General features: G+C 37.4%; 51 protein-coding genes, 1 tRNA gene, 1 other RNA gene and 1 pseudogene (2 of these 54 cut by a window edge). 42 read left to right on the top strand and 12 right to left on the bottom strand.

The genetic code is table 11. The features are described from left to right. From A6A20_RS00590 to A6A20_RS00575, 4 genes are all read left to right on the top strand, one after another. A protein-coding gene (locus tag A6A20_RS00590) for a TPM domain-containing protein (RefSeq protein ID WP_279571652.1) crosses the window boundary here: on the top strand, nucleotides 1-215 show its 3' end. It extends 541 nt beyond the left edge of the window; only the last 215 of its 756 coding nucleotides appear in the window; the start codon falls outside the window, past its left edge; the stop codon is at nucleotides 213-215. An 84-nt stretch (nucleotides 216-299) separates the two neighbouring features. Next, nucleotides 300-629, top strand: a complete 330-nt coding sequence (grxD, locus tag A6A20_RS00585) for a Grx4 family monothiol glutaredoxin (RefSeq protein WP_279571651.1) — start codon at nucleotides 300-302, stop codon at nucleotides 627-629. Nucleotides 630-988: 359 nt separating this feature from the next. Continuing rightward, nucleotides 989-3,016, top strand: coding sequence for a BCCT family transporter (locus A6A20_RS00580; RefSeq protein ID WP_279571650.1), 2,028 nt, complete (start codon nucleotides 989-991; stop codon nucleotides 3,014-3,016). A gap of 50 nt (nucleotides 3,017-3,066) precedes the next feature. Then, nucleotides 3,067-5,007, top strand: a complete 1,941-nt coding sequence (locus tag A6A20_RS00575; protein ID WP_279571649.1) for a BCCT family transporter — start codon at nucleotides 3,067-3,069, stop codon at nucleotides 5,005-5,007. 87 nt (nucleotides 5,008-5,094) lie between these two features. Here the strand turns inward: A6A20_RS00575 and bioB are convergent, their stop codons facing one another. From bioB to A6A20_RS00560, 3 genes are all read right to left on the bottom strand, one after another. Continuing rightward, nucleotides 5,095-6,111, bottom strand: coding sequence for a biotin synthase BioB (bioB, locus tag A6A20_RS00570; RefSeq protein WP_279571648.1), 1,017 nt, complete (start codon nucleotides 6,109-6,111; stop codon nucleotides 5,095-5,097). Nucleotides 6,112-6,152: 41 nt separating this feature from the next. Continuing rightward, nucleotides 6,153-7,115: a calcium/sodium antiporter gene (locus tag A6A20_RS00565; protein ID WP_279571647.1), complete on the bottom strand. Its 963-nt coding sequence runs from the start codon at nucleotides 7,113-7,115 to the stop codon at nucleotides 6,153-6,155. A 130-nt stretch (nucleotides 7,116-7,245) separates the two neighbouring features. Continuing rightward, nucleotides 7,246-7,321, bottom strand: a tRNA-Asn gene (locus tag A6A20_RS00560). A 436-nt stretch (nucleotides 7,322-7,757) separates the two neighbouring features. Here A6A20_RS00560 and uvrB point away from each other — a divergent pair. Next, nucleotides 7,758-9,791 (top strand): excinuclease ABC subunit UvrB, encoded by a 2,034-nt coding sequence (gene uvrB / locus A6A20_RS00555; RefSeq protein WP_279571646.1) that lies wholly within the window; start codon nucleotides 7,758-7,760, stop codon nucleotides 9,789-9,791. Between the two features lie 124 nt (nucleotides 9,792-9,915). On the opposite strand, the gene A6A20_RS00550 is transcribed toward uvrB, so the two are convergent. From A6A20_RS00550 to A6A20_RS00540, 3 genes are all read right to left on the bottom strand, one after another. Then, nucleotides 9,916-10,695 (bottom strand): leucine-rich repeat domain-containing protein, encoded by a 780-nt coding sequence (locus A6A20_RS00550; RefSeq protein WP_279571645.1) that lies wholly within the window; start codon nucleotides 10,693-10,695, stop codon nucleotides 9,916-9,918. A gap of 88 nt (nucleotides 10,696-10,783) precedes the next feature. Next, entirely contained in the window at nucleotides 10,784-11,857 is a 1,074-nt protein-coding gene (gene dinB, locus A6A20_RS00545) for a DNA polymerase IV (RefSeq protein WP_279573707.1), read from the bottom strand. Nucleotides 11,858-11,927: 70 nt separating this feature from the next. Beyond that, entirely contained in the window at nucleotides 11,928-13,526 is a 1,599-nt protein-coding gene (locus tag A6A20_RS00540; protein ID WP_279571644.1) for a DUF2813 domain-containing protein, read from the bottom strand. 116 nt (nucleotides 13,527-13,642) lie between these two features. Between A6A20_RS00540 and A6A20_RS00535 the strand changes: the two genes are divergently transcribed. From A6A20_RS00535 to A6A20_RS00435, 21 genes are all read left to right on the top strand, one after another. Next, nucleotides 13,643-14,557: a LysO family transporter gene (locus A6A20_RS00535; protein ID WP_279571643.1), complete on the top strand. Its 915-nt coding sequence runs from the start codon at nucleotides 13,643-13,645 to the stop codon at nucleotides 14,555-14,557. Between the two features lie 52 nt (nucleotides 14,558-14,609). After that, nucleotides 14,610-14,976, top strand: a transfer-messenger RNA (tmRNA) gene (gene ssrA / locus A6A20_RS00530). A 186-nt stretch (nucleotides 14,977-15,162) separates the two neighbouring features. Further along, nucleotides 15,163-16,422: a tyrosine-type recombinase/integrase gene (locus A6A20_RS00525; RefSeq protein WP_279571642.1), complete on the top strand. Its 1,260-nt coding sequence runs from the start codon at nucleotides 15,163-15,165 to the stop codon at nucleotides 16,420-16,422. Nucleotides 16,423-17,137: 715 nt separating this feature from the next. Then, the gene (locus A6A20_RS00520) at nucleotides 17,138-17,296 is read left to right on the top strand and encodes a type II toxin-antitoxin system HicA family toxin (RefSeq protein ID WP_424585434.1); all 159 of its coding nucleotides are present in this window, start codon (nucleotides 17,138-17,140) and stop codon (nucleotides 17,294-17,296) included. 47 nt (nucleotides 17,297-17,343) lie between these two features. Continuing rightward, nucleotides 17,344-17,760, top strand: a complete 417-nt coding sequence (locus A6A20_RS00515; protein ID WP_279571640.1) for a type II toxin-antitoxin system HicB family antitoxin — start codon at nucleotides 17,344-17,346, stop codon at nucleotides 17,758-17,760. A gap of 752 nt (nucleotides 17,761-18,512) precedes the next feature. Beyond that, nucleotides 18,513-19,247, top strand: coding sequence for a hypothetical protein (locus A6A20_RS00510; RefSeq protein WP_279571639.1), 735 nt, complete (start codon nucleotides 18,513-18,515; stop codon nucleotides 19,245-19,247). A gap of 296 nt (nucleotides 19,248-19,543) precedes the next feature. After that, nucleotides 19,544-19,750 carry a helix-turn-helix transcriptional regulator gene (locus tag A6A20_RS00505; protein WP_279571638.1) on the top strand — a complete coding sequence of 69 codons (207 nt, stop codon included), beginning with the start codon at nucleotides 19,544-19,546 and terminating at the stop codon, nucleotides 19,748-19,750. Continuing rightward, nucleotides 19,737-19,925: a helix-turn-helix domain-containing protein gene (locus A6A20_RS00500; protein ID WP_279571637.1), complete on the top strand. Its 189-nt coding sequence runs from the start codon at nucleotides 19,737-19,739 to the stop codon at nucleotides 19,923-19,925. The genes A6A20_RS00505 and A6A20_RS00500 overlap by 14 nt, the downstream gene beginning before the upstream one ends. After that, entirely contained in the window at nucleotides 19,922-20,260 is a 339-nt protein-coding gene (locus A6A20_RS00495) for a hypothetical protein (protein WP_279571636.1), read from the top strand. Before A6A20_RS00500 ends, A6A20_RS00495 begins: the two co-directional genes overlap by 4 nt. 51 nt (nucleotides 20,261-20,311) lie before the next feature. Next, entirely contained in the window at nucleotides 20,312-20,974 is a 663-nt protein-coding gene (locus A6A20_RS00490; protein WP_279571635.1) for a Rha family transcriptional regulator, read from the top strand. A gap of 95 nt (nucleotides 20,975-21,069) precedes the next feature. Continuing rightward, nucleotides 21,070-21,339: a hypothetical protein gene (locus A6A20_RS00485; RefSeq protein WP_279571634.1), complete on the top strand. Its 270-nt coding sequence runs from the start codon at nucleotides 21,070-21,072 to the stop codon at nucleotides 21,337-21,339. Between the two features lie 129 nt (nucleotides 21,340-21,468). Beyond that, complete coding sequence (locus A6A20_RS00480; RefSeq protein WP_279571633.1) at nucleotides 21,469-22,209, top strand: antA/AntB antirepressor family protein; 741 nt, start codon at nucleotides 21,469-21,471, stop codon at nucleotides 22,207-22,209. A gap of 302 nt (nucleotides 22,210-22,511) precedes the next feature. Beyond that, the gene (locus A6A20_RS00475) at nucleotides 22,512-23,444 is read left to right on the top strand and encodes a host cell division inhibitor Icd-like protein (protein WP_279571632.1); all 933 of its coding nucleotides are present in this window, start codon (nucleotides 22,512-22,514) and stop codon (nucleotides 23,442-23,444) included. Continuing rightward, complete coding sequence (locus A6A20_RS00470; RefSeq protein ID WP_279571631.1) at nucleotides 23,437-23,655, top strand: hypothetical protein; 219 nt, start codon at nucleotides 23,437-23,439, stop codon at nucleotides 23,653-23,655. Before A6A20_RS00475 ends, A6A20_RS00470 begins: the two co-directional genes overlap by 8 nt. A 10-nt stretch (nucleotides 23,656-23,665) precedes the next feature. Next, nucleotides 23,666-23,872, top strand: a complete 207-nt coding sequence (locus tag A6A20_RS00465) for a hypothetical protein (protein ID WP_132688235.1) — start codon at nucleotides 23,666-23,668, stop codon at nucleotides 23,870-23,872. Continuing rightward, complete coding sequence (locus A6A20_RS00460; RefSeq protein WP_279571630.1) at nucleotides 23,862-25,748, top strand: DNA primase family protein; 1,887 nt, start codon at nucleotides 23,862-23,864, stop codon at nucleotides 25,746-25,748. Before A6A20_RS00465 ends, A6A20_RS00460 begins: the two co-directional genes overlap by 11 nt. A gap of 663 nt (nucleotides 25,749-26,411) precedes the next feature. Next, the gene (locus tag A6A20_RS00455; RefSeq protein ID WP_279571629.1) at nucleotides 26,412-26,900 is read left to right on the top strand and encodes a putative hemolysin; all 489 of its coding nucleotides are present in this window, start codon (nucleotides 26,412-26,414) and stop codon (nucleotides 26,898-26,900) included. A gap of 449 nt (nucleotides 26,901-27,349) precedes the next feature. Further along, nucleotides 27,350-27,505 carry a hypothetical protein gene (locus A6A20_RS00450; RefSeq protein WP_279571627.1) on the top strand — a complete coding sequence of 52 codons (156 nt, stop codon included), beginning with the start codon at nucleotides 27,350-27,352 and terminating at the stop codon, nucleotides 27,503-27,505. A 9-nt stretch (nucleotides 27,506-27,514) separates the two neighbouring features. Next, nucleotides 27,515-28,135, top strand: coding sequence for a bacteriophage T4 gp5 trimerisation domain-containing protein (locus tag A6A20_RS00445; protein WP_424585433.1), 621 nt, complete (start codon nucleotides 27,515-27,517; stop codon nucleotides 28,133-28,135). 23 nt (nucleotides 28,136-28,158) lie between these two features. After that, nucleotides 28,159-28,359, top strand: a complete 201-nt coding sequence (locus tag A6A20_RS00440; protein WP_279571625.1) for a hypothetical protein — start codon at nucleotides 28,159-28,161, stop codon at nucleotides 28,357-28,359. A gap of 83 nt (nucleotides 28,360-28,442) precedes the next feature. After that, the gene (locus A6A20_RS00435; protein ID WP_279571624.1) at nucleotides 28,443-28,631 is read left to right on the top strand and encodes a hypothetical protein; all 189 of its coding nucleotides are present in this window, start codon (nucleotides 28,443-28,445) and stop codon (nucleotides 28,629-28,631) included. A gap of 255 nt (nucleotides 28,632-28,886) precedes the next feature. Here the strand turns inward: A6A20_RS00435 and A6A20_RS00430 are convergent, their stop codons facing one another. The 3 genes from A6A20_RS00430 to purE all read right to left on the bottom strand — a co-directional run bounded on the left by A6A20_RS00430 (nucleotide 28,887) and on the right by purE (nucleotide 31,810). Continuing rightward, nucleotides 28,887-30,077 carry an amino acid aminotransferase gene (locus A6A20_RS00430; RefSeq protein WP_279571623.1) on the bottom strand — a complete coding sequence of 397 codons (1,191 nt, stop codon included), beginning with the start codon at nucleotides 30,075-30,077 and terminating at the stop codon, nucleotides 28,887-28,889. Between the two features lie 152 nt (nucleotides 30,078-30,229). After that, nucleotides 30,230-31,309 (bottom strand): 5-(carboxyamino)imidazole ribonucleotide synthase, encoded by a 1,080-nt coding sequence (gene purK / locus A6A20_RS00425; protein ID WP_279571622.1) that lies wholly within the window; start codon nucleotides 31,307-31,309, stop codon nucleotides 30,230-30,232. Then, complete coding sequence (gene purE, locus A6A20_RS00420) at nucleotides 31,310-31,810, bottom strand: 5-(carboxyamino)imidazole ribonucleotide mutase (protein WP_279571621.1); 501 nt, start codon at nucleotides 31,808-31,810, stop codon at nucleotides 31,310-31,312. Between the two features lie 169 nt (nucleotides 31,811-31,979). On the opposite strand from purE, the gene pepN reads away from it, so the two are divergent. The 9 genes and pseudogenes from pepN (at nucleotide 31,980) to A6A20_RS00375 (ending at nucleotide 45,216) form a co-directional block, all read left to right on the top strand. After that, nucleotides 31,980-34,592, top strand: a complete 2,613-nt coding sequence (gene pepN, locus A6A20_RS00415; protein ID WP_279571620.1) for an aminopeptidase N — start codon at nucleotides 31,980-31,982, stop codon at nucleotides 34,590-34,592. A gap of 156 nt (nucleotides 34,593-34,748) precedes the next feature. After that, complete coding sequence (pyrD, locus tag A6A20_RS00410; protein WP_279571619.1) at nucleotides 34,749-35,768, top strand: quinone-dependent dihydroorotate dehydrogenase; 1,020 nt, start codon at nucleotides 34,749-34,751, stop codon at nucleotides 35,766-35,768. A 92-nt stretch (nucleotides 35,769-35,860) separates the two neighbouring features. Next, nucleotides 35,861-36,397 carry a cell division protein ZapC domain-containing protein gene (locus A6A20_RS00405; protein WP_279571618.1) on the top strand — a complete coding sequence of 179 codons (537 nt, stop codon included), beginning with the start codon at nucleotides 35,861-35,863 and terminating at the stop codon, nucleotides 36,395-36,397. A gap of 196 nt (nucleotides 36,398-36,593) precedes the next feature. Further along, nucleotides 36,594-37,982 carry an SLC13 family permease gene (locus A6A20_RS00400; protein ID WP_279571617.1) on the top strand — a complete coding sequence of 463 codons (1,389 nt, stop codon included), beginning with the start codon at nucleotides 36,594-36,596 and terminating at the stop codon, nucleotides 37,980-37,982. A 313-nt stretch (nucleotides 37,983-38,295) separates the two neighbouring features. Next, nucleotides 38,296-39,537, top strand: coding sequence for an NADP-dependent isocitrate dehydrogenase (gene icd / locus A6A20_RS00395; protein ID WP_279571616.1), 1,242 nt, complete (start codon nucleotides 38,296-38,298; stop codon nucleotides 39,535-39,537). Between the two features lie 58 nt (nucleotides 39,538-39,595). After that, nucleotides 39,596-42,205 carry a bifunctional aconitate hydratase 2/2-methylisocitrate dehydratase gene (acnB, locus tag A6A20_RS00390; protein ID WP_424585400.1) on the top strand — a complete coding sequence of 870 codons (2,610 nt, stop codon included), beginning with the start codon at nucleotides 39,596-39,598 and terminating at the stop codon, nucleotides 42,203-42,205. A 78-nt stretch (nucleotides 42,206-42,283) separates the two neighbouring features. After that, entirely contained in the window at nucleotides 42,284-43,576 is a 1,293-nt protein-coding gene (locus A6A20_RS00385) for a citrate synthase (RefSeq protein ID WP_279571615.1), read from the top strand. A gap of 142 nt (nucleotides 43,577-43,718) precedes the next feature. Next, nucleotides 43,719-43,989: pseudogene (locus tag A6A20_RS00380) on the top strand (transposase); the annotation flags it as partial. A gap of 57 nt (nucleotides 43,990-44,046) precedes the next feature. Further along, nucleotides 44,047-45,216, top strand: a complete 1,170-nt coding sequence (locus A6A20_RS00375; protein WP_279571614.1) for an MFS transporter — start codon at nucleotides 44,047-44,049, stop codon at nucleotides 45,214-45,216. 55 nt (nucleotides 45,217-45,271) lie between these two features. Here the strand turns inward: A6A20_RS00375 and rarD are convergent, their stop codons facing one another. Then, nucleotides 45,272-46,156 carry an EamA family transporter RarD gene (rarD, locus tag A6A20_RS00370; RefSeq protein WP_279571613.1) on the bottom strand — a complete coding sequence of 295 codons (885 nt, stop codon included), beginning with the start codon at nucleotides 46,154-46,156 and terminating at the stop codon, nucleotides 45,272-45,274. 122 nt (nucleotides 46,157-46,278) lie between these two features. On the opposite strand from rarD, the gene A6A20_RS00365 reads away from it, so the two are divergent. After that, nucleotides 46,279-46,740, top strand: a complete 462-nt coding sequence (locus tag A6A20_RS00365) for an Lrp/AsnC family transcriptional regulator (RefSeq protein WP_279571612.1) — start codon at nucleotides 46,279-46,281, stop codon at nucleotides 46,738-46,740. 28 nt (nucleotides 46,741-46,768) lie between these two features. Here A6A20_RS00365 and A6A20_RS00360 read toward each other — a convergent pair whose 3' ends face one another. Together A6A20_RS00360 and A6A20_RS00355 are read right to left on the bottom strand one after the other, a co-directional pair. Further along, nucleotides 46,769-47,509, bottom strand: coding sequence for an HAD-IIB family hydrolase (locus A6A20_RS00360; RefSeq protein WP_279571611.1), 741 nt, complete (start codon nucleotides 47,507-47,509; stop codon nucleotides 46,769-46,771). A 162-nt stretch (nucleotides 47,510-47,671) separates the two neighbouring features. Continuing rightward, complete coding sequence (locus tag A6A20_RS00355; RefSeq protein ID WP_279571610.1) at nucleotides 47,672-48,916, bottom strand: chloride channel protein; 1,245 nt, start codon at nucleotides 48,914-48,916, stop codon at nucleotides 47,672-47,674. A gap of 185 nt (nucleotides 48,917-49,101) precedes the next feature. On the opposite strand from A6A20_RS00355, the gene ycfP reads away from it, so the two are divergent. The 6 genes from ycfP to A6A20_RS00325 form a co-directional block, all read left to right on the top strand. Beyond that, nucleotides 49,102-49,641 (top strand): alpha/beta hydrolase YcfP, encoded by a 540-nt coding sequence (gene ycfP / locus A6A20_RS00350; protein WP_279571609.1) that lies wholly within the window; start codon nucleotides 49,102-49,104, stop codon nucleotides 49,639-49,641. Next, complete coding sequence (locus A6A20_RS00345) at nucleotides 49,641-51,368, top strand: protein-disulfide reductase DsbD (protein WP_279571608.1); 1,728 nt, start codon at nucleotides 49,641-49,643, stop codon at nucleotides 51,366-51,368. Before ycfP ends, A6A20_RS00345 begins: the two co-directional genes overlap by 1 nt. Nucleotides 51,369-51,492: 124 nt before the next feature. Next, complete coding sequence (locus A6A20_RS00340; RefSeq protein ID WP_279571607.1) at nucleotides 51,493-51,849, top strand: DsrE/DsrF/TusD sulfur relay family protein; 357 nt, start codon at nucleotides 51,493-51,495, stop codon at nucleotides 51,847-51,849. 31 nt (nucleotides 51,850-51,880) lie between these two features. Further along, nucleotides 51,881-55,480, top strand: coding sequence for an exodeoxyribonuclease V subunit beta (gene recB / locus A6A20_RS00335; protein ID WP_279573705.1), 3,600 nt, complete (start codon nucleotides 51,881-51,883; stop codon nucleotides 55,478-55,480). An 8-nt stretch (nucleotides 55,481-55,488) separates the two neighbouring features. Further along, complete coding sequence (gene recD, locus A6A20_RS00330) at nucleotides 55,489-57,423, top strand: exodeoxyribonuclease V subunit alpha (protein WP_279571606.1); 1,935 nt, start codon at nucleotides 55,489-55,491, stop codon at nucleotides 57,421-57,423. Nucleotides 57,424-57,472: 49 nt separating this feature from the next. After that, on the top strand, nucleotides 57,473-57,671 hold the 5' end (the start) of the coding sequence (locus tag A6A20_RS00325; protein WP_279571605.1) for a T6SS immunity protein Tdi1 domain-containing protein. The gene runs 431 nt beyond the window's last position; the window shows 199 of its 630 coding nt (coding positions 1-199); it begins with the start codon at nucleotides 57,473-57,475; its stop codon lies beyond the right edge, outside the window.

The following is a 57,671-nucleotide window of genomic DNA, read 5'->3' as shown; positions in this document are numbered from 1 at the left end:
TGCCATTGATTATTTTCGCCCTTATTGTGGCATTTTGGCTTTTCCGCCTATTAGGTGGTAATCAAGTCTATATTAGCCCAACGAGCCAGCGTTCTTCCTCAAGCCGAAGAAATAACCATTTTGGTGGCTTTGGCGGCGGTGGTTTTGGCGGTGGCTCAGGTGGCGGCTTTGGTGGTGGCGGTTTCGGCGGCGGTGGTGCTGGCGGAAGTTGGTAGTTTTTTGTGATCGCCAAGGTCTATGTTATACTCTTGCGTCAATTGTTTATTTATTGACAAATTTTGTTTATCTTGAGGTAAAAAATGGAAACTTTAGAAAGAATTAAACAACAAATTAGTGAGAACCCTATTTTAATTTATATGAAAGGTTCGCCAAAATTTCCGTCTTGCGGTTTTTCTGCTCGTGCGGTTGAGGCATTAATCAATTGCCAAGTGCCTTTTGGTTATGTGGATATATTACAACACCCTGATATTCGTGCAGAATTACCTAAATATGCGAATTGGCCGACTTTCCCACAATTATGGGTAGAGGGGGAGTTAGTCGGCGGTTGTGATATTATTTTAGAAATGTTTCAACAAGGCGAATTACAAAGCCTATTAAAACAAACCGCAGAAAAATATGCACAAGAATAATAGAGATTAACTTATAGCTGTTAATTTTTATAGTCGCTCCACTTTAAAATGATACAGTGTTGGTACGCCTCGCCGTACCGCCTTGTTTCATTTTAAATTGAAACGACTATATTATTTTACACATTTTAAGTTATCGCTATTTTATGTAACCACAAGGCAAAATTTTCTTCCTCTGTGGTTATCTTTTTTATATTGTCGTTAGATGATGAGATGATACTAGTCGTCCCACTTTAACATAATACAGTGCTGACACGCCTTGCCGTACTCTTTGTGCTGTCTTAGGCGTGCTGCCTTGTCTTATTTTAAATTGAAACGACTAGAATTTTGATCTGATTATTTTATTAATAGGAGTATGTCTTTTGTTTATTGCAAAGTTTTTACAAAATAAATCTTCGTTTAATCCTTTTGTCATTTCAATTACCATTTTTTTAGTTGTCTTATTGGTGGTATTAACTGTTGGTTTACCACAGGATAGCCAAGTGATATTGGATAGCATTAAATCGGGAATTTTTGCCAATTTTAGCTGGTTTTATATTATTGCTTTTTCTATTTTCCTGAGTTTTTTGTTTATTTTATCCATTAGTAACTTGGGTAATATCAAATTAGGTATGAATGAAGATGAACCTGAGTTTTCTTTCCTTTCTTGGCTAGCAATGTTATTTGCGGCAGGTATGGGCGTGGGATTAATGTTTTTTGGTGTAGCCGAACCCTTAACCCATTATTTCTCCTCCATTACCACAGGCAGTGCGGAACATAAACAACAGGAAGCCTTGTTACATACCTTCTTTCACTGGGGAGTGCATGCGTGGTCTGTGTATGGTGTGATTGCCTTAGCTTTAGCTTATTTTGCTTTCCGTTATAAATTACCGCTAGCCTTAAGATCTTGTTTTTACCCCCTATTAAAGGATCGTATTAATGGCAAATTAGGCGATATTATTGATATTTTAGCTTTGATTGCCACCTTATTTGGTATTATTACGACTTTGGGTATCGGTGCATCTCAGCTTGGTGCTGGCTTGGAACAAATGGGTTTTGTTTCAGAGAATACCTTTACATTGAAAATTGTGATTATTGCCATTGTGATGGGGCTTGCGGTTTTCTCTGCCATTTCTGGCGTGGGTAAAGGGGTAAAATTATTAAGTGAGATTAACCTTGTTTTGGCGTTTTTATTAATGCTATTTGTATTGGTTGCTGGCCCTACGCTATATTTATTATCTTCTTTCAGTGATAATTTAGGGACTTATCTGAGTAACCTGATTGGTTTAAGTTTTAAAACCTATATTTATGAGTCTGAAAATACCGGCTGGTTTACAGGTTGGACAATTCTTTACTGGGCTTGGTGGTGTTCTTGGGCGCCTTTCGTGGGCTTATTTATTGCCCGTATCTCTCGTGGTAGAACCATTCGTGAATTTATCTTTGGGGTATTAGCTGTACCAAGCCTATTTTGTGTATTTTGGTTTACGATTTTTGGTAATAGTGCCATTTGGATTGATACCCATGTCGCCAATGGTGCATTACACGAACTGATTTATGCACCAGAAAAATTATTGTTTGAATATTTAAATTATTTACCGTTTTCTACTATTACAGGGATCTCGGCGTTAGTGATCATTGCATTATTCTTTATCACTTCAGCGGATTCAGGTATTTATGTGTTAAATAATATTGCCTCTCGTGATAAAAGTTTAACCTCGCCACGTTGGCAGGCTATGATGTGGGGCTTATTAATGTCCATTGTTGCCATTGTCCTTATGGAATTAGGTGGCTTAGGGGCATTACAAACCATGACCTTAATCGCCGCATTACCTTTTGCCTTATTAATGTTAATTATGTGCTTTAGTTTATGGAAAGGGTTAAGTGCTGATAAAAAATATTTTGATGCTAAGGTTACTCCAACCAGTATGTACTGGACAGGCGATAAATGGAAAGAGCGTTTAAATCAAATGCTTAACCAAACACAGGAAAAAGATATTCTAAAATTCCTCAAACATACCGCCTTGCCAGCAATGCGGGAACTGAGACAAGAGCTTATTGGCGTGCATAATTTAAATGTTGAAGTGGTACATAATTTTGAACAAGATGAGCCAAGCGTTGAAATCATTATCAAAAAAGAATCAATGCGTGATTTTATGTATGGTATCAAATCGGTAAGTTATGAAGTGTCAGAACAGTTAATTAACGATGAACATTTACCGCATATTCAACATGCCACAACTTATCAGCCTATTACTTATTTCTTTGATGGGCGAGCAGGTTATGACGTACAATATATGACACGCAACGAATTGATTGCGGATATATTACGCCAATATGAACGTTATCTCACCTTGCTTGATGATGTGGGTCAAGAGCTTATGGCACACGAACAAACAGAATTAGCTGAGTAGGACATAAACACTTGGTGCAATCGCACCAAGTGCTTTTTTATGGATAGAAATTGAATAAAAATAAACTTATCAGAGTAACTATGCGGTTATTTGCTTCTTCCACCTTTAATCTCAATGTGGTGCTAACCAGTTTATGTTTTTGTGGCATCATTATCGGCTTGGTCATTTGGCAACCGCAACAAGCATTGCATTATCTTGCTTGGATAAGAGAGTTTATTTTTACCCAATTTAGCTGGTTTTATGTACTTACCAGTGCAGGATTTATCTTTTTTCTGATTTTCCTCGCTTTAACCCCTTATGGCGATATTAAATTAGGTAACGATGATGATGAACCAGAGTTTTCTTTAGGCTCTTGGTTCGCCTTATTATTTACCGCAGGCATGGGAATTGGTATCGTGTTTCTCGGCGTTGCTGAACCTCTGTCGCACTTTTTAGATCCCCTTAGTCATAATCAATTAGAACGTGATGCGGTTTTTCAAAGTATTTTTCATTGGAGCGTGAATGCTTGGGCAATTTATGGTGTTATCGCCTTAGCCATTGCTTATTTTGGTTTTCGCTATAAATTACCGCTGGCGTTACGTTCTTGTTTTTATCCTTTTTTTAAGCAAAAAATTGACGGTAAATTAGGCGATATTATTGATATTCTTGGGCTTTGTACCAGTTTATTCGGTATTATTTGTACTCTCGCTTATAGTGCCATTCGCTTAACGATGGCGTTCCCCGAAGGCAGATTAACCACGCAAGTGATCTTAGCTGGTGTATTTATTATTGCGATTTTCATCTCAATGAAACGCCTTGCCAATGGTTTACGTTTAGTGAGTGAATTAAATTTAGTACTCGCCTTATTGTTAATGTTATTTGTCTTAGTTGTCGGACCAACGGCGTATTTATTATCGGCGTTTACAGAAAATATTGGCTATTATCTCAGTAGTTTTGTCAATGTAGGCTTTCGTACTTATGTTTATCAGCCTGAAAATATAGAATGGTTTAAACAATGGACAATTCTTTATTGGGCATGGTGGTTTTCTTGGGCGCCAGCTTTTGGTATTTTTATTGCCCGTATTTCCAAAGGAAGAACCGTAAGAGAATTTATTTTTGGTATTTTAGTTGTGCCTAGTTTATTTTTTATTTTATGGTTTACCGTCTTTGGTAATGGCGTTATTTGGATTAATGAACATATTGCTAATGGACAATTAAAAGCACTGATCGATCAATCGGGTAAATTATTATTTGCTTTTTTATCTTATTTGCCCTTATCAACTATTTCACAATTTATTGCCCTTGCAGTCATTAGCTTATTTTTTATTACCACCATTGATTTTGGTATTTATATCTTAAATAATCTTGCATCAAAGGATAAAAGCCTGATAGCCCCCCGTTGGCAAGCCATTATGTGGGGAGCAATCTTAGCAACCGTTACCTTTATTTTATTTGAAATTGGTGGCACAGAGGCATTGCAAGCCACTATGCTGATTTTTTCTTTGCCCTTTGTATTATTAATGTTAATTATGGCAATGAGCTTATTAAAGGGATTGCGTTTAGATTATTATTACCATAATAGCGAACATAATCAGCAAAATTGGCTTAATGATGATTGGCGTGCTCAATTAAACCAATTATTAACTCAACATAATAAACAAGAGGTTATTACTTATTTAAAACATACCGCCTTGCCAGCGATGCGTGAATTACGCCAAGAATTAATTGGGATTTATGAATTAAATGTACATTTAGAAAGTGAATTTAATCAGATACAACCTTATATTTTATTGACTATCCAATTACAAAATGAACAACAATTTGAATATAAACTTGAATTAGAAAAAAATATTAATTATGAACAGGAAAAACTTTATCAAGTGCTAGCAAAAAGTAATATTCACTCATCTCCTTATGAAATACAGCATTTGCAAAAAAATGAATTAATCGCTGATATTCTACAACAATATGAACATTATTTGGCACAGGATTTGGAGATAGAAAATATTTAATTATATAGAGGAAAGATGATAAAAAGTGCGGTCGTTTTGGAGAAAACTTTTGAAAAACCTACCGCACTTTTATATTAAGTATAAGAATTATTGTTTATCGGATTTCAACCGATTATGTTCTGTTTCTGGTTCAAGATCGAGTTTTGCCATTAATTCTTGGTCGTGATCTTCTTCTGGGTTTTCTGTTACTAATAATTTATCCCCATAGAAAATAGAATTTGCTCCAGCCATAAAGCACATAGCCTGCATTTCTTCGCTCATACCCTGACGTCCTGCGGAAAGGCGGACATAACTTTTTGGCATCGTAATACGTGCGACAGCAATGGTGCGTACAAATTCTGTCCAATCCAGTTTTTCTGCATTAAATAATGGTGTGCCTTCTACTGCCACTAATTGGTTAATGGGAACAGATTCGGGCTGAGGATCTAAATTGGCTAGGCTAGCGATTAATCCTGCTCGTTCTTTACGGGTTTCATTCATACCAACAATACCACCACAGCAAACTTTTAAGCCAGCATTTCGCACTTTGCCAAGGGTGTTAATACGGTCATCAAAACGGCGTGTACCAATAATTTCTTTATAATGTTCAGGCGAAGTATCAAGGTTATGATTGTAGTAATCAAGCCCAGCTTCTTTTAATTCTTCCGCCATACCGTCTTGTAATAAACCAAAGGTACCGCAAGTTTCTAGTCCAAGGCTCTTAACAGCTTTGATGATTTCGGTAACCTTTTTAATATCTTTTGGTTTTGGACCACGCCAAGCCGCTCCCATACAAAAACGTCCTGCTCCGCGAGCTTTAGCGATTTTGGCTTTTTCAAGAATATATTCAACATCAAGAATTTCTTGGTTTTGTACACCTGTTTGATAGCGAGCGGATTGAGGGCAATAGCTACAATCTTCAGGGCAACCGCCTGTTTTAATTGACATTAGGGTGGAAAGTTGAATGGCGCGTGGATTAAAATTCTCACGATGTACCTGTGCCGCACGATAGACTAATTCCATAAATGGGGTTTCAAATAATGCCTCAACTTTGCAAACAGACCAATATTCTAAAGAAGGGTGTGGGGTTAAACTACTTATTTGTAATGGGGTTCGTATCGTCATAATTTTTCCGAAAAAGCATTTTGCTAATAGCTAAAAACAAATTAATGCACAGTATAAAATAGATATGTATTATAGCCAATATAAATCATTAATAATAATCCGCCTTTTGCTCTTGTGATTTGCCCTTGTTTTTGGCGAAAGCCGTAGCCTAATATAAACAAAGAAAAGGTGAGGAGTAACATGATTAGCATATCCCGACTAAAAATTTCAGGCATCACTTGCATTGGCTGAATTACGCCAGCTACGCCAACTACCGCGAGTGTATTAAACAAATTTGAACCGATAATATTGCCGACAATTAAATCGTGTTCGCCTTTTTTAGCGGCGATTAAGGAAGAGGCTAATTCAGGGAGGGAAGTGCCTACTGCAACAATGGTCAGACCAATGATTAAATCGGAAACGCCAAAATATTCGGCAATGTTTACTGCTCCCCAAACTAACATTTGTGAACTTACCACTAATAACATTAAACCAAGGATAATCCAAAATATCGCCTGAGATAGTCCCATTTTGGCTTGGGGAAGTGAGTTATTTTGTGTTACAGCGTTAGCTTTGGGGGTTAAATTTGTGCGAATTGTCCAAAGCATATAGAGAATAAAAATGGCTAGCAAGATCAGTGCATCAAGGCGAGAAATATTGGCATCGTAAATGAGCCATGCTGAAATCAAGCTAATTATGGCGAGAATAGGTAACTCTTGTTTTAAGACTTGTGGTGTTACCATAATGGGACGCATTAAGGCTGTTAAACCAAGGATTAGAGCGATATTGGTAATATTTGAGCCATAAGCATTGCCTAAGGCAATACCGGGGTTGCCATTGATAGCTGCAATGGTGGAAACGATAATTTCAGGAGCAGATGTACCAAATCCTACGATGATAATACCAATTAATAGCGATGGCATACCAAAATGCTTGGCGGTAATTGCCGCACCATCAATAAAACGATCAGCACTCCAAATTAGCAGGATAAGTCCAAAGATAATGGCAAGACTAGCAACAAGCATAATATATCCTCAAGGGTTGAATGGATAAAATAAAAGCCCATAGTCATATTGCAGGCTATGGGCTAAATTCTTTTAGTTATAACCAAGTTCTTATAAAAGGAGACAAATAAAAACTCACTAAAAGAAAAATTGGCTCCTCCTGCTGGACTTGAACCAGCGACATATGGATTAACAGTCCACCGTTCTACCGACTGAACTAAGGAGGAATAATTCTTTAATCATCCAAGATGGTGGCGAATGATAAAGATGTTTGATTGGCTTGTCAACAAAAAAATGTGTTTTTTATTTTAAAAATAAAATTAAATGGCATTTGTTGTGCCTATTAAATCTATTCTTTTTTTTCTATCCACAGTTGCTGTGGATAACTTTGTGGATTATTTTCAAGAAAAATCGTTCAGCCCTGATAAATCAAGGGGGATAGAGGGAGGAAAGGGAAATTGGTTGTAAAATGTCATTTCTTTATATATCAATAAGTTAAGAAATTTCCAGTAAAAAATGAAAATATTTTTTATAAAAATTTGAGCGAATACTCTTGACAAAGATAAGTCTGTGTAAAACTTAAAATTTTTTGCAAAAATGACCGCACTTTTGCATTGTGTTAGAATAGCTATTCAACAATAAATTGATAACATAGTGATGATTATGCGTGAAAAATCAGCCAAACCTTTTATTCTTCATTCTGACTTTAAACCTTCGGGCGATCAGCCACAAGCGATTGCTAAAATTATTGAAAATTTAAATGATGGATTAGCTCATCAAACCTTATTAGGGGTAACAGGGTCAGGCAAAACCTTTACGATGGCAAATGTTATTGCACAATTAAATCGCCCTGCGATGTTGCTTGCCCCGAATAAAACCTTAGCGGCACAGCTTTATGCGGAAATGAAAGCCTTTTTTCCAGAAAATGCGGTGGAATACTTTGTATCCTACTATGACTATTATCAGCCAGAGGCTTATGTGCCGAGCAGTGATACTTTTATTGAAAAAGATGCTTCCATTAATGATCAAATTGAACAAATGCGATTATCAGCAACGAAATCTTTTTTAGAACGGCGAGATACGATCGTGGTTGCCTCAGTTTCTGCCATTTATGGCTTGGGCGATCCTGATTCTTATTTAAAAATGATGTTGCATTTACAACAGGGGGCATTGGTTAATCAACGGCAAATTTTGGCACAACTTGCCGAATTGCAATATACCCGTAACGATCAGGCATTTCAACGGGGAACCTTTAGAGTACGGGGCGAAATTATTGATATTTTTCCTGCGGAATCGGAGGACCAGGCGGTGCGTGTGGAATTATTTGATGATGAAATAGAACGCCTTAGCCTGTTTGATCCGCTTACTGGGCATAGTTTTGGTACAGTTCCACGCTATACGGTTTATCCTAAAACCCATTATGTTACCCCTAGAGAGCGTATTTTAGATGCTATTGAAAAAATTAAAGCGGAATTGAGCGAGCGTAAACAATATTTTTTGCAACAACATAAATTGCTTGAAGAACAACGTATTAGCCAACGTACCCAATTTGATATTGAAATGATGAATGAATTGGGTTATTGCTCAGGTATTGAAAATTATTCACGTTATTTATCTGGACGCAATGAGGGAGAACCACCGCCAACCTTATTTGATTATATGCCGACAGATGCCTTGTTAATTATTGATGAATCACATGTTACCGTACCGCAAATTGGCGGAATGTATCGTGGCGATCGCTCTCGCAAGGAAACTTTAGTGGAATATGGCTTTCGCTTGCCCTCGGCATTGGATAATCGTCCCTTGCGTTTTGAAGAATTTGAACGGCTTGCGCCACAAACCATTTATGTTTCTGCTACGCCGGGGCCTTATGAATTAGAGAAATCAGGAAACGAAATCATCGATCAGGTGGTGCGTCCAACAGGTTTGCTTGATCCTGAAATTGAAGTGCGTCCAGTGATGACACAAGTTGATGATTTATTATCTGAAATTCGTTTGCGTGTAGCACAAAATGAACGGGTGTTGGTTACCACCTTAACCAAAAAAATGGCAGAGGATTTAACGGATTATCTTGCGGAACATAATGTGAGAGTACGTTATTTACATTCGGATATTGATACGGTGGAACGGGTGGAAATTATTCGTGATTTACGTTTAGGGGAATTTGACGTTTTGGTAGGAATTAACTTATTGCGAGAGGGCTTGGATATGCCAGAGGTTTCTTTGGTGGCAATTCTTGATGCGGATAAAGAGGGCTTTTTGCGTTCGGAACGTTCTTTGATCCAAACTATTGGGCGAGCGGCTCGCAATTTAAAAGGCAAAGCCATTTTATATGCGGATAGCATAACCAAATCTATGCAAAAAGCCATTGAGGAAACTCAACGCCGCCGTGAAAAGCAAATGCGTTATAACCAAGAACACCATATTGTGCCGCAGGCATTGAATAAAAAAGTAGGCGAATTATTGGATATTGGACAAGGGGCAAATTACAAAGCGAAACAGAAAAAACAACAAAAAAGGGTGGCAGAACCTACCGCACTTTATCAAACGCCAAAATCAGCGAAAGATTATCAACAGCAAATGAAGAAATTGGAACAACAAATGTACAAAGCCGCTCAAAATCTGGAATTTGAACAAGCTGCAAAATTACGCGATCAATTACATCAATTACGTGAGGCGTTTGTTGAGGCTGGGTAAATATAGTCGTCCCACTTTAAAATAATACAGCGTTGGCACGCCTCGTTGTATTATTTTTGGCGTGTCGCCTTGTCTTATTTTAAATTGAAATGACTATATTTTAAGACTATTTCCTTTATTTCCTCTATTTTTCATAGAGTTTAGGGTTACTTTTTAAAAGTCCCCATTTCAATTTAGGTAATTTTATTAACTCATGATAAAGTTTAGAAACTTCACGATTATTACTTAATGTTAAATGTTCTAAATTTTTTAATTCCAAAATTGGCGTATAGTCCTTATTTTGAAGCCGTTCTGTTAAAAGTGTGAAAAAACGTAATTGAGGCAAATTTCGCAAAAAATCAATATTGTCTATTTTAATATATTGTGGGGTCATATCATTTCCCGAAATACTCAAACTTTCAAGGTGGTTCAGTTTAACCAAGACGTCATAATTTGTGATTTTTTGAAAGTTTTCAACTGATAAAGCAATGATACTTTTGAGCTTAGACAATGGTTCTATACTTTCAACACTTGCTCCTGAACCAATGCACAACAGTTCAATATTTTCCAGATTTTCAATGGCAGAAATATCTTTATAAGCACCCCACTTTATTTCTAATCGTTTCAATTGTTTTTGATGACAAACTGCATCAAACAATTTTTGTGGCATTCGTGAATGAAAATAAAGTTCAGTGAAAGCAGTGGGGTTTTGCTCTAAAAATGTACACCAGTCATTTAAAATTCTTTTTTTATCCTTTTCTTTTTTATTATGTTTTTTTATCCAGTAATCAAGTTGCGTACAACCAATTGAAAGTATGTTTTCACCATTATATTCAGACAATTCAACAACTGTTTTTATTTTTTCTTGTTCCTCTTTAATATAATAGTTAAAACCATATTTTATTTGTCTGTCATTCAATTTCATATCAATATCCTAGTCAGGTTTAGCAATTTCTCTTATTGATACATTTTATTTTAAATATGAGTAGTCTCTAGTATAGTTTATAAACTTCCTACCACAAACTCATTTGCTGTTGTTTCTTTGGTTCAGTTAATTGAATATGTAAGCCAATTAAACGAATTTTACGTCCTTGTCTTCTTGTCCAAATATGTTCAAGTAATTGTTGAAAGTTGTTTTGATTAAAGGGTAACCCCGTTTTTTCTAAGGTGGTTACTTGAAAATCCTCAAATTTTAGCTTAATGCCTAACTTATGCCCTTGGGTTAAGGTAATCTGAGGGTATTTTGCGAGCCGTTGTTTGAGTTTTTGGTAAAGGGCTTTCAATATGCTTTGAGCTTGTTGCAAATCGGCGATATTTTTTAATAAGGTGGTTTCTACCCCAAGGGATTTGGGTTGGCTTGGCGGATTAACGGATCGTTCATCAATACCATGACTAAAATTCCAAATGCGTTGTCCCTGTTTACCAAAATGTTCAAGCAAGAAATGCAGGGAATGTTGTTGTACATCAGTGCAAGTGAGTAAGCCGAGTTGTTGTAATTTTTGTGCGGTAACTTTACCTACACCAGGTAGGGCGGAGAGGGAGAGGGGTTTGATAAAATCAGCGATTTTATCGGGCGTAATCACAAATTGTCCGTTAGGTTTATTTTTATCCGAGGCAATTTTGGCAAGGAATTTTAGCGGTGCAATGCCCGCCGAGGCGGTGAGATTTAGTTCTTTGGCAATTTGTTGGCGAATGGCTTGAGCAATCCAAGTTGCTGATCCCGAATATTGATGACATTCGCTCACATCTAAATAAGCCTCATCAAGGGAAAGTGGCTCAATAATATCGGTATATTGTTGAAAAATTTGATGAATTTGTTGGGAAACTTGTTGATACAAAGGGAAATTAGGCGGAACAAGAATTAATTGGGGGCAACGTTTTACTGCCTCAGCCGAGGACATGGCACTATGTAAACCAAATTGACGAGCCTCATAATTACAGGTTGTTAATACACCACGTTGATGAGGTTTTCCGCCCACAGCCATAGGTTTACCCATAAGGGCTGGGTTTTCTCGCATTTCTATGGAAGCATAAAAACAATCCATATCAATATGAATAATTTTGCGATATGTTGAGATAGTTGCCATAATAAACAGAAAGTGCGGTAAAAATTTTGCTAATTTTAACCGCACTTTACTGTATATACAACCAGTTTTTCTAATTTTCTTTGGTTAAAGCAAGCACTTTGCGAAAGAGATGACGGAATAAACTGGGGATTGCATTTTTGCCTTGCTTACGCATTTCAGCACAAAGGGCAAGGGCTAAATCTGGTTTAGAGCTACGTTGGATTGCTCGTTGGATAATTTTACTGGTAGGATAATAATTTTTATGGGGTTGCCAGCGGGCTAAACGGATAAAAATTTGGCTAAACCCTTGAGTATAAAAGAAATGTTCAATGTCTTTTTGTGGTAATACTGTTAGGCGTTGTGAGGCGTTTTCATATTCTGGTAGCATATTTTTGACAATTTCCGCATATTTTAAGCCTGCATCATCACCATCAGTAAGCACATACCATTGAATACCCATGGCTTTGGCATATTTGATTAAGGGTTTTAAACCAGATTGTGCAAATTCAACAAGACGAATACCATAGATATCTAAATGAATATCCAGTAATTTGGCTAATTCCGATAAAATCCAAACTTCGGTTTCGCCCTCTACTAAAATCCACATACGAGCAAATAAAGCAAGACTACGGTTATAATGCACATGAAAATTAAGACGGCGTAAATCTTCTTTATTGATATGATGATGCGTTAATTGGTAGGCTTGGGTGTCGCTTTGATAACGTACTAAACGGCAAATTGAAAATAATTCTACTTGAGCGAGTAATTCAACGGAGTTGGTGGTTGTAATACGCTGAATAGGTAAAGATTGTGCCAAACACCAAGCTATTGCCATCATTCTTGGGTGTAAATTTGCTCCCAGATCCTCAAATAAAATAATTGGACGGGTGTTTTTATTAAAATGAATATTTTTATGTTGGATAAAGAGTGAAGAAAGGGCTTGAAATAGGCGTTTCTTTAAATGATCGCTATTGGGCTGTTGTAATTTTTGGGTTAAAGATTGTGCTTTTTGCCAGAGTAGCGAAGTATCTTTTAATTGATGAATCAGTTGACGATATTGATCTTGTTGTAAAAAGTAGTAACGGAGCAATAATGCCACCGCCCTAATTTCCTCTTGAATTTTTTCTTGTTCAGGTTGGCGAGGTTGATCAAGTAATAAGGGCGAAAGCTGATGAAAATCTTGCTGTAATTGAGCATCACGAAAACGGTAAACAGGGTGCTGACTAATAAGAGAATAAACCAGTTTTTCTTTTGAAAGCGGTTGTAGGGTTTCGCCCTGTGGATCTAAAAAACTGTAATCTGTGATGATATTATCATTTTCAAGCCAATCCCCAGTAACACGCAGATAAATGTGTTTAGGTTGATCTGGTTGATGACTTACCATAACTTGTTGATAAAGTGGGGTATTTTGTTGTTCTAGCTCGCCTTGATATTTTTCGCAAAAACGAAATAACAAGGTAATATGACGATGTTGACGTGTTTCATCTTGATCAGCTTGATATTCAAGATGAAAATCATCAGGGGTAAATTGATAAAGGCTTTTATTGGGATTGAAAATTAAACTTAAAGCCGATAATAAACTGGATTTTCCCCAAGCATTTTCGCCAATTAAAACCATTTCAGGGCGTAATTGCATGGATAAACGATTGATGCCACGAAAGCCCACAATATCAATGTTATATAGATACATAATGATTTTTCTTCCTATTATCAATGCAAAAAATAATGCGAAATCATACCGCACTTTGTTATAATTTTGCCTTGATTTTTAGCTTAGCATGTATTTTAGCAAAAAACGAATTTATTATGTTTGAAGGATTGATGATTATTCTTGCCCCTATGTTTTTGGGCTATTGTGTAAAAGTAAAAGCGAGGAAAGTCTTAGCGAAAATTAACCAACTTTTGATGTTGTTGCTTTATATTATTTTATTTGTTATGGGCTATCATCTTGGGCAATTGGATAATATTATGCAAAAATTACCGCAGATTGCCTCTTCCGCACTTATTTTTGCTCTGCTGATTAATGGTTGCAATCTATTCGGATTAATCTTTTATGATAAATTAAATACTCAAACTTCTTTTCATCATTCCCAACAACAAATTACTTCCCGTTGGGGATTATTATGGGATTCTTTTAAGCTATGTGGTACGGTTATTATTGGGTTTATAATAGGTCTATTTGTCCAAAATAACGTTATTTTACCAGCGGATAGCAGCACTTATCTTCTTGTCATGCTAATTTTCTTGGTGGGAATTCAATTACGCAATAATGGGATTTCTCTAATGCAAGTTTTCTTTAATAAACAAGGCATTTATACTGCACTTATTATGATCCTGACCTCTTTACTCGGCGGTGCTATGGCGGCATTATGGTTAGATCTTCCTATTACACAAGGCTTAGCCATGGCATCAGGATTAGGTTGGTACACGCTGTCTAGCGTGATTATTCATGATGCTTGGGGAGCTGTGTTTGGTAGCATTGCTTTTCTTAATGATTTATTAAAGGAAATTTTAAGCCTATTTTTAATTCCATTATTAATGAAAGGTTTTCGTGCCGCGGCAATTGGCGTGGCAGGTGCTACCGCTTTAGATGTTAACCTACCTATTATCCAACGAGCAGGCGGAATAGGGGTTGTACCATTAGCCATAAGTTTTGGTTTTATTACCAATATTATAGCCCCCATTTTATTGGTTGTTTTTAGTGCAATACCCTTGAATTAAGTAGATTAATTTTGCTTTATCACTAAATTTTGTTATAATCCGAGCCAATTTTGGGGCTGATTTTGGATTCGACGGGATTAGCGAAGCCCAAGGTGCATGTCGAGGTGCGGTAGGCCTCGTAAATAAACCGCAAAAAAATAGTCGCAAACGACGAACAATACGCTTTAGCAGCTTAATAACCTGCTCATAGCCTTCTCTCCCTAGCTTTCGCTCGTAAGACGGGGATCAAGAGGAGTCAAACCCAAACGAGATCGCGTGGACGCCACCGCTTGAGGATCGAAACGTTAAATTAAACCAAGCTAGCTTATTTATCGCGTGTCTGTCCGCAGTGAATAAGTGAAACTAAAGACCAGACTAAACATGTAGTACTGAAGGTAGAGGAATTTCGGACGGGGGTTCAACTCCCCCCAGCTCCACCAGAAACATAAATCAAACAAATGCAAATTGACGCATAAAGCCTTGTGGCATAAGCCTTCAAGGCTTTTTTATTAACTCAAATTAAATCAAACAAACGCACACTAACGCAGTATTTATGGACTATGGTATGGACTATGAACTAAACTAGTCAAAATTTCATAGTCCATAAACCATAAAAAGGGGGCGTTATGCCTAGAAAATCCAACGCATTAAACAATACACAAGTAGAGAGGGCTAAGCCTGCTGATAGTCCATTAAATGACGGTGATGGACTATATTTATATGTTGAGAAGAAAAACCATAGTCCAAAGATGACAAAAATATGGCGGTTTAGGTATATCAAACCCTTTTCACAATCTCGCACTTGGATCACCATTGGTACATATCCAGAAATCACACTAAAGCAAGCCAGAGAGATAAAGAGTCAATATAGAGCATTATTAATTCAAGGTATCGATCCGAATATTCAGCGACAACAAGAGAAATTAGCCAAAACAAGGGCATTGCGTTCAACGTTTAGACGTGTTGCGGAAGATTGGTTTAAGGACAGGCAAACAAGGGCTAATTTTTCAGCTGATTATGCCAAAGATGTATGGCGCCTTGTTGAGCGTTATTTGTTGCCAGCCTTTGGCGATATGCCTATATCTGAAATAACCGCAAGTATGGCGATTAAGGCATTTAAAATACAAGCAAGGGGGACACTAGAAACCTTAAAGCGGACTATTCAAAAACTTAATGAAATTATGACCTATGCTAAACATCACGATTTGATTATAGATAATCGTATGGCTGAATTATCTAAAGCCTTTGATAGCCCAACAGTGCAACATATGAAAACTATCAGACCTGAAGACCTGGGGGAATTTCTAATGACGCTAGCTAATGCTCAGATTCATATCCAAACAAGGCTACTTATTCAATGGCAGTTACTCACATTGACAAGACCAGCGGAAGCAGCTACCGCTAAATTTGAAGATATAGACGAGAGTAAAAAGATATGGCGGGTAATGGTTAAAAAGGGGATTAAAGGGGATAACAGCGGTAGAGTTCATCTAATACCATTAAGCAGGCAAGCGGTAGCGGTATTGCGAGAAATTAAGAAAATAAATAAGGGGCGAACGTATTTATTTCCAAGTATTAAAGATCCTAGCAAGCATTGCAATACTCAAACCGCTAACGCCGCTATTAAGCGTATGGGCTATCAAGGTAAGTTAGTGGCTCACGGCTTGCGAAGTATTGCTAGCACCGCATTAAATGAACAAGGATTTAACAAGGATTATATTGAAGTGGCTTTGTCGCATATGGATAAAGACAAAGTTAGAGCAGCGTATAATCACGCTTTATATTTAGAACAAAGGGCTAAAATGTTGCAATGGTGGGGGGATTTTGTCGAGCAAGCCAGTAATCAAACATTGCCTAAATTTCATTTAAAGCTGGTTAATGGCTAACTTCTTTTTTATAACAAAAAGAAATTAAATTACTATTGTTACTTATTTTTCATCGAGCAAAACTTTTTTTGTGAAAAAAACTTAACTTCTTAACTTTTTTGAGTATAACTATATGAATTTAATAATAAAAAATTGAGTGGCATTGAAGTTATTTCTTAACCCATTCTTAACTTCTTAACCGAAAATCGTAACTTTTTGGCTAATAATTAAACTAATTCATTGATTGAAGTATAAAAGTTATCCGATTTAATATATAACTAAATTGAATATATAATTAATGAGATAGGGCTAGTTTAAAAATAAAATGTAAAAAGGTACTCCCAAGGGGGTACCCTTATTCCACGGGGTTGGGGCTCGCGGTTTTTGGCAGTTTTTTGCTTTTCTAGCCATCATCATCATTGGCTTGTTTAAGCGTATTTTGGGGCTGAATATGCTTATTTTATTGGCTTTTGCTTGGTTGAGGTGGTGGAAAAAGATGATGGTAGATGTTGATGAAATAGAAAACCAGACGCAACGCCGTGAATAAGTTTTTAATCCTTGAATATTTCTTAAAGCAGAATTTTTAGAACAAGAAATCACATTAGTGGATAACAATGGCGTAGCTTAAAAAGTAGGTATAATAACTATAAATTTATTGCATTATTATCTTTTGTGGGTATAATAACCACAAATAAACAAGTTAGAGGATAGTGTGGAAAGCCGAAAAATCATTAAGATGCTAGAAAAAGATGGTTGGTTTTTAGTAAATATTGAAGGAAGTCATCATCAATTTAAGCATAAACAGAAAAAGGGACGAGTGACAGTTCCCCACCCTAAAAAGGATTTACCAATAAAAACCGTAAATTCAATATTAAAACAAGCGGGGTTGAAATAACCCCCTTAATTAAGGCGTATCCCACTTAACGAAATATAAGGAAAAATATGTTATATCCAATTGCAATCGAAATCGGTGATCAGGATCACGCTTATGGCGTGATTGTGCCAGATGTGCCTGGGTGCTTTTCGGCAGGCGATACCATGGCAGAAGCCTATGATAATGCTAAACAGGCTATTGCTTTTCATATTAAAGGAATGTTAGAAGACGGGGAAGATATACCGCAACCGACATCCATTGAGAACCATATTCATAATGAAGATTATGCGGGGCTAACTTGGGGGATTGTTGATGTTGATTTAAGCCATTTAATGGGAAAAGCTGAAAAAATTAATATCACTTTGCCGTCATTATTATTGCAACATATTGATAAGTTTGTGGCGACTCACCCTGAATATAAAAACCGCAGTAATTTTCTTGCGAAATTAGCGACAGATAAGGTGTTTCAGCAAACCGCACAATAAAATATTAATGCCTTGAGTTTTCAAGGCTTTTTTATGGTAACTACCGCAGAATAAGGTATTCAAGAACTTAGTAAAACTTAAGGTTTATATTGAGAGAAAGCCAATAAAGATAGATAAAGAGCTGAAAAGGGTCCGATTAGGGTCCGTATTGATGAGTTAGCTTATAATTTATAGCAATACCTATTCAACTTCTGCCAATGGTGGAAGTTAGAAAAATATAGGCAGTTTAACCCTGATCCAATAAAGCTATTTTTAAGCCTAAAGCCTGATATATCAATGGTTAAGGCGTTGATCCAATATAGCAACTTTCCCCAAGTGGACAATCCCTATTTGGGGAAATAAATTCAGTTGTGGTGATAACCACGAAAGCCAAGAATACACCAATGACATACCCCTATTCTATTAGCTAGGGTTGGCAACTGTGTACTTATGTACACGGTTAGCAGTTATGTACATATGTACACAACTAAATCAACTATTTCCATTTTGGAAATAACCACTTTTCAACATTAAGCCTTAAAAGCGAACTGTTTCGATACCGAAACGGTTGACCTCTAAAGCACTGTTTATTTAACCAGTAAAAACCGCTTTACCTTTAATCAAATTGATGTAGAATAAATCACACTAAAGCAAAATAGAATAATCCGAATTAGTGCAACTAGGTAAGGACTAATTACCCTTGCCGAAAAGATAAAACCCCTATTTTATCCTGTTGCACGCTCACTAATAGGGGTAGGCGTAGGGGCGCAGTAATGAATAACAATTATATTCAAAAATCACAAATAAATTTTGAGGATAAAGTATTTTTTATTTTAACAGTATTCCCTATTTTTTATTATTGTGTTGCCGCCTTTTGGGGGAATAATGATTTAATAAGGGATATATCTCGGCAATATTGTTCCTTCTATATTTTTGGTATATCTTCTTATTGGTTTATATGTTGTTTAAAATCTATAAAAAACAAATGGTTACATTATTTTTGTAATTTATTAACTTCACGCTTTTTTTTGTTAGCGTCATCATTGACCCTGTTAGCTTTCTTTAATAAGAAATTAGATGAAGCGGGCGTTTATTTTTATATGGATATTGTGTTTTTTATTTATTCTTTAGTTTTTATTTCTTTAGGAATTTTTAGAATATATAAACCTATGGAATATTCAGAACAAGAATTAAATATCAATCAACCAAGAGAGACGCATAAAAATTTAGAGATTAAAGGCCAACAAACACAAGAGCAACAAAGACTAGAAGAAAAAGATAAACTCTTATGTAATGAAAACCTACTAAAAACTGTAGCCGTATTAGCCACAGAGCTGGCAAAACACAAACCAAATCTACAGCGAACAAATAAGGTAAATATATCCGCCTTATCAAGGCTTTTAACCAGTAGCGAAATAAACGGATTATTTAAAAACCCAATCGCACAAGAAACCTATAGAAATAGCTTGAAAAACTTAAATTTAAGAATAGACGACCAGGGCGAATAATCGCCCTTTTTTATTGCCTGAATTTTGGTTAATTCATTACAACACGCCTAAAATTATCCACCAATTCCAAATATTAAAATCCTATCCCTATTTAAATTTGGTTTATTGCCGCTTTTAGATAAAAAATAAAATCACGCTAAACCCAGTAATAGCAAGGCTTAACCAAAATACCAAAATTAGCTAACCAACTAACCAATTTACCAAACCAAAATACCAAAAATTTTTGTTCATAATCCCCAACACGTCAAGACGTAACCAGACATAAATCAAAATAAACCAACCACAAGGGGAAAATAATGACAGAGCAAGTAGAAAGACGTTTAACCGTTAAAGAATTACGAGAGTTAGGCAATGTATCGCATACCTTTATCTATCGTGAAGTGAAAGCGGGACGACTCGCACCGCCTGAAAAGTGGGGGCGTAGCTCACGTTGGAAAGAAAGCGACGTTAAAGCGTGGCTAGCTAAATTTGATAATAAAGGGGGAGACAATGGGCAATATTAATCAATATTACAGCAAGAAAGAATTAGCCCAGCTTTTAGCGGTAAGTTCGGCAACTATCGATCGCTATGTGAGAACGGGCAAACTGAAAAAGACCAAATTAGGCTTTGCTACACGTTTTGCCGAAAGTGATATACAAGCCTTTTTGAGTAAACAAGAGAAAGGAGCAACCCAATGACAACCCAAACAAAACCCCTTACCCGTAAAGGGAAAGTGATTACTGCCCTACTTAGCCACCCTAACGGGATTAGTGGGCGTGAAATTGATATGAACTATTTTATTAATAGCGGCCGCAATGAAGTGGCGGAATTGGAAAGCAAGCATAACATTGCCCTGATTAAAACCCAGTCCACCACTCAAAGCGAGCTAGGGCAATACACGATTTACCGCCTAGCCAACCGAAAAGAAGCCATTAAGGCGATAGCCCTATTAAACAGGGAGCGAGTAAAACGGGATTTAGGCTTGATGACCGAGCAAGAGCAACAAGCCTATTTAGCGAATTTTAAGGCGTGATTTTAGTCGCTCAAATTGAGCCACTAAACCAAAACAAGAGGAAACAGAACAATGATGAAAGAGTGTTTTAATGGGGCGGTTTTCCCTAAATTATTTAACAAAGAAATGACCGCACTAACCGACAGCTTAAAAGTGGCGAGTTACTTTGACAAGCAACATAAAAATATTTTAAGAGCTATTAAAGAATTGAATTGCTCGCCTGAATTTTGGCGGCTCAATTTTAAGCCGTCAAATTACAAAGATGACAGAGGAAAAAGGCAACCAATATACCTAATGACCCAAGACGGTTTTACTTTGCTTGTGATGGGTTTTACTGGCAAGAAAGCAATGCAGTTTAAAGAAGCCTACATTAACGAGTTTAATCATATGAGAAAGTGGATTAGCTCAAGGGCGAATTTAAAACAAGACCAACAACGGCTAAATGATGCCATTAAGGCAAGTTTAGAACGACAAGGCAAAGACGACCCCCACGCCTATAGCCGTGAAAATAATCTTGTTTATCGTGTTACTTTGGGCGTGGGTAAAAAGAAATGGCTAACCGCAAGGGGCTATCCAAAAGACGCAGAAATACGCCAATTCTTAACCGAACCAGAACTAAAACGAGTAGATGAATTGTTATCCGAAAACGCCGTTATGATAAAGCTCGGGCTAAATTATTCCTTGCGGAAAGCATTGTTACAGAAAACGGCGTTACAGGGCTTTTCTCAACATTGAGGAGACCGGGCAAAAGGTAATAAAACCTTAATAGCTAACTCGATAGCTAACTTAATAGCTACCTGAAAAAACCTGAAGAATGGAGATGAAAAGAAATGAAATGCCGTATAGCTAAACAGCGACTACTTAGCCAAGCGATTGAGCATTATCTCAATAAACGCACGCTATTTCACTTTATGAGCCTTTATAACGATAACGAGCCTTACCCCTTAGGTGAAGTGGTTTTATTGCTTAGCGAGCGACTAGAGAGCTTTAAGCGTGATTATAAGCAATATCCTAATAATGAAAGTTATCGAACGGCAACATTACAAGCTGAAAAGCAATTAAAGCAACTGATTAAATTTCATCAGTTAGCCACTAAATAACCCTAAGGGCAGAAAAGCGGCAAATGTTGAAACTGATTGAAATTTGTTGAAACGATAACGGCAAAATAATGAATTTTGTTACCAGTACGCGCGCGCGAGGAAAAACAGAGATTAAAGCGAGGAAAGACAATGCAACATCAAATTATTGCACTACTAAAACAACAACCCTATACCAACCAACAACAAGAGAGCATTCACGGCATAGACGCAAGAAATTTACATCAAGCCTTAGGCGTGGGGCGTGATTTTTCTAACTGGATAAAAGCCCGTATTAAGCAGGCTGATTTTATTAATGGTTTAGATTTTATTGTTGTTGAAAATTTGAGCTCACCAAAACGGGCGAGCGCAAATAATGAGCAATACACTAAAGCCAGACCACAAAAGCAAATTGATTACATCATTAGCTTAGATATGGCGAAACATTTATGTTTAATGGAAAAAAGCCCCGTAGGTAAAGCAATTCGCCAGCACTTTATCGAGGCAGAAAAACAATTAGCCACCATAGCCCCTAAAGTTTACCGTAAGCAGATAGCCCAAACACAAATCAGACTCGCCACCATTGACAATAATCAGCGATTAACTGATGAGCTAAAAGCTTATTTAATCCGCCAAGGTAAGCCCGTTAAAGCCCATTACTTTATGAATGAAAACAGTATGCTAGATAGCCTTGTATTAGGGCAAAGCCTTAACCAATGGCGAAAAGAGCAAGGCATTCAAGGGAATATAAGGGAATGTTTTACGCCACAGCAATTAGCCACGCTTAGCCAACTACAAGAAACGGATATCGCCTTAATTCGTCTTGATATGAATTACCAGCAACGGAAAGACTGGCTATTAACATTAGCAAAGCGAGAAACGCCCCACCATTAAGCCAATAAACAAAGGGCATTGAACTTGTCAAAACTTGTCATCTAAATGTTGATATTTATTGACAAGATGACCGCAAAATAGCGGATTTTGTCAGCAAAATATCAAGATTTTGCAGTCCTTAAAAAGGGGGAGTGAAAATTTTTCACGACTGGATTTTCTCCACGTATGAACTTTTTTCATAAGTGAACCTTTAACGGCTGCTAAAAATAACCGTCCATTTGCTCAATTTGAACAGACGGCAAGCCAAAAAAAAGAGTATCTCAAAACGAGATACTCGCTTATCTAACATATAGGAATGAATTATGAAACCTAGCAATAATACCACAATTTACACAAAAAAGGCTTTACAACAAAACCGCTTTAAGGCTATATTATTCACGCAATCGCAAAAAACGATTGCCGAGCCTGGAAACTCGAACGATAAATCAGTGGCGAATAGCACGCCTCAAGCGTGTTTTTTTATTCGTAGCATACGCACACCCCAAGCACGCCAATGGCGTCATTCTATGGTAGCGTATAGCGGGAAAGGTTTTGCCCTTTGCTGCGAACCACTGATCGCAGTTTTCCAGCCCGTTATGCGTTACCGCCCACAAGCCTGGAAACTTCAGGCGGTAACTTCTGAAAATTTACTCAGTGGAGTTACTAAAATGATTTATCAATTTTTAGGCGTATCACGCCAGCACTATGACCCAACCCAAGCCGAACAAATCCGCATATTAGCGGAAAGCGAAAATCAAGCGAGAGCCTATTTAGCCCGTGATTATGTGCTTATTCTATTAGGACGCTTGCCAAATTCTGCTAAAAATGACCGCACTTTAATCATACCCCCTTGCCAAACCCAACAAAATAATGGCAAAATAGCACCGCACTTTGAAAAAGAAAGTGCCAGCCGTGAGAAGCTGAATAGTTTACAGGCGAACAGCACGCCAAAAGAAAAACGTGCTTTTTTTGTTCGTGATTTTCGCACACCTAAAGAAAACAACCGATCCAATTTTGGATTGGTAGCATATCATTCTATGATGGCGTATAGTGGGCAATCCTTAGCGATTGGCTGTTTTCCTGTAAAGGCAGTTTCTCACCCTGCTATACGCTATCGCCAAACCGTGAGAAGTTTAGCGATAGCCTTTGATAATTTATTTACAGGACTATTAGCAATGAAAACTTTCACAAAACTAACCGCACTTTTTACCCCTATTGCCTTAACTCAAGCCGTAAAAGGGGGTAGCTATGCGTAATTTAAACCAAAACACACAAACCACCACATTAACCGCTGAAGAAGTCAAAACCTTAAAAGACGCACGTCAAGCCCTATGGCAAGCTTATGCCATTATTAACATAATGAGCCAATCTAATTATGACGAGCCAATGGATTACGCTGCAGCCCTTGAGGGCGTAAGTAAACTTATGCTTGATAATCTATGTCATTTAAGCGATATGAATATTTAAGGGGGCAATAATGAACCAAGATAGACTACTTGCCCTATTAGACCGCATTGCCTTTGAACAGCAATGCTTGCGCAATCAAATTATCGCCATTGCGGGCAAACCTGAAACTATTCAAGATGACATATTAAAGCATCAAATTACGGTAGCTTTATGGCATAGTGGCGAAGTAAAAGGCTTGATTAATTTGGCTAAAAAGGTGGTGGAATATGGCGAATAAATTAACCAATGCCCCTAATTTAAGCGAAGTGGCGAAACGTAATGAACCCCTAACCGAGCTTTATATTTTGGTGGGGGCGAATGCGTGGGCGTTTTATCGCAAAAATGCCAAAGACAAAGCCACCAACGGGCAAGGCTTAGACTGGCAAATCTTTTTAGATAGCGTAGACGGACAAAACCCAAACCGCTATGACAGCTTGCCGATTGTGTTAGGGCAACACCAAATCAATCAATTAGAGGGCGTGAAAATCGCCCCTAAAGGCTATCAAATCGCCACGCTAGTTTACACCGAGCCTAACCCCTTAACCCAAAGCCAAATCGCCACATTATGCGTCAATTTAGCCCAAAATAGCGATATTCAACGGCTGGCCATCGTGAATAATATTGGTGAACGGTTAGAAGATTTAACGGATTATTTAGCCAGGATTAGACAAGGCGACAGCGTAGCGGAGGTGGTGGCTAAAAATAACCAAGCGCAAAGCCCGTTAGATATGGCGGATATCATCAAGGGAGCAAGCCCGAATGATAGGGCAAAATATTTTATTGATTGGTGCGAGCATACCGCCGAGCCACGTTACCAATTAGCCTATAACGCCCTAAATAACCGCATATACCGCTACAATGGCAAAGCGTGGGAAAGTATGAATGATACGGAAATATTAAGGCTAATTACTGCTTTTTTTAGGCATTATGACGCCAAATATTCCCTAGAGAAAGTGAAAGGGGTAAGGGATTGTTTAACCCTAGATTTGCCCTTAATGGGTATCGCCAAACCTAACTTATTAGCCTTTAACAATGGCATACTTGATAAAAATAGCCTTGAGTTAATGCCCTTTGATCCAGATTATTGGTTAATTGGCTTTAATCCTTGCGATTATTGTCAAGACTGCTTGCCTACACCTAATTTTGATAAATGGCTAACCTTTATCAGCTATGGCAAGGACGAACGCCGACAAGCCTTTTTAGCGGCGTTATATATGATTTTATTTAATCGTACTGAATGGCAATTAACATTAGAGCTAATCGGCGAAGCGGGCGGCGGTAAATCCGTCTTTATTGAAGTGGCTAAATTGCTAAGTGGCAACGGCAATCACGAGGGAATTACCTTAAAAGAGCTTGATAACCCCGTATCACGCTCAAAGGTATTAGATAAAACTTTTTTATATTCTTCAGATGAAGGGCGATATATTGGCGATAGTTCCACCTTTAAAAAGCTATCTAGTGGCGAGCCTTTGGACTTTAACCCTAAGTATAAAGATCCGTTTAGCCAATCTGTTAATGCTATCTTTGCCATTTGCTCAAATAGCTTGCCGATTTATAAAAATGATGGTGGTGGAATGGATAGGCGGCGAGTGATATTTCCCTTTGATAAAGCCGTTCCCGAACAAGATAGAGATTATCAGTTAGTAAGCAAATTAAAAGGCGAGTTAAGTGGCATTATTCAAAAAATTATCAGTGCATTTCCTACCCCTGATATTGCCCTAAAAGCCTTATTTATTCAGAAAAATAGTGCGGAAGTCTTAGCATTAAAGCGAGATAACGATCACTTATTGGACTTTGTTCAAGAATTCGATTTATTGCCTATGCCAAGCCGACAAGGGCTAATAATGGGTAGCTTGCTTCACGTGCCAGACTTAAGCACGGATTTAGTCTTTAATCGATTATATTGGATATATTTATTATATTGCCACCACCACGGCATAGAAGCCAAATATCAACTTAAGCCAAAGCATTTAGAACGAGAGCTAATACAAGCCTTTAAATCAAGTGGCTTTGATATTCGCTTTTCCATTCGCACACTCGCACAAGGAAAACGCCATACCAACGCTACCCTAAAGGACAAAAACGCCACCAAACAAAAACTACAAAATGACTAACCACCAATCTATGAAATAAGCACTTTTCGGGGTGCTTTTTTATTTTTCAAGATAATCCAAGAGCCAAAGAACTACATAAAACTACATATAGCCAAAATAGACGGCAGAAAATCCACAAAGTGGCATAGTAAAAAAGCTATTATAGAACAAGTAATAATTTTGTTGTTTATGTTAATCATTGGCTTTATTCAGACAAAATACCCCCCCCAAAAAAAAGAACAAAAAATAATCAAATAGTTAAGAAATAAGGTTAAAGAGTTAAGAACAGGTTAAGAAATTTATTTGCTTGTTATGCTATTTTTCTTTTTTATTTCAAATAGTTACGGATAAAAGAGTTAAGAAGTTAAGAAGTTAAGAATTTTTTATAAAAAAAGTTTTTTGTGTTTTTGACTTATAATTGGTTAAAAAATGATGAATTTGTTTTTATGGACTATGGTATGGACTATGAACAAGAGTTGAATTGAAAAGAATTCATTATTATCAAGGCTTAAAGGTTATTAATTCAGATGACCCCAGCACCAAATAGACATAACTGGATATAACAAAGCCTTAAATATTTTAAGGCTTTTTTTATGCCTTTTATTAAATTTTGACAACTTTTATCAATATATAGGGTCATATATAACTTGTTAAGGTAAATTATTTCGTAAAACGAGGATAAGAATGAAAAAAATATTAGCTATCAGTGCATTTTTAACTCTTGCCGCTTGTAGTGATGTTCATCAAATACAAGAAGAACAATCGGAATTGCTAATGATTGGTATGGCAAATCCAGCTTCGGTTTATTGTGAGCAACAAGGAGGAAAATCAGAGGTAAAACGAGATGCGCAAGGGAATGAATATGGGATATGTTTGTTACCCAATGGTGAACAAGTTGATGAATGGGATTTTTATCGTCAGCAACAGGCAATGGATAAGCAGACTAATCAATCTAATTCTGATGTACTAATTGTTTATTATGATGTTGCTAAACGCGATAAGGTATTAACAGCGATTCATCAACAATCAGCAGAGATTGTTTATGACTATAAAAATTTTGCAGCTTTTGCAATTAAAACCCCTCAACCAGATAAAACTAAACAAGTCCTACAGCAAGTAGAAGGCATTTTGCAAGTGCAATTTGATGAAAAGCAACAATTGCATAAAAATTAATAAAAATTTTGGAAAATATAGGGCTAGTTAATATAGCCCTAATTTTAGGATATTTTTATTTCTAAGTAAGTTTTCGTAGGAAAGTAATATATAGTCATTCCACTTTAAAATAATACAGTGTTGGCACGCTTCGCCGTACTAGTTGTACTGTATTCGGCATACTACCTTGTCTTATTTTTAATTGAAACGACTATACAATATTTTTTCGCTTACCCTTGTACTTATAGCAAGGGTAAATTTTTTACCAACAAATCTTCTTGGTTTTTTATTCTATAATATAGCTATATTAATTTTACTTTAATAATTAATTAACGACTATTTTCATTTCCTTTATATCATATTATTTACTTTGATGATGATAATTTAACCAGATTGTTTTATAATTTGTGATATTACTATTTAGTCAAAATTCTTTTCTTAAATTCCTTTAATTTTTTTAGGCAAATACAATGGCAGTGAAAAAATCACTTGATGTTAGCATCAATCTATCATCACAAACTGTTGCTTATGAAGATGCTTTAGTATTACATACTGATAGGACAAGAAGTGATAGTGAGTTTTTTAGAGGGCGATCCCGATCACCTATTATTATTGGTCGTGTTTAACGTTTTGATATTCATGCTCAACGTAATATGACAACAGAAGTACAACGAGATCAAAAAAATATTATCAAAAATGACCGCACTTTAAATGTAGGCGGGCAACAATTTACCCAAATTGATCGAGGAAGACAGACTCAAATTACCACAGGTAATGAAGTAAAAAATGTGTTAGCTGGAAGTTCAGCCGAAACGATTAGTCTACTAAAAAGCGTTATTGCTAAACAAATCTTTCATTATGGACAGGAAGAAATTAAATTAGAGGTGGGTAAACAAACCAGCTTAATTATGGATAATGAAAAATTGCTACTGCGATTTGCACAAAATAGTATTCTTATTGATGCAGAAGGCATTTGGTTAAATGGAATAAGAATTGGTTTACAAGAAAAAGAGGTTCAATATCAGAATATCCAACCCAGCGAAAATGAGCATATCAGGTTTAAATTACAAGATGATAAAACGAACTATGCAATAAATAAAAGAGAGTTTGCTATTTTAACGAAAAATAATCGTTTAATAACAGGAAATACAAATGATAAAGGAGAAACTCAAAAACTGGTAGAAAATGAATTATTTGAATCACAAACTTATTTCTTTCCTCAAATGGAAATATCTATAACAGAAAATGAAAAGTAGTAAATTAATAAAAGGAAAATCAAATGAAAACACTAAAAATAATATTAATTAGCTTATTAAGCCTGTTTTTAACCTTTGTGATTGTCCAGCATTGGCGAATTACAGGAGTAAATAAATTAATTAATAATTTAGATAAAAATGATGAAAGATACTATTTTAATGAAGATCTAATATATGATAGGTTTTCTACATTAGAATATCAAGAAAAAGCAAAAAATACTTAGAGAATAGAAAAGTATTTGTTAAAACATGGTATGTAGGTGAATGGGGAAGAACAGCAGTTATTGTTACAGATAAAGATAACAATATGCTTTATTATCGTAGAGATATTTGTTGGGATCAATCTAATTATAATGATTTCTATCATTATTCTATTAAAGAAGATTATATTGATTTTTTTCATTATGATATTATTCCATTAAATCCAAGTTTATTAAATCGTATTGATGCTAAAATTATTCAATGGTTAGCGAATACATTTTATTCAACAGAATAAATAAGTGGTAAAAGTGGTTAAATATAGTTTTAATTTGAAATAAGATAGAAAAGTGCGGTTTGTTTTTCAATTCTTTTCGCTTTTTCTCGTTTTGGCGAAAGTATTAATGAAATTGCATAAAAACAAAAAATTCTAAAATCAATCCTGTCTTAATTTAAAAAATATTGTCAATTAAAAACGCTAAGATAAGGTATTGATATTAGTAAAAAAAGCGATAACAAAGTTATCGCTTTTGATTTAATAATCATTAATATCTTACAACACTTTCACAATGCTTTCGCATAAATAGCGAATGTTGTCTTCGGTAATACCTGCGACGTTAATACGTCCTGAGCGTACGGCGTAAATGGCGAATTCATCTTTTAGCCGATCTACTTGTTCTGGTGTTAAGCCACTGAATGAAAACATACCATTTTGTTCAATAATAAAGCTGAAATCTTGCTCAGCACCGTATTCTTTTAGTAAATCCACAAAACGCTGACGCATTTGTTTAATACGGTTACGCATTTCTGCCAGTTCTTCGATCCATTGAGCTTTTAATGTTGCATCGCTTAACACTAACGCAACCGCACTTGCACCATGTGATGATGGGTTAGAGTAGAGGGTGCGGATAATGGCTTTCACTTGGCTAAAGGCACGTTCTGCGATTTCTTTATTGTCCGCCACAAGGGTAAATGCCCCAACACGTTCATTATATAAGCCAAAGTTTTTGGAATAAGAACTGGAAATTAATAATTCACGATGATTGTTGGCAAAGGTGCGTAAACCGATAGCGTCTTGCTCTAAACCGTTGGCAAAGCCTTGATAAGCAAAATCAAATAGCGGCAACCAGCCTTTTTGTGCGGATAAATCGGCGAGTTGTTGCCATTGTGCAGGGGTTGGATCGATTCCTGTTGGGTTGTGGCAGCAACCGTGTAACAAAACTACGTCGCCTGCTTCAGCTTGGCTTAAATCAGCGATTAAATTGTCCCAATCTAATTTTTTATTTTCTTTATCATAGTAACGATATTCACGAATATTGATCCCTACGGCATTAAAAATGGCGTTGTGATTTGGCCACGTTGGGGTGGAGATCCAAACATTTTTCGCATTGGTTTGACGTTTAATAAATTCAGCAGCAATGCGTAATGCCCCTGTTCCACCAAGACTTTGAGCGGTTTTGGCACGTTGTTGAGCAATAATTTCACTGTCTTCGCCAAATAATAGCACTTGGGTTTGCTGGTTAAAGCTGGCTAAGCCGTCAATGGTAAGGTAATTTTTGCTGGTTTCGGTGTCTAATAGGCGTTGTTCCGCTTGTTTTACCGCTTTGACGATAGGGGTATTGCCTTGAGCATCTTTGTAAACCCCAATGCCTAAATTAATTTTTGGCGAACGGGTTTCTGATTTAAAGGCTTCGCCTAAACCAAGGATAGGATCTGCAGGGGCAGCTTTAATTTGTTCAAACATAATTTAATCCTTACTTTATAGTGTCAATCATTAATGTTGTGTGTTGTTTTTTATACTTAACTTCCTTTTGTTTAGCAAGTATTACATATAAATAGGTAATAAGAATAAAAATCTATTAAATTTTTATCAAATTACCTCTTTATTTATTAGATTTATTTTAATTGGCTTATTGCCCAGTTTAGTCCAACCTGATAATCTTCGGGTAGTTGTGTAGCAAGCTGTTGTAATTGCGCAATTAATTCGCTATGGGTTTGATGGGCTAAGTTAATATGTCCTACTTTTCGCCCTGGTCGCACTGCTTTACCATACCAATGTAATTGGGCTAGGGGATTGCTTAACCAAGCTGGATTATGTTCAGTGCCAATTAAATTGACCATTACCGTTGGAGCAGTAAGCATTAATGGCGGTGTCGGTAAATTCAGTAAAGCACGCAAATGCAATTCAAATTGGCTGATATTTGCCCCTAATTGCGTCCAATGTCCGCTATTATGTACACGAGGGGCGAGTTCATTAATTAATAATTGATCGCCCACCACAAAACATTCCATTGCCATTACGCCAATATAATTGAGTTTATCCATAATTTTGCCCAGCATCATTTCGGCTTGAGCTTGTAACGGCGAGCTGGATTGGGTCACTACGCTATAACGCAAAATCCCATTTTGTTGTAGGTTATGGGTTACAGGATAAAAACGCTTTTCGCCATTGGCAAATCTTGCGCCCACTAAAGAAACTTCATAGTCAAAAGGGATAAAGGCTTCAGCAATAATTTCGCCCCAAAGCTCTTGGCTAAGTTGCTCAAGATTATGTTGTTCAATAATCCATTGCCCACGTCCGTCATACCCCCCTGTACGGCGTTTTACCACCACTTTCGGCGATATTTGGCGAAAAATATCGCTAAAATCCACCGCACTTTTAACTAATTGCCAAGGCGAGGTTGGCAGATTGAGTTCATCAAGTAAGGATTTTTGACTAAGACGATCCGCTAATAAACCAAACACTTGTTGATTGACAAAATTAGGGTGTTGGGCAAGCATTTCGGTTAAAGGGGTTTCTGCCCAGCGTTCAATTTCTGCGGTAATGAGGCTATCGTGGGCTAAATTAAAGACAGGCTGATCAAAGGCTAAAGGCTTTACGTCAATATCTAAAGGCGCGCCTGCATAAGCTAGCATACGCCCAAGTTGTCCATTGCCTAGCACATAAACCGTTGGATAAAGTGATTGTTCCGACATTTAATTACCTCGTGGATCTGGGTTATTGAGTATAAAATCCGTTTGTGCTTGACGAAACTCACGCAAACGATTGGCTAATTGGGGATCAAATGCCGCAAGAATTTGAGCGGCTAATAAACCTGCATTTGCTGCACCAGCTGGGCCAATCGCCAATGTACCCACAGGAATACCTTTCGGCATTTGTACAATGGAATATAAGCTATCTATACCACTTAACATTGCGCTTTTTACTGGTACACCCAACACTGGTACAAGAGTTTTGGCGGCGATCATTCCAGGTAAATGAGCGGCACCGCCAGCCCCAGCAATAATCACTTTATAACCCTTTTGCTCGGCGTTTTCGGCAAAGTGAAAGAGTTTATCAGGGGTGCGATGAGCCGAAACGATCTCAACGTGGTAGGGAATAGCGAATTGATCGAGAATTTGACTGGCTTCTTGCATAGTTGACCAATCGCTTTGTGAACCCATAACAATGGCGATTTGTGGTTGCTTGTTTGACATAAATGAATGTTCCAAAAGTGTGAAATAAAAAAGATAACTAAGGATAGCATGATTTTAGCAAAAGTGCGGTCTGTTTTTGCAAAGAATTTTATGTTGGATAGTTGCAAGTTAAGGGATAAATATTTATCCTACACTTAATTTTTAATTTTTTAATAATGGATAATTTAGTATGGTCGCTAAAGCAAAATATAGAAAAGATTATAAAACGCCCGATTTTACCATTACCGATATTTTTCTTGATTTCCAATTAGATCCGCAAAGAACCTTGGTAACCGCCAAAAGTTTGGTTAAACGCCTTAACCCACAAGCTACCCAATTACGTTTAGATGGACATAGTTTTCAATTTGAGCAAGTGCAAATTAATCAGCAACCTTTTAGCCAATATCAGCAAGATGGCGAAGGGCTGACATTAGATTTAAGTGAATTAGCGGCTGATGAATTTGAATTAACCATTAATACTATTTTAGTGCCGGCGGAAAATACGTCGTTACAAGGGTTATACCAATCGGGCGAGGCACTTTGTACTCAATGTGAGGCGGAGGGATTTCGCCAAATTACTTATATGCTAGATCGTCCTGATGTATTGGCACGTTATACCACGAGAATTGTGGCGGATAAAACTACTTATCCTTATTTATTATCAAATGGTAATAAAGTTGCCTGTGGCGAGTTAGCAGAGGGGAAACATTGGGTAGAATGGCAAGATCCTTTCCCTAAGCCAAGTTATTTATTTGCTTTAGTGGCAGGGGACTTTGATTTGTTACAGGATCACTTTGTGACTCGTAGTGGTCGCCAAGTGACATTAGAATTGTTTGTAGATAAAGGCAATTTAAACCGTGCAGATTGGGCGATGGCAAGCCTGAAAAAAGCGATGAAATGGGACGAGGAACGCTTTGGTTTAGAATATGATTTAGATATTTATATGATCGTGGCGGTAGATTTCTTTAATATGGGCGCAATGGAAAACAAAGGGTTAAATATTTTTAATTCTAAGTTTGTGCTAGCCAATCCACAAACCGCTACTGATGAAGATTATATGGGCATTGAAAGTGTGATTGCTCACGAGTATTTCCATAATTGGACAGGCAATCGCATTACTTGCCGAGATTGGTTTCAACTTAGTCTAAAAGAGGGCTTAACGGTTTTTCGTGATCAAGAGTTTTCCTCAGATACAGGCTCAAGAGCAGTTAATCGGATTAATAATGTGCGTTTTTTACGCACAATTCAATTTGCCGAAGATGCCAGCCCAATGTCGCACCCAATTCGTCCTGAAAAAGTGATTGAAATGAATAACTTTTATACCGTTACGGTATATGAAAAGGGGGCAGAGGTTATTCGTATGTTACATACTTTGTTAGGCGAGCAAAAATTCCAAGCGGGTATGCAATTATATATTGCACAAAATGACGGTAAAGCCGCCACTTGCGAAGATTTTGTGGCAGCAATGGAGCAAGCCTCAGGCATTGATTTAAGCCAATTTCGCCGTTGGTATAGCCAATCGGGAACACCTGAATTGACGGTAACCGATCATTATGATGCAGGAAAACATTGTTATCAATTAACTGTTGTACAGCATACGCCAGCCACTGCCGATCAAATGGATAAAATTAATTTGCATATTCCATTAAAAATTGCCTTATATAGCGAGAATGGCGATAAAATTTCTTTGCAATACGAGGGGCGTACCCTTAATGATGTGCTAAACGTAACACAAAAAGAGCAGGTTTTTGAATTCCATAATGTGTATCAGCGTCCAATCCCAGCTTTATTATGTGATTTTTCAGCCCCTGTAAAACTGGATTATAATTATGAAGTGGAACAACTTGTTACCCTGTTACAATTTGCTGAAAATGATTTTGTGCGTTGGGACGCAGCTCAAATGTTATGGGCGAAAGAATTACGTGAAAACTTAATGCGTTATCAGCTCGAACAAAGTTTGCAATTTTCTCAATCGGTCTTAGCGGCATTTGGGCAAGTATTAGTGGATTATCAGCAGGATATTGAATTAACGACATTAATTTTAACCTTACCAAAAGAAACTGAGTTTGCGGAAAAGGTAAAAACCATTGATCCTGAGGGAATTGCGGTAGTTAGAGATTTTATGCTACACACTTTAGCACAACAATTTAAGCAACAATGGTTAAAAATCTATAATCAGATTAAACTTGAACAATATCGGGTAGTACCAGAAGATATTGCCTTGCGTGGTTTGCGTAATCTTTGTTTATCTTATCTAGCCTTTACGGAGTTCGGTAATAGTGTTGTTAATCAACATTATCTCTATGCTAATAATATGACTGATAGCTTGGCGGCATTAAATGCCGCGAGCAAAGCAGGATTAGCTTGTCGTGATAATTTATTAGCAGATTTTGAGCAAAAATGGCAACAAGATGGCTTGGTTATGGATAAATGGTTTGCTTTACAAGCCACTAGACCTGATGAAAATGTGTTAGAAATTGTGCAACAGCTTATTTCACACCCAAGTTTTAATTTTAATAATCCAAATCGTTTGCGTGCATTGGTAGGCAGTTTTGTTAATCAAAATCCTCGTCATTTCCATGCAATTGATGGTTCAGGTTATCGTTTTTTAACGGATATTCTATTAAAATTAAATGAAACCAATCCACAGGTTGCTGCCCGTTTGATTGAACCTTTAATCCGTTTTAATCGTTATGATGAACAACGACAAACCTTAATGAAGCGTGCCTTAGAACGTTTGAGCGAAGTGGAAAACTTATCTAAGGATTTATTTGAAAAAATTGAGAAAGCCTTGCAAGCATAGTATCTATGTTTGTAATCCAAACAGTTATATAGTCGTTTCAATTTAAAATAAGACAAGGCGGCACGCCGAAGACACTACAACCAGTACGGCGAGGTGTGCCAACACAGTATTATTTTAAAGTGGGACGACGATAACTATCCAGAGAGATAAACGAGTATGTATCCATTAATCCGAAAAGTGCTTTTTAGCTTAGAACCAGAAAAAGCCCATGAATTAACCATTAAAACCCTTAAAGTCATTGGTAATTCGCCGTTGCGTTGTGGCTTACAACGTTTATTAGCTTGCCCCGTTGGCAGTCCTAAAACAGTGATGGGCATTCAGTTTAAAAACCCTATTGGTCTAGCCGCTGGGGCTGACAAAAATGCGGAGGCAATCAATGGTTTTGCGGCGATGGGCTTTGGCTTTATTGAAGTAGGAACGGTAACACCATTGGCTCAAGAGGGCAATCCTCGTCCTCGCCAGTTTCGTTTAGTGGAGGCTGAGGGGATTATTAACCGTAATGGTTTTAATAATTATGGCGTGGATTATGTGCTAGAAAATGTGCAAAAAGCACAGTTTGACGGCGTATTAGGCATAAATATTGGTAAAAACACCCGCACTTCGGTGGAAAATGGTAAGGCGGATTATCTCTTTTGTTTAAATAAAGTCTATAATTATGCGGATTATGTGGCGATCAATATTTCCTCGCCTAATTCCCCGGGCTTACGCCAGTTACAATACGGCGAGGCATTAGATGATTTGTTGGCGGGGATTAAGCAACGCCAACAACATTTAACTGAGCAATATAATAAATATGTGCCTATTGCAGTGAAAATCGCCCCTGATTTAAGCGAGCAAGAATTGGTACAAATTGCCGATAGCCTATGCCGTCATCAAATAGACGGTGTGATTGCTACTAATACTACCATTAGTCGTGATAGGGTTACAGGGCAGACTAATGCTGAGCAACTTGGTGGTTTAAGCGGTAAACCTTTGCAACAGCAAAGTACGCAAATCATTCGACGTTTAGCACAAGAATTACAAGGTAAAATCCCTATTATTGGTAGTGGGGGAATTAATTCTGTGGTAACGGCACAAGAAAAGATTGATGCTGGGGCAGAATTATTGCAATTATATTCGGGCTTAATTTATCATGGTCCGAACTTAATTAAACAGCTAGTACAAAATATTAAATAATAGTATTATGATGCAGTAATACGAATTTTATTCAAATCCGTATTCGTTAATTAAATTATTATTCATTAATCAAATTTAGGCATTACACTAATATGGGACAACAACATTTTTGTCAGTGGCAATATAATCCAGTGCGAGGGCGCTTAGCCATTTTATTGCCGAGTAAAAATTTGGTGTTTACTACATTAACAGAGAAGCATCTTGCTTCTGATGGTTTTGTTAATAGCCCTTGTTCATTAGTGGATTTTGATGATTATAATCGCTTTACGCAATTATTATTAGCCTGTGGTTTTGAGCAGGAAACATTGGAAATTCTTGCTTATAGTGCGGTGGCTACCCAACATTTTTTATTACCTAGTCAGCCAAAAAGTTGGTTTTTTCAACCTTGTGGGAGTGAAAATATTGAACCTCAAATCTTAGCGCAAGTGAAAATAAAACAAACAGGACAATGGGCAATGGTATTGGTGACCAATATTGAAGGGAGTGTTGCAAATTGTCTTTGGTTAGAGAATGATCTCGCTTTGACGGGGTTACAACTGACTTTTGGTGAGCCTTTTCGGATTTTTGTTGATCGCTTACAAGCGGTTAATCTAAATATCACACATCAATATTATCAACAATCAGCTTAAATTTCTTTTTTCACTGAAATTTTATATTTTTTTATTAAAAATTTAGTGATATTCTAATTTCCGCACAACATCATCTAATTTTAGTTAATCCTTCTCAGGGATAATCTAATAAAAATACAGATTAACTAAATTTAGAAAAATATCGTCGTTCTGACTTAAACTCATCTTATAACCTTATCATTTACAGGAGTGTAATATGTCTAAAACCAGTAAAAATCCAACCAGAGGAATAATAATATTTCTTTTAGATTTAATCTTGTTTTTTGCATTATTAAATTTATTGCCCTTTTCTGAACAGGAAAATAGGGGATTAGCTTTATTAGTTTTTGTGGGGATTTTATGGCTAACAGAAGCCTTTAATATTACCATAACTGCCTTAATGGTACCGATATTCGCCATAGGGTTAAACGTTTTATCCACCAAAGCGGCTTTTGCTCCTTTCTCAGAACCCATTATTTTTATGTTTTTTGGTGGGTTTGTTATTGCCGCAGTGCTTAATATTCAAAAAATCGATCTCTGGTTGGCAAGTCATATTATTCGTTTGGCAAAAGGCAATCTAAAATTAACCATTATTTATCTATTTGCGGTTACTGCTTTACTTTCCTTATTTATCAACAATACCGCTGTAGCGGCAATGATGCTACCGCTAACCCTAGGTATACTACATAAAATAGACTATAAAACTAATCAAAAACTCTATGTATTTGTGCTATTAGGCATTGCATTTAGCTCCAGTATTGGGGGAATAGGGACGTTAGTTGGTAGTGCCCCTAATGCGATTTTGGCTTCTCAACTAAAAATTTCTTTTTCTGAATGGTTGCCTTATGGTATGCCTGTGGTGGTGTTATTACTTATTTTTATGGTGCTATCGCTCTTGTTGGTATTACGCCCAAATTTTAATGTGCAATTTGAGGCAGAGGTGGAAGATATTCCCTTAACAACCTCAAGAATTATTACATTATTTATCTTTAGTATTACCGCATTATTATTAGTGTTTGGTGGCTATATTGAGCCTATTATTAGACAATTTTTAGCTTTAGATCAATCCATTCGTAATTTTGATGCCGTTATTGCGATGATTGCCGTACTTGCCTTTTGTGTGTCAAATACGGCGAATTGGCAACAAATTCAAGAACGGACAGAATGGGGCGTGTTAATGTTATTTGGTGGTGGTTTAGTGTTAAGTATTGTGCTAAGAGAAACAGGGGCAAGCAAAATTTTAGCAGATACTATCGTTAATTTTATTGGGACAAAACATTGGTTAATTATGACTATTGTTATGTCTGCCTTTATCATTTTTTTAACCGAATTTACCTCTAATACAGCAAGTGCGGCATTATTAATGCCTATTTATATTTCAGTGGCGATACAACTTGGCTTGCCACCGATTTCTTTAGCGGCAATTATTGCTTGTGGTGCTTCTTGTGCCTTTATGTTGCCGATAGCTACACTTCCTAATGCTATTGTCTTTTCCACAGGATATATTAAGCAATCAGATATGGTAAAAGTAGGATTATTGCTTAATATTGCTTGTATTATCGTAATTAGTGGGCTTTCCTATTTCTTCTGGATGACTTGGAGATAATGAAGTTGCTTCTCATTAAACTTGTTTAATGAGAAGCGATAGTCGTTTCAATATAAAGAGAGACGACGATAAAATTTTTCTAAAACTGACCGCACTTAATATCAATGCGTTCTCTTAATTTCTTAAGTTTAATAGGATTAATATCGTCGTCCTAATTAAGCAAAGAAATATGGGGGATATATCACAAATTTTGTAAAAATAATGTGAATATTTAGTTAAAACGATCTATACTCAAATAACGCACAAATTTTATGCTAAGGATATACAGGGTCTTTAGCCTTTCCTCTCTTAATATCTCTTTTGGAGGTTTAATATGCAACACACAGCTCAAGCAATTCATGTAAATTCTGATGGTTCACTCAATGTACCAGATTGCCCCATTATTACCTTTATTGAGGGCGATGGAATAGGTGTTGATGTTACGCCAGCAATGATTAAGGTCATTGATGCGGCGGTAGCACTTGCTTATTCAGGACAAAAGCGTATTGAATGGTTGGAAATTTATGCAGGCGAAAAAGCCAATCGTCAATATGGCGAAGGCGTTTGGTTACCGCAACAAACCCTTGATTTAATCAAACAATATCATGTAGCGATAAAAGGGCCGTTAATGACCCCAGTAGGCGGTGGAATTCGTTCGTTAAATGTAACCTTAAGGCAAGAATTGGATTTATATAACTGTGTTCGTCCAATCCGCTATTATCAAGGAACACCTAGCCCAGTTAAGCAACCTGAATTAGTGGATATGGTGATTTTTCGTGAAAATTCCGAAGACATTTATGCAGGAATTGAGTGGCAAGCGGGTTCAGCGGAGGCGGACAAAGTTATTCAGTTTTTGCAGACTGAAATGCAAGTAAACAAAATTCGTTTTCCAACGGAATGTGGTATTGGTGTGAAACCTGTTTCAAAAGCAGGCACACAACGTTTGGTGCGATCAGCTTTGCAGTATGTTATTGATAACGATAGATCTTCACTCACCTTGGTGCATAAAGGCAATATTATGAAATTCACTGAGGGAGCGTTTAAACAATGGGGCTATCAAGTGGCAGAAAGTTTTGGGGCGAAACCGCTTGGTAAAGGCGATTGGCATAGTTTAGTTAATCCTAAAACAGGGCGAGAGATTATCATCAAAGATTGTATTGCCGATGCGTTTTTACAAGAAACTTTATTACACCCTGCGGATTATGATGTGATCGCCACATTGAACTTAAATGGCGATTATATTTCTGATGCCTTAGCTGCTCAAGTTGGGGGAATTGGGATTGCACCCGGGGCAAATATTGGCGAGCAAGTGGCGATTTTTGAAGCTACCCATGGTACAGCCCCGAATATCGCAGGACAAAATAAAGCCAATCCCGGTTCAATTATTTTAAGTGGGGAAATGATGTTACGGTATTTAGGCTGGCAAGAGGCAGCTGATTTAGTGGTACAAGCTATGGCAGAAACCATTGCAAATAAAACCGTTACCGCAGATTTTGCGGAACATTTAGCTGAGGCAAAATTATGTTCTACCACTGAATTTGCTCAACAGCTGATTGCGAATATGCAAAAAGGCTAAGATTGATAAATAAGCGGTTGAGTTATTATTTTCCGTGATTACAAGGGAGGTATCTATTATGTTATTTATTGAAGAATATCAAAAGCAGGTGGCAGAAAGAGCCAAATTGGGGGTTGTGCCTTTGCCACTGAATGCTGAACAAACCGCTCAATTAGTTGAGTTATTAAAATCGCCATCAGAAAATCAGCAACAAGCAGAATTTCTATTAGACTTATTACAAACCCGCATTCCGGCAGGCGTTGATGAAGCGGCCTATATTAAAGCCTCTTTTTTAGCGGATGTAGCCAAAAGAGCGGTGATTTCTCCGCTTGTTTCGGCACAAGATGCCATTAATATTTTAGCCACTATGCAAGGTGGTTATAATATTCAGCCCTTAATTGAGGCATTAGAAGATCAAGAATTAGCTCCCTTAGCGGTTAAAGCCTTATTTTTTACCCTATTAATGTTTGATCAGTTTCACGATGTGGCGGAAAAAGCCAATCAAGGCAATATTTTTGCTCAACAAGTGTTGCAATCTTGGGCAAATGCCGAGTGGTTTTTATCACGTCCTCCGTTACCTGAAAAAATAACCTTGACCGTATTTAAAGTGACAGGCGAAACCAATACTGATGATCTTTCGCCAGCACAAGACGCTTGGTCAAGACCCGATATTCCTTTGCATGCGTTGGCAATGTTAAAAAATGAACGAGAGGGGATTATTCCTGATCAAGTAGGCGAAATTGGGCCTATGCAACAAATTGATGCTTTAAAAACCAAAGGCTTTCCTTTGGTTTATGTGGGGGACGTGGTGGGAACAGGATCTTCCCGTAAATCAGCCACTAATTCAGTATTATGGTTAATGGGCGAGGATATTCCTTATATTCCAAATAAACGTGCAGGTGGGGTTGTGTTGGGTGGAAAAATTGCTCCGATCTTTTTTAATACCTTAGAAGATGCTGGTTCATTGCCTATTGAAGTTGATGTTAGCCGTTTAAATATGGGCGATGTGATCGATCTTTATCCTTATGCCAATAAAATTTGTCGGCATAATAGCGATGAAGTGTTAGCGGAGTTTAGCTTAAAAACAGAGGTGTTACTTGATGAAGTGCGAGCTGGTGGACGCATACCGCTCATTATTGGACGAGGCTTAACACACAAAGCGAGAAAAGCATTGGGCTTAGGCGAAAGTGAGGTTTTTCAACAGGTTAAAACAGCAAGGGAACAAAAAGCTGGTTATACCTTAGCACAAAAAATAGTAGGGCGAGCTTGTGGTGTAGAGGGCGTGAGAGCAGGGCAATATTGTGAACCAAGAATGACAACGGTAGGTTCGCAAGATACCACAGGCCCTATGACCCGTGATGAATTAAAAGATCTCGCTTGCTTAGGCTTTTCTGCGGATTTAGTGATGCAATCTTTTTGCCATACAGCTGCTTATCCGAAACCTGTTGATGTGGTAACCCATCATACTTTACCTGATTTTATGATGAATCGAGGTGGCGTATCTTTAAGACCGGGTGACGGCGTTATTCATTCTTGGTTAAATCGTATGTTATTGCCCGATACAGTCGGTACGGGGGGCGATTCTCATACCCGTTTCCCCATTGGGATTTCTTTTCCAGCAGGTTCAGGCTTAGTGGCTTTTGCCGCTGCCACAGGGGTAATGCCGCTAGATATGCCAGAATCTGTACTTGTCCGTTTTAAAGGCGAAATGCAACCCGGGATTACTTTGCGTGATTTGGTGCATGCTATTCCTTATTATGCTATTCAACAGGGATTATTAACCGTAGAAAAAGCAGGTAAGAAAAATATTTTTTCTGGACGAATTTTAGAAATAGAAGGCTTGGAAAATTTAAAAGTGGAGCAGGCTTTTGAGCTTTCCGATGCCTCGGCAGAACGTTCAGCGGCAGCTTGTACCATAAAATTAAATCAAGAACCGATTATTGAATATCTAACCTCTAATATTGTGTTATTGAAATGGATGATTGCTGAAGGCTATGGCGATGCAAGAACCTTAGAACGGCGGATTAAAAGTATGGAAGATTGGTTAGCCAATCCGCAATTACTTTCTGCAGATGACAATGCAGAATATGCGGCGATTATTGAGATTGATCTCAATGAAATTACCGAGCCGATTGTATGTGCGCCGAATGATCCTGATGATGCTAGAAAACTCTCAGAAGTGGCAGGCGATAAGGTTGATGAAGTGTTTATTGGCTCTTGTATGACCAATATTGGGCATTTTCGTGCCGCAGGCAAACTGCTTAACCAGCATCAAGGTATGATACCCACTCGCTTATGGGTTGTACCACCCACCAAAATGGACGCAGCCTTGCTAACGGAGGAAGGTTATTACAGTATTTATGGTAAAAGTGGGGCAAGGGTAGAAATTCCAGGTTGCTCGCTATGTATGGGTAACCAAGCAAGGGTAGCAGATGGCTCAACGGTTATTTCTACTTCCACTAGAAATTTCCCAAATCGTATGGGCAAAGGGGCATTTGTTTATCTTGCCTCAGCTGAACTTGCGGCTGTTTGTGCCTTATTAGGGCGTATTCCAACCACACAAGAATATTTGCAGTATGTACAAGGACTTGCTCAAGATCAGGAAGATACCTATCGTTATATGAATTTTAATGAAATTCCCCATTATACCGATAAAGTTGAGCAACTCATTTTTAAAACAAGATTATAAAAATAAAAAGTGCGGTCGTTTTTGCCAAAATTTTTTATGGCAATGATGACCTATCACAACAAACAGGAGGGATCTATTATGCCAAAATTACACACAACATTAACCGCTGAATTACATTTAAGTGATGGTCGCAAATTTGCATTACCCGTTTATCAAAGTAATTTGGGTTACCACGCTATCGGAGTGGAAGCCTTGCAAAAGGAAAAATTATTTACCTATGATCAAGGTTTAACCTCAACGGCATTGTGCCAATCAAGCATTACCTATATTGATGGCGAACAGGGTATTTTATTGCATCGTGGTTATCCCATTGATGAACTTGCCTCGCATAAAAGTTATCTTGATGTAGCTTATTTATTGTTAAATGGGGAATTGCCTACCAGTGAACAATTTGCACAATTTAAACAGGAAATTTCTGCTCATTATATGGTAAATGAACAATTTACTCGTTTATTTCAGGGATTTCGCCGAGATTCACACCCTATGGCGGTAATGTGTGCAGCAACCAGTGCTTTAGCCGCGTTTTATAATGACGAACTAAAATTAGATTGTGAGTTATCAAGAGAAAAAACCGCCATTCGTTTATTGGCTAAAATGCCAACTTTAGCGGCGATGTGTTATAAATACAGTATAGGTCGTCCGTTTATGTATCCACAAAATCATCTTTCTTATGCAGGGAATTTTCTCTATATGATGTTTGCCACCCCTTGTGAGCCTTATGTAGTCAATCCAGTATTAGAACGTGCTATGGATCGGATCTTTACCTTACATGCGGATCACGAACAAAATGCCTCTACTTCTTCAGTGCGTAGTGTCGCTTCTTCAGGGCCAAATCCCTTTGCTTGTATTTCCGCGGGTATCGCCTCGCTTTGGGGACCTGCTCATGGTGGTGCTAACGAGGCTTGTATTAGAATGTTAGAGCAAATTGGCTCAGTAGAAAATATCCCACATTTTATTGAACGGGCTAAGGATAAAAATAATCCATTCCGCTTAATGGGTTTTGGGCATCGTGTTTACAAAAATTATGACCCAAGAGCCAAGGTAATGCGAGAAACTTGTCATGACGTTTTGCAAGAATTAGGTGTGAGTACCCCATTGCTTGAAGTGGCAATGGAGTTAGAACGCATTGCGTTAAATGATCCGTATTTTATTGAACGCAAACTTTATCCTAATGTAGATTTCTATTCAGGGCTGATTTTACAAGCCATAGGTATTCCAACCTCTATGTTTACAGTGGTTTTTGCCTTAGCAAGAACAGTAGGCTGGATTGCTAATTGGAAAGAAATGTACGAGCAAGATGGCTTAAAAATAGTGCGTCCAAGACAGATTTATACGGGGCATACGGAACGTCATGTTGAGATCACCGAGTAAATTATCAAGTGATTTATACTTTATTCCGCTAGGAGATACTTAGCGGAATGTTTTAGGTAGGTTTTAATTTAAATTATGGGGCTGTATTAGATTAGCAGTTATGCATAGCAAAAATGCAGATAACTCATTGTAAATTAAATAGCCCGATAGCCTTGTTTATACCGGATTATTATCGGTGTTATGATGTTCTTGATATGAGTGAATTTAAACATTATCGGGTTAATCATCAAACGTATTTTGCGGTAAAGAAAAATCACATCAATAGCATTAAGGATTTTTGGAATCAAGCAAAACGTGTATTAAGAAAATATAATAGTATTGACCGAAAATCCTTTCCTTTATTCTTGAAAGAATGTGAATTTCGGTTTAACTTTGGGACATTTTCTCACCAACTTAAAATCTTACGAACATAGTGTGAAATTTAGGGCTTATATTCTAATACAGCCCATTTTTATTTATTGGGAGACTATGTGAAAAACTATGTTACCTTTTTCGCCTTATTATTGGGACAAGGTTTGCTCGGTTCAGTGGTCTCGCTGTTAACCTTAACGTTGCCCTTGCTTGGAAAACAGCTTGCCCCTGTGGCGTGGCTGATGAGTTTGCCACTGGCTGCCAGTGTGTTAGGGGCAATGGCAATGGTGGGCTATGCCAGTAAGGTGATGGCGAAATATGGGCGGCGACGTGGTTTTCTGTTCAGCAGTGGCTTGGGCTTGGTGGCGAGTTTATTGGCGATATTAGCGGTATATGGGCGGTATTTTTGGCTGTTGGTGTTGGCGGCGTTTGTGTTTGGTCTGGCGACGGTGTTTAATCAATATTATCGTTTTGCGGTGGCGGAAATTTTTGCTGACCCCATCAAAACGCGGCGTTGTACCGCTTTCTTGATTGGTAGTGGGATTATTGGTGGGGTAATCGGCCCTTTGCTGGCGGCAAAAGGGCAAGATTTAATCATGGGGTATCCGTTTTTAGGGGCATTTATGATGAGCCTCTGTTTATTTCTTGCAGCGGGGCTTGTCCAGCTTGCCATTGTGTTGCCCCATGAACAAAAAATGGTGGCAATCCATTGCCGTCCTCCTTTATCGGCGATGCCTAAATCGGTGTTATTGGCAACATTCAGCTGTGCCATTGGTTTTGCCTTAATGACCTTGATGATGAACGCCACGCCGTTGGTGATGCATCAGCATCATTATGATGTGCAACAAAGTGCAAGGGTTTTACAATGGCATTTTATCGCCATGTATGCCCCTGCGTTAGCCTTGCCGTTTCTGTTAGAAAAAATCAAAATCACCACGCTTATTCAACTGGGGGCAATTTGTTTTTTATTGGGTTCATTGGCTATTTATGCGCTGCCTGAATATGGGGGCTATCTGGTGTGCTTAATTGCGGTGGGTATGGGCTGGAGTTTAATGTTTAGTGGCGGGACGTTATTGCTCAATGCTTACCCTGATAATCCGCAACAATGGCAAGGGCTGAACGCCACTGCCACTTATTTGGCAAATACATTAGCGGCGTTGTTGGCAGGCGGTTTATTATATTGGTCAGCAGGCTGGCTGGCGATACAGGTGTTGAATGTGTCGGTTATAATTGGGTTTTTGTTTTATAGTTGCTCTCCTGTAAAATATAGTCGTTCCACTTTAAAATAATACTGTACTGGCACGCCTTGTTGGCGTGCTACTTTGTTTTTCACATTTGAAATGGTTATTTCTTTGAATGTAAAAAACCATTGATAACTAACACGAGTAACCCTGCCCAGATAAAGCCATAACTAATATAAGCACTGGTTTGGATTGGAGTATCCAACAAAAAGACAGCACATAAAAATAATAAGGCTGGTTCTAAATAGCTGAGTAGACCAAACAGTTTCAGCGGTAAAATAGCACTGGATAATAAGTTAAAATACATCGCTAATGTACTAACAATGCCTAATAAAGCGAGTAGCCAATAAAAGCGTGGTTCGCTGGCAATAAAACTAAAGGCATTGGTTTGGCTGTACAAATAGCAAAAAGCAATTGGGGCAATAATGGAAATATCAAAGGTTAAGCCTAATAGAGCAGGAATGTTCATTGCTCGGCGGATTAAATAATAAGGTGGATAGAATAATGCGACAAAAAGGGTTGTCCAAGAAAAAGAGAGATGTTGATAAAATTCATAACCAACCCCTATCATTGCTAAGCATAAAGCGAGGGCTTGTAATGGGCTAAGTTGCTCTTTTCGCCAAATTCGTCCAGCTAACACCATCATTAAGGGAAATAAAAAATAGCCCATTGCGACGTTTGCTCCCTCTTGATTAATGGGAGCCCACATAAATAACCATAATTGGCTGGCTAAAATAGTGGTACAGAGCAACATTAAGCTCCAACGTTTGCCGCTTGTGCCTAGATGGTTGCGGATAAAGCCTCTAAGGCTACCTGCAGGGAGTGTAGTGATAACTAATAGCCATAATCCAATTGCCATCACTAACATACGTAAAGCAAAAATTTCAGTGCCAGCAAGTGGTTGCATAGCATAGCTAAATAGATAGAGTGAACCAAACAAGCATTGTGAAATGACGCAGATGATTAACCCTTGATAATAGCTTTTCATTTTTAATTATCCTTATGTATTTTTATATTTTCTTATCATAGCGGAATAAGTTGAAAATAATTTTCTTATTTATTTTATTTAGTGATAATATTTTTCTGTTTTTGATTATAGTTGAGAAAAATATGCAGCAGTTAGATGAACTAGATAAACGGATTTTAACGATCCTACAAGATGATGCGAGTATTGGTTTAAAAGCATTGGCAGAACAAACTTTTTGTTCCTTATCCACTTGCCAACGACGTGTGCAAGCCTTGATTGAGCGGAAAGTGATTATTAAGCAAGTGGCATTAGTTAATCCTGTGGCAGTAGGGCGGAGAATTAGTGTATTTGTTATGGTGGAAATGGAAAACCAAAATCCGCAACAAAAACAGGTATTTGAACGTCGTATGCAACAAGAAGCGGAAGTAATGAGCTGTTACGAAATTTCAGGCGACTATGATTTTTTGCTATTGGTGCATAGTGAAAGTATGGAGAGTTATCACGCTTTTACTTGTCGAGTGTTTACCAGTGAAAATTATGTCCGCCGTTATAAAAGCCAATTTATTATGAATTTTTCTAAAGTGGGTAATCGGATTGTGTTGTAGCATAAAAATATGGAAAAACTAACCGCACTTAGATAAACTGATCAAGCAACGTCATCACTTCATGGGGTTGAATATAATAATCCGCTTGTGGATAGTTTTTGCGATCTCCTACAAATATCGCTACTTTTGCATGATCTAAGGTAAGAAAATCATTTTCATCATTGCCAAAGCTGATATAAGGTTGATCGCTAATTAATTGTTTTATCGCATAAAATTTATTGTTATTGGCAGGGGTAATATCAAAAAATTGTTCCGATTTATGGCGATGAATGGTTAAATTTTGAGGATTTAAGGCTTGGAATTGTGCAATATGCTTATCATTTAGCACAAGGATTTTGCTGATGCCTTGTGTGATGAGTTGTTGTTCCTCTTGTTGTTGATCACTTAAAGATAGGATATAGTCATGAAATGGGTGGGGTATGGTAGAAAGGGAAAAATGCCATTTTCCGTCTAATACGTAAGGTATATTATGTTGTTTTAGCTGAGTTAGTATGCGGTGTAAGTCGCTCTTTTTGAGTAAATTGCTATGGAGAAATTGTCCATTGTGATAAGCCATTGCACCGTTGCAGCCGATAAAAATACTTTGTTGATGTAAGCGACTATCTAGCATTGGCAACATATCTCGGATAGGACGAGCTGAAGCGAAGATAATTTGGTGTTGTTTAGCTAACTTGATAATTTTGTTGCTAATTTCTGGAGCAACTTTTTGCCCTGCTAAGGCGATAGTGCCATCAATGTCAAAAATGTAGTGTTGAATATTTTTATCCATTATCTTATATATTTTCTTATGATAAAGAATATCATTATATTTAAAAATATATAACGATCAATAAAAATAATCAGAAAACCTACCGCACTTTTTTAGCTTTTAGGCAATCTTTTATAGTTATTCCAATGTGGTATTGTTTCAAGAAGATTGCCTAAGAGTAAATTATGCTTTGTTGATATGTCTATTTTTTAGCAAATATTGGGTGAAGTAAGCCCCGGCGGTGGCGATTGCCATGGGAAATAAAAATGCAGGGGAAACTCGGGTTAATTCTAAGCAGAAAACCAATGCAGTGATAGGCATATTTAAAGAGGTTGCTAAAAATGCGGTTGCACCAATAAGGGCGGCAGATTCTAGGGGAATAGCTGGTAAACCGAGGCCATTCCATAAAAATACCGAACTAAAAGCAAAGGTACTTCCTAACATCATTGAGGGCGTGATTAAGCCACCATAAGCGCCTGCGGCGAGAGCAAGCAAAATCACTAGCCATTTGATAAGCATTAAGGCGAGGCTATCGTGCCAGCCGATTAATCCCCAAAAACTTAATTGGTTACCCGCTTTACCATTACCTAAAATCGCAGGGAAATAGATAGCGAGTAGGGCAATAAGGCTAAAACTGAAGATACCCACAAGAATAATGCGTTTGTCGTTACGTTTAAGCCAAGGAAAATATTGGGTGGTTTTTTTAAACAAATACACAAGTATACCGATGATTGGCCCTATTAATGCAGCCCAATAGAATAATGAAAGGGTTAATTCTGTTTCAACTAAATGATATTGCACTAAATCTCCTAAACCGATACGAGAAACGATTGTCGCAACAGCACAAGTGATAAAGGCGGCGATAACAGGGATTCCTGACCAACATAATAAGAGGGTTTCAAGGGTAAAAATAATCCCTGCTAAAGGTACATTATAAATGGCGGATAAACCAGCACCTGCGGCACAAGCAATAAGCAGTTTGCTTTCTTGCTCGGAAAGTTGTGTTTTTTTACACCATAAGGTTGCTAAAGCAGCACTGACTTCCCTTGGTGCAACTTCACGTCCCAGTGGCGAGCCTAAACCTACGCTGATAATTTGTAATAAACCATGATAAAGCGTGCGGAAAAAAGGCAAGCCTTGACGGGGTTGATCTAAGGCTGCTTTGATAGAAACAGGAGAGCCAAAATAACGGTGTAACAGATACCAACCAAGGCTTACTACTACGCCACAAAGTAACACTATCCCAAAGCGTCTTGCCCCCGAGGCTTGGCTTACGCCGATTAAAAAGGGAATGTCTTGTCCGTTTGTAGCATAGCCATAGGCATAATGTTGTACCCCATGCAATAAATGCGACAGTAATACACCTGCCAAGCCAGCGAAAATGCCAATAATAATGAGTGAAATAAAGAGCTTTGCTGAGATTTTCATAATTTATTGCTTTCCAAAGAGCGGATAAGAGAAGTATTCTAAAATAAATACTTCGTCAAAGCTAGGGCATTATAAAATGATTATATCAGCTAAAATTGCTTGTTGAATGATATAATTTTTGGTTCAATAAGATATGTTTTCGCCAAGTGCGGTGTATTTTGTGTGAGTTTTTTAGGGAGGATAAGATGATTATTTATTTACATGGTTTTGATTCCACCAGTCCGGGTAATCATGAGAAAATTTTACAGTTAAAATTTATTGATGATGATGTGCGTTTTATTAATTACAGCACGCGTTATCCTCGTCACGATATGCAATTTTTATTAAATGAAGTGCATAAATTGGTGAATGAAAGCAAAGATCCCAACCCGCTTATTTGTGGGGTTGGTTTGGGCGGATATTGGTCTGAACGTATTGGTTTTTTATGTGGGATTAAGCAAGTGATCTTTAATCCTAATTTATTTCCTCAGCATAATATGGAGGGGAAAATTGATCGTCCTGAGGAATATGAAGACATTGTGACCAAATGTGTAGAAAAATTTAGGAGTAAAAATCAAGGAAAATGTTTGGTTTTCTTATCAAAGCAAGATGAAACCCTTGATGCTAAAGCCAGTGCAGATTTACTCTCTCCTTTTTATGAAGTGGTTTGGGACGAGCAAGAAAGCCATAAATTTAAAAAAATTTCACAACATTTGCAAAAAATTAAGGCATTTAAGCAAGCATAATGAACAAGATAAAAAGACATACAGGGATATGGCAATATATTTTTTTATTATTACTTCTTTGTGGCATATCCCTTACCTTATCGGCTAATTTATTTCAACGTAATTCGCATTTTTTACCCGCACAACAGGCCTTTGCCTTTAGTATTAGTGAACAAAAAGGGCAGGCATTACAGTTACATTGGGATATTGCGGAGGGGTATTATCTTTATCAGAAAGAAATTGAAATCATCGCCGAAAATGCAGAAATAGGGCAAATTCAGTTGCCAGAGGGCAAAAAGTACCAAGATGAATTTTTTGGCGAAGTCGTGATTTACCAAGATCAACTTAATCTTAATGTGCCTATTTTAAGTTATCAAAAACAGGGAAAATTATTGGTACATTATCAAGGCTGTACCACAGGATTTTGTTATCCTCCCGAAACACAGGAAGTAGATTTGGCATTATGGTATAAACAAAGTGCGGTACAAAATGACAATATTTTTAGCCAATCCTTATCCTCTCAACAACTTGCTAATCAGTTAAGTTCAAGTAAGTATGCTATGTTGGGCTTTTTCCTATTGGGGATAGGGCTTGCATTTACCCCTTGTGTGTTGCCGATGTTGCCTCTATTATCGGCGATTGTAATTGGACAACAACGCCCTTCTCAATGGCGTGCCTTTGCTTTAAGTTTTGTTTATGTACAAGGTATGGCATTAACCTATACCTTATTAGGGCTGATTGTGGTTACCCTAGGATTACCTTTTCAAATCGCCTTACAAAGCCCCTATGTGCTGATAGGGTTTTCTATATTGTTTATCTTATTAGCGTTATCAATGTTTGGCTTGTTTAATTTGCAATTACCACAGCGTTGGCAAACTAAATTAGTACAATTTAGCCAACGGCAACAATCAGGTGCTTTTGCTGGTGTGTTTATCATGGGAATGGTGGCAGGACTTATCGCTTCACCTTGCACCACCGCTCCTTTATCGGGTGCATTACTATATGTTGCACAAAGTGGAGATATGTTCACAGGGGCAATAACCTTGTATTTACTTGCCTTAGGTATGGGCATTCCGTTGTTATTGATCACGCTATTTGGCAATAAATTATTACCGAAATCGGGGGCTTGGCTAGAAAAGGTAAAAATTGCTTTTGGCTTTGTTTTGCTTGCCTTACCGATTTTCTTATTTTCTCGTATTCAACCAGATTGGTCGTTAAGATTATGGGCATTGTTAGGGACAACATTCTTTTTATGGTTAGCCAGCCAAATGAAATCACAAGGTATCGGACAAGGATTGCGTTTACTTTTCTTGATCTTCGCCTTAGTGCTTGTTAAACCTTTGCAAGATTGGTTATGGCAACCCTCATCGCCTTATTCACTAAGCCAGCCCCAATATCATCTATTTGAACCTGTTAAAAATTTAGCACAATTAGAGCAATATTTAACAGATAACCAAAAACCTTTGGTTATGCTTGATCTCTATGCGGATTGGTGTGTGGCTTGTAAAGAGTTTGAAAAATATACCTTCAGTGATCCCAATGTACAACAAACACTGAGCAATATGTTGTTATTACAAGTAGATATGACCCAAAATTCAGCGGAAAATAAAGCGATAATTGACAAGTTTAAGGTGTTAGGGCTACCTACCATTTTATTCTTTGATCATAACGGAAAAGAAATTGAATCTTTGAGAATTACAGGCTTTATGAATGCGGAGGCATTTTTGCGACATCTTGCTGAAAAATAGTCGTTCCAATTTAAATAAGACAAGGTAAAGAGTAGGGCGATGCCAACATTGTATTATTTTAACGTGCGATGACTATAAAATTTGCTGATAAAAACTATTTCTATTTAATATTGGAGAAAACATTATGCAAAAATTATTGTTTATTTTAAATGAATCCCCTTATGGTACAGAAAAAACCTTTAATGGCTTGCGGTTAGCCATTAATTTACAAGAGGAATATGGGCAACAAGTGCAGATTAAGTTATTTTGCTTTTCGGACGCTGTGCTAACAGGGTTGGCAGGGCAATCACCGAAAGAGGGTAATAATATACAACAATTAATTGAAATTTTGACCGCACAAGGGGCGGAAGTCAAACTTTGTACTACTTGTACTAACGCTAGAGCCATAAGTCAATTACCTTTAGCACAAGGCGTGAGCTTAGGCACATTAGATGATGTGGCGAGTTGGACATTATGGGCAGATAAAGTTATCAATTTCTAATTTAATCAACAAACAGGTAATCATTGTGGCGATGCAAACCCTTGATCCAATTCGTTTACCCCTTAATGCTATTAGTTTAATTGAAGCCTCGGCAGGGACAGGTAAAACCTATACAATGGTGTCATTGTATTTACGTTTATTATTACAAGCAGGCGAAAATCCTTTTTCTGTGCCTTTAGGGGTAGAAAATATTTTGGTGGTAACCTTTACTGAGGCAGCAACAGAAGAACTTAAGAAAAAAATTAGAGAAAGGATAAGCCAAGTTAAGCAAGCCTTGATCCAATATCAACAAGATAAGGATTTATCGCCTTATGATCCTTTTCTGGTGGAATTAATTTGCCATATTCAAGATATTGATCTTGCTATACAACGTTTAGTATTAGCGGAGCAAAATATGGATATTGCGGCAATTTATACCATTCACGGTTTTTGTCGCCGAATTTTGACGCAATATGCTTTTAATTCAGGCATACATTTTGATTTAGAGTTAAGTAAAGACCAAACGGAGCTTTATCAACAACTGGCAAACCAGTATTGGCGAGAACATTATTATCCTTTATCGCCAGTGGCAAGTCAGTTTGTTCGTGGAGAACTGAAATCGCCAGCAGAAGTCGTGCAACAGTTAAAGCCTTATTTATCAGGAGCAAGATTAAATCCAAGCATAAATCAACCGCACTTATTAACTTTGCCTTTTGAACAATTTGTTCAACAATATATTGAAGCCAGTCAAGCAAATATTACCCAGTTAAAACAACAGTGGCGAGCGGCTCAAGAGGAGATTAAAGAACAGGTTTTTACTGAATTGCAAAAAAGCTATAAAAAAGGCGAGCCAAAGCGGTTAAAACGCACCAGTTTTAAAGCCAAGAATGTGGAAAATTGGTTTGCTAATATTGAGACTTGGGCAAGTAGCGATGAACAAAATTTGCCATCACACCTCTGTAAATATTTTAGTCAGCAAGCGTTAATACAACAATATTGTGATGAGGGGGCAGAACCATTAACACACCCTTTATTTGAGAAAATTGATGAAATAAATCAACAAGTTGAGCAATATCCTATTTATAGCAAAGTATTATTATGGCACTATCTTTGCGGGGTACGCCACAAGCTAGAAAAGTATAAGTTAAATCATAAACAAAAAAACTTTGATGATTTATTAACCTTGTTAAGAGAGGCTCTTTATAGGGAACAGGGCGAAGCCTTTGCCCATTTAATTCATCAACAATATCCTTTTGCTATGATTGATGAATTTCAGGATACGGATCGCATTCAATACGATATTTTTGCCAAAATTTATCTTCAATCTACAGAAAGCCAAAATGGTTTTATTATGATCGGCGATCCCAAACAGGCGATTTATAAATTTCGTGGTGCGGATATTTTTACTTATCTTTTTGCGGCAGAACAAACTTCACAACGCTTTAGCTTGAATAAAAATTGGCGTTCCGATGTGGCAGTGGTTGAAACCGTTAATCAGTTATTTAATTTTCATCAACCTAATTCCTCTTTTCTTTATGAAAAAATCAGATTTGAGCCTGTACAAGCACAACAACGACTTACTTTTCATCTTGATCAGCAGGTTCAGCCCCCTTTGTTATGTTATATACAGGAAAAAAATGACAAAGTGGAGGCAGCTCGTATTTGTGCAGAGAGTATTCAACAATGGTTAGCCTTTTCTGATAAAAAGAAAGCTACGCTTAATGGTGAGCCGATTAAAGCCAGTAATATTGCGGTATTAGTGCGAAATTGGCAGGAGGCGGCGTTAATAAAAAATGCTTTGGCGGAATTAAAATTGCCTTCGGTGTATTTATCAGATAACCAAAATGTATTTGATAGTAAAGAGGCTGAAGAGCTTGCCTTGATTTTAACCGCTTGCTTAAATCCGTTTAATGAACGAGCAATCTTAAATGCCATTTCTACTGCTTTATTTGCTTTAAATAGTGCTGAAATTCATCGAGTAAGACAAGATGAACAATCTTGGCAACATTGGTTAGAGCGTTTTGTACATTATCAACGTATTTGGCAATCTCAAGGGGTGCTGGCAATGTTGCATCATCTCTTGCTAACAGAGGAAATCCCACAAAAATTAATGCAACAAAAAAATGCGGAACGCCGTTTAACCGATATTTTGCACTTAGCCGAATTACTGCAACAAGCCAGTGTTTTGCATGAAAGTCATGGAGCATTAGTGCGTTGGTTTGAAGATCAAATTTTAGGTAAGGATCGCCAAGATGAACAACAAATTCGTTTAGAAAGCGAACAAGATTTAATCAAGATTGTAACATTCCATAAATCCAAAGGCTTGGAATATGATTTAGTTTGGTTGCCGTTTTTAGCGGAGGCGATGAAAAAGCCCACAGGGCAAATTCAAACCTATTATGATGAACAAGGTCAACAAATTTGTTGGGATATGGATCAGCAGCATCAAGACGCTATTTATTATGAGGCAATGGCGGAGGAGTTGCGTTTATTGTATGTGGCTTTAACCCGAGCTAAATATCAAATTGCCATCAGTTTACCAAAAGAATTTGAGCTTAAACAAGGTTGGAATGCCTTTTTATATGTACTCACTCAAGGTAAGATTGGCACAGAAAAAACCTTGTCCGAACCCTTGGATACGGCGAGTTATTTATCTCGTTTTTGTGATAAATCTGCAATATTCACTCAAGCAGAATTTTCTTCGCTACCATGGCAAGCGAATAAGCCACAAGATAAATTACAAGTTAGAGAATTTAGCGGACACATTGAAAAAAATTGGCAAATTAGCAGTTTTACAGCGTTAAATTATCAACAACAAAAAAGCCAAAGTGCGGTGCAAAATCAGAATATTTTTTTTGATGATGCACAGGATCACGATCTGTATTTTAGCAACGAACCTCAAGGGTTATTGGAAGATAATCTTGATATTAACAATGATGAAAATTACCCAACAGGTTATAGCCCCTTTGATTTTCCTATGGGAATGCAAGTGGGGGTGGCATTGCACCGTTATTTTGAGTTGGCACAATTTCAGCAAGGGGCAGATCTGGCATTAATAGAACAATTATGCCAGCAATTACAACTTGATCCCCAATGGCAACAACCTATACAACAATGGTTTGAGGCGGTAATTAATACCCCCTTAGTTAAGGGAACAAATTTAACCCTTGCCCAGATTACGCCTACCCAAATGCTAAGAGAATGGCAATTTTACTTGAAATTGGGTAAACCTTTTAACCTGCATAAGTTTAATCAATTATTGGCACAATACCATTGCCCTCGCCCCGATTTCCAGTTTGAGGCGGTACAGGGAATGTTGCGAGGATTTATTGATTTAGTTTTTTGTCATCAACAGCAATATTATATTGTGGATTATAAATCCAATTATTTAGGCAATTCGCCACAATATTACCAACAGGATCAACTACAACCTTATATGCTATCGGCAAATTATGATTTGCAATATTTAATTTATACTTTGGCATTACACCGCTATTTACGCCAGCGAGATCCTAATTATCAATATGAACAGCATTTTGGTGGCGTGATTTATACCTTTGTACGAGGTATGAATGGCATAAATGCGGAATATGGTGTGTATTTTGATAAACCTGATGCCGCTTTGATTGAACAGCTTGACCAATTATTTTAGGAAGAACTATGTTATCCCTTTTAGCTCAATTAACCCAACAGCAAATAATTAGCAAGGCGGATTATTATTTTGCCAAAATGATTGCCGATAAACAGCAACCTTATGCTTATGCTCAACCCATTCAAAATTTAGCGATTTTATTGGCGGCATTATGCAGTTATAGCTATCAACAGGGCAATATTTGTTTATCTTTGCAGAACAACCCAAATATGGATTTTTTTGCTTTAGCTTATCGGCAAGGGGAACGAGATTATTTGGCAGAAATTTGGCAAAAAATCGATCATTTACCCTCAGAACAATGGCAAAGGGCATTAGCCGAGCATATTGCTTTTAGTTCCAATCCACAACAACATATCGCCCCTTTAGTGTTTCAATTTGGACGGATTTATTTTTATCGTGTCTGGCAAGATGAATATAAATTGGCGAATTATCTACAAAGTGCGGTCAAAAATTCACAAAATTTTTACCCAGATCCACAGGCGGTTAAGACCATTTTACAACAGCTTTTTGCTCACTCAGAGCAAGAAATTAACTGGCAACAAATTGCTGTGGCAACGGCAGTTAAACAATCCTTTTGCTTAATCACTGGTGGACCGGGAACGGGCAAAACTACCACCGTTTTTCGTTTATTAGCCACGTTACAATTATTACGTCAGCAACAACATTTACCCCTGCTAAGAATAAAATTAGTTGCTCCTACAGGTAAAGCCGCTAGCCGATTAAGCGAATCTTTGCAACAAACCTTAGAGCGAGAAGTGAAAAATATCCCTCAGCTAGCTGAGCTTATTCAGACACAAGCCTCTACCATACACCGCTTATTGCGATTACGTCCCTTTGATGATCGTTGCTATTTTAATGCTAACAATCCCTTGCCCCTTGATGTCCTCGTGGTTGATGAAGCCTCTATGGTGGATTTAGCTATGATGGAAAAATTGTTATCCGCTTTGCCTGCTCAAGCAAAATTGATTTTATTGGGCGATAAAGATCAGCTTTCTTCCGTAGAGGCAGGGGCAATTTTAGGCGAATTAGGGCAATTTCTGACCCAAGTTGAACAACAAGGATATAGCCCAACCTTAACACAATATCTTTTACAAACCACAGGGCAACAAGTGGCAGAGGATTTACAAGCAAATCCTATCGGCGATCATTTATGTAGTTTACGCAAAAGTTATCGTTTTCAGCAATATTCAGGTATAGGGCATTTAGCCAATGCGGTCAATCAATGCCAAGATAATTTAAGTCTGAGCTTATTTACACAATATCAAGATATTCATTTTATTTTGTTACAGGATAACGTAGCACAAAATATCGCCTTGATTGTGGAACAAGCGGTGCAATGCTACCAACAATATTTACAGCAATTACAAGGCATTAATGTTGAGGAAGTGAATTCACAACAGCTACAACAAATTTTTGCCTTATTTAAAAAATTCCGTTTTTTGACCGCACTTCGGTCAGGGGATTACGGTGTGGATAACCTCAATCAACAAATTGCCTTGCGTTTAAAACAAAAAAGATTAGTGAATTTTCGTTATACACGAGATTGGTATCTTGGCAAGCCAATTATGGTGTTAGAAAATGATAACCAAGTTGAATTATATAACGGCGATATTGGTTTGGCGTTGCTTGACGAACGAGGACAGGGCAAAGTTTGGTTTGAAATGGGAAATAACCAATTTAAAGGCGTGATTACCAGCCGTATTCCACGCCACGAACCTGCTTTTATGATGACAGTACATAAATCACAAGGCTCAGAGTTTGAACATACGTTATTGGTTCTACCCACCAAATTTACCCCTTTATTATCAAAAGAGCTTATTTATACCGCTGTTACACGAGCCAAGCAACAATTTAGCGTATTCAGCAACGAAAATATCTGGAAAACCGCCGTACGCAATCGTGTAAAACGACAGAGTGGATTGGCGCAGTGGTTGGGGAAATAAGATATGATTAAATAGCGTAGAAAATAAAAAAACATGATAGGAGAGAACAATGCAAGCCATACAAGAATTTATTGATCGCAATAAAAATTCGTATATCAAACATAGTTTAGCCGATAAAGCAACCATAGAAAAATACCGCAATATGTATCAAGGTAATTCTTACTTTCCAGAGGAATTACTTTGGATTTGGGAAAATATGGGCTTTGGGGTTTATGAAGACGGTTTTTTACAAATTGTTAATCCTGATG

The organism is Volucribacter amazonae (genome assembly GCF_029783845.1).
GTDB classification, from domain to species: Bacteria; Pseudomonadota; Gammaproteobacteria; order Enterobacterales; family Pasteurellaceae; genus Volucribacter; species Volucribacter amazonae.
Note: the sequence above shows the minus strand (reverse complement) of the source record. Positions and strands in the feature narration are given on the sequence as shown.

What these genes read in the sequence shown, in the direction of transcription:
- grxD (WP_279571651.1), top strand. Translation starts at nt 300, where the DNA reads ATGGAAACTTTAGAAAGAATTAAACAACAAATTAGTGAGAACCCTATT.
- bioB (WP_279571648.1), bottom strand. Translation starts at nt 6,111, where the DNA reads ATGACGATACGAACCCCATTACAAATAAGTAGTTTAACCCCACACCCT.
- A6A20_RS00565 (WP_279571647.1), bottom strand. Translation starts at nt 7,115, where the DNA reads ATGCTTGTTGCTAGTCTTGCCATTATCTTTGGACTTATCCTGCTAATT.
- uvrB (WP_279571646.1), top strand. Translation starts at nt 7,758, where the DNA reads ATGCGTGAAAAATCAGCCAAACCTTTTATTCTTCATTCTGACTTTAAA.
- A6A20_RS00550 (WP_279571645.1), bottom strand. Translation starts at nt 10,695, where the DNA reads ATGAAATTGAATGACAGACAAATAAAATATGGTTTTAACTATTATATT.
- dinB (WP_279573707.1), bottom strand. Translation starts at nt 11,857, where the DNA reads ATGGCAACTATCTCAACATATCGCAAAATTATTCATATTGATATGGAT.
- A6A20_RS00540 (WP_279571644.1), bottom strand. Translation starts at nt 13,526, where the DNA reads ATGTATCTATATAACATTGATATTGTGGGCTTTCGTGGCATCAATCGT.
- A6A20_RS00535 (WP_279571643.1), top strand. Translation starts at nt 13,643, where the DNA reads ATGTTTGAAGGATTGATGATTATTCTTGCCCCTATGTTTTTGGGCTAT.
- A6A20_RS00525 (WP_279571642.1), top strand. Translation starts at nt 15,163, where the DNA reads ATGCCTAGAAAATCCAACGCATTAAACAATACACAAGTAGAGAGGGCT.
- A6A20_RS00520 (WP_424585434.1), top strand. Translation starts at nt 17,138, where the DNA reads ATGCTAGAAAAAGATGGTTGGTTTTTAGTAAATATTGAAGGAAGTCAT.
- A6A20_RS00515 (WP_279571640.1), top strand. Translation starts at nt 17,344, where the DNA reads ATGTTATATCCAATTGCAATCGAAATCGGTGATCAGGATCACGCTTAT.
- A6A20_RS00510 (WP_279571639.1), top strand. Translation starts at nt 18,513, where the DNA reads ATGAATAACAATTATATTCAAAAATCACAAATAAATTTTGAGGATAAA.
- A6A20_RS00505 (WP_279571638.1), top strand. Translation starts at nt 19,544, where the DNA reads ATGACAGAGCAAGTAGAAAGACGTTTAACCGTTAAAGAATTACGAGAG.
- A6A20_RS00500 (WP_279571637.1), top strand. Translation starts at nt 19,737, where the DNA reads ATGGGCAATATTAATCAATATTACAGCAAGAAAGAATTAGCCCAGCTT.
- A6A20_RS00495 (WP_279571636.1), top strand. Translation starts at nt 19,922, where the DNA reads ATGACAACCCAAACAAAACCCCTTACCCGTAAAGGGAAAGTGATTACT.
- A6A20_RS00490 (WP_279571635.1), top strand. Translation starts at nt 20,312, where the DNA reads ATGATGAAAGAGTGTTTTAATGGGGCGGTTTTCCCTAAATTATTTAAC.
- A6A20_RS00485 (WP_279571634.1), top strand. Translation starts at nt 21,070, where the DNA reads ATGAAATGCCGTATAGCTAAACAGCGACTACTTAGCCAAGCGATTGAG.
- A6A20_RS00480 (WP_279571633.1), top strand. Translation starts at nt 21,469, where the DNA reads ATGCAACATCAAATTATTGCACTACTAAAACAACAACCCTATACCAAC.
- A6A20_RS00475 (WP_279571632.1), top strand. Translation starts at nt 22,512, where the DNA reads ATGAAACCTAGCAATAATACCACAATTTACACAAAAAAGGCTTTACAA.
- A6A20_RS00470 (WP_279571631.1), top strand. Translation starts at nt 23,437, where the DNA reads ATGCGTAATTTAAACCAAAACACACAAACCACCACATTAACCGCTGAA.
- A6A20_RS00465 (WP_132688235.1), top strand. Translation starts at nt 23,666, where the DNA reads ATGAACCAAGATAGACTACTTGCCCTATTAGACCGCATTGCCTTTGAA.
- A6A20_RS00460 (WP_279571630.1), top strand. Translation starts at nt 23,862, where the DNA reads ATGGCGAATAAATTAACCAATGCCCCTAATTTAAGCGAAGTGGCGAAA.
- A6A20_RS00455 (WP_279571629.1), top strand. Translation starts at nt 26,412, where the DNA reads ATGAAAAAAATATTAGCTATCAGTGCATTTTTAACTCTTGCCGCTTGT.
- A6A20_RS00450 (WP_279571627.1), top strand. Translation starts at nt 27,350, where the DNA reads ATGGCAGTGAAAAAATCACTTGATGTTAGCATCAATCTATCATCACAA.
- A6A20_RS00440 (WP_279571625.1), top strand. Translation starts at nt 28,159, where the DNA reads ATGAAAACACTAAAAATAATATTAATTAGCTTATTAAGCCTGTTTTTA.
- A6A20_RS00435 (WP_279571624.1), top strand. Translation starts at nt 28,443, where the DNA reads ATGCTTTATTATCGTAGAGATATTTGTTGGGATCAATCTAATTATAAT.
- A6A20_RS00430 (WP_279571623.1), bottom strand. Translation starts at nt 30,077, where the DNA reads ATGTTTGAACAAATTAAAGCTGCCCCTGCAGATCCTATCCTTGGTTTA.
- purK (WP_279571622.1), bottom strand. Translation starts at nt 31,309, where the DNA reads ATGTCGGAACAATCACTTTATCCAACGGTTTATGTGCTAGGCAATGGA.
- purE (WP_279571621.1), bottom strand. Translation starts at nt 31,810, where the DNA reads ATGTCAAACAAGCAACCACAAATCGCCATTGTTATGGGTTCACAAAGC.
- pepN (WP_279571620.1), top strand. Translation starts at nt 31,980, where the DNA reads ATGGTCGCTAAAGCAAAATATAGAAAAGATTATAAAACGCCCGATTTT.
- pyrD (WP_279571619.1), top strand. Translation starts at nt 34,749, where the DNA reads ATGTATCCATTAATCCGAAAAGTGCTTTTTAGCTTAGAACCAGAAAAA.
- A6A20_RS00405 (WP_279571618.1), top strand. Translation starts at nt 35,861, where the DNA reads ATGGGACAACAACATTTTTGTCAGTGGCAATATAATCCAGTGCGAGGG.
- A6A20_RS00400 (WP_279571617.1), top strand. Translation starts at nt 36,594, where the DNA reads ATGTCTAAAACCAGTAAAAATCCAACCAGAGGAATAATAATATTTCTT.
- icd (WP_279571616.1), top strand. Translation starts at nt 38,296, where the DNA reads ATGCAACACACAGCTCAAGCAATTCATGTAAATTCTGATGGTTCACTC.
- acnB (WP_424585400.1), top strand. Translation starts at nt 39,596, where the DNA reads ATGTTATTTATTGAAGAATATCAAAAGCAGGTGGCAGAAAGAGCCAAA.
- A6A20_RS00385 (WP_279571615.1), top strand. Translation starts at nt 42,284, where the DNA reads ATGCCAAAATTACACACAACATTAACCGCTGAATTACATTTAAGTGAT.
- rarD (WP_279571613.1), bottom strand. Translation starts at nt 46,156, where the DNA reads ATGAAAAGCTATTATCAAGGGTTAATCATCTGCGTCATTTCACAATGC.
- A6A20_RS00365 (WP_279571612.1), top strand. Translation starts at nt 46,279, where the DNA reads ATGCAGCAGTTAGATGAACTAGATAAACGGATTTTAACGATCCTACAA.
- A6A20_RS00360 (WP_279571611.1), bottom strand. Translation starts at nt 47,509, where the DNA reads ATGGATAAAAATATTCAACACTACATTTTTGACATTGATGGCACTATC.
- A6A20_RS00355 (WP_279571610.1), bottom strand. Translation starts at nt 48,916, where the DNA reads ATGAAAATCTCAGCAAAGCTCTTTATTTCACTCATTATTATTGGCATT.
- ycfP (WP_279571609.1), top strand. Translation starts at nt 49,102, where the DNA reads ATGATTATTTATTTACATGGTTTTGATTCCACCAGTCCGGGTAATCAT.
- A6A20_RS00345 (WP_279571608.1), top strand. Translation starts at nt 49,641, where the DNA reads ATGAACAAGATAAAAAGACATACAGGGATATGGCAATATATTTTTTTA.
- A6A20_RS00340 (WP_279571607.1), top strand. Translation starts at nt 51,493, where the DNA reads ATGCAAAAATTATTGTTTATTTTAAATGAATCCCCTTATGGTACAGAA.
- recB (WP_279573705.1), top strand. Translation starts at nt 51,881, where the DNA reads ATGCAAACCCTTGATCCAATTCGTTTACCCCTTAATGCTATTAGTTTA.
- recD (WP_279571606.1), top strand. Translation starts at nt 55,489, where the DNA reads ATGTTATCCCTTTTAGCTCAATTAACCCAACAGCAAATAATTAGCAAG.